Origin of the sequence: Mesorhizobium sp. 113-1-2 (assembly GCF_016756475.1) — a bacterium.
Classification (GTDB): domain Bacteria; phylum Pseudomonadota; class Alphaproteobacteria; order Rhizobiales; family Rhizobiaceae; genus Mesorhizobium; species Mesorhizobium loti_C.
The window spans coordinates 4,623,383-4,681,053 of sequence record NZ_AP023242.1 but is presented as its reverse complement, the minus strand read 5'-3'; the positions used below and the strand labels follow the sequence as shown (position 1 = coordinate 4,681,053).

45 protein-coding genes and 2 pseudogenes (2 of these 47 running past the window's edge) are annotated in these 57,671 nt (G+C 59.0%); 16 read left to right on the top strand and 31 right to left on the bottom strand.

Going from position 1 to position 57,671, the window contains the following annotated elements:
* The 7 genes from JN279_RS22600 to JN279_RS22570 form a co-directional block, all read right to left on the bottom strand.
* Positions 1-979: the 5' end (the start) of a type I secretion system permease/ATPase gene (locus JN279_RS22600; protein ID WP_202350279.1), read on the bottom strand. The gene continues 1,169 nt to the left of window position 1, outside the view; only the first 979 of its 2,148 coding nucleotides appear in the window; its start codon is at positions 977-979; its stop codon lies off the left edge, out of view.
* Positions 980-1,006: 27 nt separating this feature from the next.
* Positions 1,007-2,122, bottom strand: coding sequence for an alpha/beta hydrolase family protein (locus JN279_RS22595; RefSeq protein ID WP_202350278.1), 1,116 nt, complete (start codon positions 2,120-2,122; stop codon positions 1,007-1,009).
* Positions 2,119-2,505 carry a hypothetical protein gene (locus JN279_RS22590; RefSeq protein ID WP_202350277.1) on the bottom strand — a complete coding sequence of 129 codons (387 nt, stop codon included), beginning with the start codon at positions 2,503-2,505 and terminating at the stop codon, positions 2,119-2,121. The genes JN279_RS22595 and JN279_RS22590 overlap by 4 nt, the downstream gene beginning before the upstream one ends.
* A gap of 93 nt (positions 2,506-2,598) precedes the next feature.
* Positions 2,599-8,856 (bottom strand): collagen-like triple helix repeat-containing protein, encoded by a 6,258-nt coding sequence (locus tag JN279_RS22585; protein ID WP_202350276.1) that lies wholly within the window; start codon positions 8,854-8,856, stop codon positions 2,599-2,601.
* Between the two features lie 764 nt (positions 8,857-9,620).
* Positions 9,621-10,124, bottom strand: coding sequence for a hypothetical protein (locus JN279_RS22580; protein WP_202350275.1), 504 nt, complete (start codon positions 10,122-10,124; stop codon positions 9,621-9,623).
* Complete coding sequence (locus JN279_RS22575; RefSeq protein ID WP_202350274.1) at positions 10,114-10,416, bottom strand: hypothetical protein; 303 nt, start codon at positions 10,414-10,416, stop codon at positions 10,114-10,116. Before JN279_RS22575 ends, JN279_RS22580 begins: the two co-directional genes overlap by 11 nt.
* 7 nt (positions 10,417-10,423) lie before the next feature.
* Positions 10,424-11,095, bottom strand: a complete 672-nt coding sequence (locus JN279_RS22570; protein WP_202350273.1) for a response regulator — start codon at positions 11,093-11,095, stop codon at positions 10,424-10,426.
* 656 nt (positions 11,096-11,751) lie between these two features.
* Between JN279_RS22570 and JN279_RS22565 the strand changes: the two genes are divergently transcribed.
* Entirely contained in the window at positions 11,752-12,282 is a 531-nt protein-coding gene (locus tag JN279_RS22565; protein ID WP_202350272.1) for a MucR family transcriptional regulator, read from the top strand.
* A gap of 100 nt (positions 12,283-12,382) precedes the next feature.
* On the opposite strand, the pseudogene JN279_RS22560 reads toward JN279_RS22565, so the two are convergent.
* From JN279_RS22560 to JN279_RS22540, 5 genes and pseudogenes are all read right to left on the bottom strand, one after another.
* Positions 12,383-12,679 (bottom strand): annotated as a pseudogene (locus JN279_RS22560) (DUF736 domain-containing protein); the annotation flags it as partial.
* A gap of 184 nt (positions 12,680-12,863) precedes the next feature.
* The gene (locus JN279_RS22555; protein WP_202350270.1) at positions 12,864-13,970 is read right to left on the bottom strand and encodes a hypothetical protein; all 1,107 of its coding nucleotides are present in this window, start codon (positions 13,968-13,970) and stop codon (positions 12,864-12,866) included.
* Entirely contained in the window at positions 13,967-14,485 is a 519-nt protein-coding gene (locus tag JN279_RS22550) for a hypothetical protein (RefSeq protein WP_202350269.1), read from the bottom strand. The genes JN279_RS22555 and JN279_RS22550 overlap by 4 nt, the downstream gene beginning before the upstream one ends.
* Positions 14,486-14,530: 45 nt before the next feature.
* Positions 14,531-15,481 (bottom strand): SH3 domain-containing protein, encoded by a 951-nt coding sequence (locus JN279_RS22545; RefSeq protein ID WP_096446143.1) that lies wholly within the window; start codon positions 15,479-15,481, stop codon positions 14,531-14,533.
* 21 nt (positions 15,482-15,502) lie between these two features.
* Entirely contained in the window at positions 15,503-16,246 is a 744-nt protein-coding gene (locus tag JN279_RS22540; protein WP_096446145.1) for an SH3 domain-containing protein, read from the bottom strand.
* A 502-nt stretch (positions 16,247-16,748) separates the two neighbouring features.
* On the opposite strand from JN279_RS22540, the pseudogene JN279_RS38285 reads away from it, so the two are divergent.
* Together JN279_RS38285 and JN279_RS22535 are read left to right on the top strand one after the other, a co-directional pair.
* A pseudogene (locus tag JN279_RS38285) lies at positions 16,749-16,983 on the top strand (IS630 family transposase); the annotation flags it as partial.
* Positions 16,984-17,624: 641 nt separating this feature from the next.
* Entirely contained in the window at positions 17,625-18,443 is an 819-nt protein-coding gene (locus tag JN279_RS22535; protein ID WP_202350268.1) for a hypothetical protein, read from the top strand.
* Between the two features lie 14 nt (positions 18,444-18,457).
* On the opposite strand, the gene JN279_RS22530 is transcribed toward JN279_RS22535, so the two are convergent.
* Positions 18,458-18,940 carry a hypothetical protein gene (locus tag JN279_RS22530; protein WP_202350267.1) on the bottom strand — a complete coding sequence of 161 codons (483 nt, stop codon included), beginning with the start codon at positions 18,938-18,940 and terminating at the stop codon, positions 18,458-18,460.
* Between the two features lie 51 nt (positions 18,941-18,991).
* On the opposite strand from JN279_RS22530, the gene JN279_RS22525 reads away from it, so the two are divergent.
* A complete protein-coding gene (locus JN279_RS22525; RefSeq protein ID WP_202350266.1) occupies positions 18,992-19,267 on the top strand; it encodes a hypothetical protein in 276 nt (91 codons plus the stop codon).
* A gap of 925 nt (positions 19,268-20,192) precedes the next feature.
* Here the strand turns inward: JN279_RS22525 and JN279_RS22520 are convergent.
* The 3 genes from JN279_RS22520 to JN279_RS22510 all read right to left on the bottom strand — a co-directional run bounded on the left by JN279_RS22520 (position 20,193) and on the right by JN279_RS22510 (position 23,878).
* A complete protein-coding gene (locus JN279_RS22520; RefSeq protein ID WP_244734088.1) occupies positions 20,193-21,023 on the bottom strand; it encodes a thermonuclease family protein in 831 nt (276 codons plus the stop codon).
* A gap of 91 nt (positions 21,024-21,114) precedes the next feature.
* Entirely contained in the window at positions 21,115-22,305 is a 1,191-nt protein-coding gene (locus JN279_RS22515) for a PAN domain-containing protein (protein ID WP_096446157.1), read from the bottom strand.
* Entirely contained in the window at positions 22,289-23,878 is a 1,590-nt protein-coding gene (locus JN279_RS22510; protein ID WP_202350265.1) for a hypothetical protein, read from the bottom strand. The genes JN279_RS22515 and JN279_RS22510 overlap by 17 nt, the downstream gene beginning before the upstream one ends.
* 148 nt (positions 23,879-24,026) lie before the next feature.
* Between JN279_RS22510 and JN279_RS22505 the strand changes: the two genes are divergently transcribed.
* The gene (locus JN279_RS22505; RefSeq protein ID WP_202350264.1) at positions 24,027-24,332 is read left to right on the top strand and encodes an outer membrane protein; all 306 of its coding nucleotides are present in this window, start codon (positions 24,027-24,029) and stop codon (positions 24,330-24,332) included.
* Between the two features lie 502 nt (positions 24,333-24,834).
* Here JN279_RS22505 and JN279_RS22500 read toward each other — a convergent pair.
* Positions 24,835-25,932 (bottom strand): hypothetical protein, encoded by a 1,098-nt coding sequence (locus JN279_RS22500; protein WP_202350263.1) that lies wholly within the window; start codon positions 25,930-25,932, stop codon positions 24,835-24,837.
* Positions 25,877-26,461 carry a hypothetical protein gene (locus JN279_RS22495; protein WP_202350262.1) on the bottom strand — a complete coding sequence of 195 codons (585 nt, stop codon included), beginning with the start codon at positions 26,459-26,461 and terminating at the stop codon, positions 25,877-25,879. The genes JN279_RS22500 and JN279_RS22495 overlap by 56 nt, the downstream gene beginning before the upstream one ends.
* Positions 26,462-27,885: 1,424 nt before the next feature.
* On the opposite strand from JN279_RS22495, the gene JN279_RS22490 reads away from it, so the two are divergent.
* The 8 genes from JN279_RS22490 to JN279_RS22455 all read left to right on the top strand — a co-directional run bounded on the left by JN279_RS22490 (position 27,886) and on the right by JN279_RS22455 (position 38,492).
* Complete coding sequence (locus tag JN279_RS22490) at positions 27,886-29,565, top strand: peroxidase family protein (protein ID WP_202350261.1); 1,680 nt, start codon at positions 27,886-27,888, stop codon at positions 29,563-29,565.
* A gap of 29 nt (positions 29,566-29,594) precedes the next feature.
* Entirely contained in the window at positions 29,595-30,449 is an 855-nt protein-coding gene (locus JN279_RS22485) for a hypothetical protein (RefSeq protein ID WP_202350260.1), read from the top strand.
* A complete protein-coding gene (locus tag JN279_RS22480) occupies positions 30,446-31,801 on the top strand; it encodes an NADH:flavin oxidoreductase (protein WP_244734086.1) in 1,356 nt (451 codons plus the stop codon). Before JN279_RS22485 ends, JN279_RS22480 begins: the two co-directional genes overlap by 4 nt.
* Entirely contained in the window at positions 31,798-32,223 is a 426-nt protein-coding gene (locus tag JN279_RS22475; RefSeq protein ID WP_096446173.1) for a hypothetical protein, read from the top strand. Before JN279_RS22480 ends, JN279_RS22475 begins: the two co-directional genes overlap by 4 nt.
* Before the next feature lie 29 nt (positions 32,224-32,252).
* Positions 32,253-33,710: a c-type cytochrome gene (locus tag JN279_RS22470; protein WP_096446175.1), complete on the top strand. Its 1,458-nt coding sequence runs from the start codon at positions 32,253-32,255 to the stop codon at positions 33,708-33,710.
* 11 nt (positions 33,711-33,721) lie between these two features.
* Positions 33,722-34,141 (top strand): hypothetical protein, encoded by a 420-nt coding sequence (locus tag JN279_RS22465; protein ID WP_096446177.1) that lies wholly within the window; start codon positions 33,722-33,724, stop codon positions 34,139-34,141.
* On the top strand, positions 34,138-35,532 hold the full coding sequence (locus JN279_RS22460; protein WP_202350258.1) for a c-type cytochrome: 1,395 nt from the start codon (positions 34,138-34,140) through the stop codon (positions 35,530-35,532). Before JN279_RS22465 ends, JN279_RS22460 begins: the two co-directional genes overlap by 4 nt.
* A gap of 464 nt (positions 35,533-35,996) precedes the next feature.
* A complete protein-coding gene (locus tag JN279_RS22455) occupies positions 35,997-38,492 on the top strand; it encodes a patatin-like phospholipase family protein (RefSeq protein WP_210347614.1) in 2,496 nt (831 codons plus the stop codon).
* 1,028 nt (positions 38,493-39,520) lie between these two features.
* Here the strand turns inward: JN279_RS22455 and JN279_RS22450 are convergent.
* Both JN279_RS22450 and JN279_RS22445 read right to left on the bottom strand, forming a co-directional pair.
* A complete protein-coding gene (locus tag JN279_RS22450) occupies positions 39,521-41,581 on the bottom strand; it encodes an SPFH domain-containing protein (protein ID WP_202350256.1) in 2,061 nt (686 codons plus the stop codon).
* A 465-nt stretch (positions 41,582-42,046) separates the two neighbouring features.
* Positions 42,047-42,337, bottom strand: coding sequence for a hypothetical protein (locus JN279_RS22445; RefSeq protein WP_202350255.1), 291 nt, complete (start codon positions 42,335-42,337; stop codon positions 42,047-42,049).
* A 598-nt stretch (positions 42,338-42,935) separates the two neighbouring features.
* Between JN279_RS22445 and JN279_RS22440 the strand changes: the two genes are divergently transcribed.
* Positions 42,936-43,301, top strand: a complete 366-nt coding sequence (locus JN279_RS22440; RefSeq protein ID WP_096446185.1) for a YybH family protein — start codon at positions 42,936-42,938, stop codon at positions 43,299-43,301.
* Positions 43,302-43,423: 122 nt separating this feature from the next.
* Here the strand turns inward: JN279_RS22440 and JN279_RS22435 are convergent, their stop codons facing one another.
* From JN279_RS22435 to JN279_RS22400, 8 genes are all read right to left on the bottom strand, one after another.
* Positions 43,424-43,726, bottom strand: a complete 303-nt coding sequence (locus JN279_RS22435) for a DUF982 domain-containing protein (protein ID WP_096446187.1) — start codon at positions 43,724-43,726, stop codon at positions 43,424-43,426.
* 111 nt (positions 43,727-43,837) lie between these two features.
* Positions 43,838-44,818, bottom strand: coding sequence for an ABC transporter ATP-binding protein (locus tag JN279_RS22430; protein ID WP_096446189.1), 981 nt, complete (start codon positions 44,816-44,818; stop codon positions 43,838-43,840).
* A gap of 8 nt (positions 44,819-44,826) precedes the next feature.
* Positions 44,827-45,786, bottom strand: coding sequence for an ABC transporter ATP-binding protein (locus tag JN279_RS22425; protein WP_096446191.1), 960 nt, complete (start codon positions 45,784-45,786; stop codon positions 44,827-44,829).
* Entirely contained in the window at positions 45,783-46,754 is a 972-nt protein-coding gene (locus JN279_RS22420; RefSeq protein ID WP_096446193.1) for an ABC transporter permease, read from the bottom strand. The genes JN279_RS22425 and JN279_RS22420 overlap by 4 nt, the downstream gene beginning before the upstream one ends.
* A complete protein-coding gene (locus JN279_RS22415) occupies positions 46,754-47,770 on the bottom strand; it encodes an ABC transporter permease (RefSeq protein ID WP_096446195.1) in 1,017 nt (338 codons plus the stop codon). The genes JN279_RS22420 and JN279_RS22415 overlap by 1 nt, the downstream gene beginning before the upstream one ends.
* A gap of 22 nt (positions 47,771-47,792) precedes the next feature.
* Positions 47,793-49,454 carry an ABC transporter substrate-binding protein gene (locus JN279_RS22410; RefSeq protein ID WP_202350254.1) on the bottom strand — a complete coding sequence of 554 codons (1,662 nt, stop codon included), beginning with the start codon at positions 49,452-49,454 and terminating at the stop codon, positions 47,793-47,795.
* 18 nt (positions 49,455-49,472) lie between these two features.
* The gene (locus JN279_RS22405; protein ID WP_202350253.1) at positions 49,473-50,375 is read right to left on the bottom strand and encodes a proline iminopeptidase-family hydrolase; all 903 of its coding nucleotides are present in this window, start codon (positions 50,373-50,375) and stop codon (positions 49,473-49,475) included.
* Between the two features lie 54 nt (positions 50,376-50,429).
* Positions 50,430-51,938: a leucyl aminopeptidase gene (locus JN279_RS22400; RefSeq protein ID WP_202350252.1), complete on the bottom strand. Its 1,509-nt coding sequence runs from the start codon at positions 51,936-51,938 to the stop codon at positions 50,430-50,432.
* Between the two features lie 287 nt (positions 51,939-52,225).
* On the opposite strand from JN279_RS22400, the gene JN279_RS22395 reads away from it, so the two are divergent.
* The gene (locus JN279_RS22395; RefSeq protein WP_244734083.1) at positions 52,226-53,104 is read left to right on the top strand and encodes a LysR substrate-binding domain-containing protein; all 879 of its coding nucleotides are present in this window, start codon (positions 52,226-52,228) and stop codon (positions 53,102-53,104) included.
* A gap of 194 nt (positions 53,105-53,298) precedes the next feature.
* Positions 53,299-54,756, top strand: coding sequence for an NCS1 family nucleobase:cation symporter-1 (locus JN279_RS22390; protein ID WP_096446205.1), 1,458 nt, complete (start codon positions 53,299-53,301; stop codon positions 54,754-54,756).
* A 68-nt stretch (positions 54,757-54,824) separates the two neighbouring features.
* On the opposite strand, the gene JN279_RS22385 is transcribed toward JN279_RS22390, so the two are convergent.
* From JN279_RS22385 to JN279_RS22375, 3 genes are all read right to left on the bottom strand, one after another.
* Entirely contained in the window at positions 54,825-55,370 is a 546-nt protein-coding gene (locus JN279_RS22385; RefSeq protein WP_202350250.1) for a DUF1697 domain-containing protein, read from the bottom strand.
* Between the two features lie 15 nt (positions 55,371-55,385).
* Positions 55,386-57,023, bottom strand: coding sequence for a CTP synthase (locus JN279_RS22380; protein ID WP_096446209.1), 1,638 nt, complete (start codon positions 57,021-57,023; stop codon positions 55,386-55,388).
* 216 nt (positions 57,024-57,239) lie between these two features.
* On the bottom strand, positions 57,240-57,671 hold the final stretch of the coding sequence (locus JN279_RS22375; RefSeq protein WP_096457318.1) for a L,D-transpeptidase. It continues 684 nt past the right edge of the window; 432 of the gene's 1,116 nt are visible here — the last part of the coding sequence; its start codon lies beyond the right edge, outside the window; it ends in the stop codon at positions 57,240-57,242.

Sequence of the window (57,671 nt, the reverse complement as noted above, 5' to 3'; positions counted from 1 at the left end):
TGAACTTCTCCTTGATCATTGCGCGCAAGGTGGGCCGCACCAGCAATGCGATCAGAATGTAGAGCGGAATGGAGCCGACCACGATGAGGGTCAGTTTCCAGGAATAGGCGTAAAGCACCGCGATGAAGACCAAGGTGAATACGAGGTCGATAGCCGAAAACAGCCCCTGCCCGGTCAGGAAGCTGCGGATCGTCTCGAGCTCGCGCACGCGTGCCACGGTCTGGCCGGCCGACCGTGTCTCGAAATAGCCGAGCGGCAGACGCAGCAGATGCTGGAACAGTTTTTGGCCCAGTTCAACATCGATGCGGTTGGTTGTGTGCGAGAGAGCGTAGCTGCGCAGATATTGCAGCATGACATCGAACAGCCCGATGATGGCAATGCCAGCGACCAGCACGAACAACGTGGAGTAGCCCTTATGGGTCAGGACTTTGTCGACCACGACCTGGAAGAACAGGGGCGTGACCAGGGCGAAGATCTGCACGAAGAGCGACGCCAGCAGCACATGGGCGAGCGGCTTCCTGTAGCGCCAGATCGAGGGCAGGAACCAGCCAAGGCCGAAGCTGCGCGGATCCGAGCCTTGCCCGCGCAAACGCCGCCCGATCAGTACGATGTGGCCGCCGATCTCCTGCAGCAACGCCTCGATTGTGAGTTCACGGTCGATACGCGTGATCGGATCAACGAGGCGGAACCTGCCACTGGGGTTCTTGCCACCAAAGACCTGGAAGGAACCATCGGCAACGCGCACGATCGCCGGCACTGGAAGGGTCTCGATACGTTTGGGCGTGAGCTTGCCGACGACGCGTGCCTTGAGACCGACAATCGCGGCGGCGCGAATAAGGTCGCGCTCGCTTGCAAGGCGTCCGGTCAAAGCAAGTTCGGTGGCCAGGTGGCGGGGGTCGGCGGCGATTCGATAGAAGGCGGCGATGCCGCACAGCGCCCGCAAGCCGGAATCGAGCGGCTCTGGTGGTGCGGCCGTCATCCCGGGGCTATCCATGACGGCGCAAGTTCATTGTGGCCCAACCCAGCGGTCGTTTTCCATTACGATGCTGCAATCAGAGTTCCTGGCTTCCTTGCACCTTGCGAGTGCCAAATTGCGAATCGTCGCAAGGGGGATGTCGCCATCGTATTGGTAGTAGGCGAGCCTAGCGTGCGTAGAGAAAGCCATCGCTTTCGGTACTGGTGCAGTGAGGTAAGCCACTGCAACCTGCTGACCGCCAAATCTTAGAGCGAGATGCCTCTGCAGCGCGGACACGTCCGTATAACTCCATGTCGGCAGTTTGTGGTTCTGGAGAAAATCATCCAATTCTCGAAGCCACTGCATTCCTCCCTGAAGAAAGAGGTAGTGACCTTCCTTCATGAAGGGATCGAGTTCTTCCAACTTCACATTCCCGCCTCCACCGACCAGCGCGGCTCGCAAACGATTGGTCAGTTCAGGTCCGAAATAACTGTCATTCTTGGCATATATCCAAAGATCAGGAACGCGGCTGGTTGACCCATATGCCCCGTATGCATCGATCAACTTGTCCTGCCAGTTCGCGCACTCCAGGCGCATGCCTCCTGAAACGCTGACAACTCCGACCAGTCCGGGCGGGTTGCGTGCACCAAGTCCGACGACCGTCGCACCCCCCGTCGAATCCCCGATTGCGATGATGCGCGACGGATCGACATCCGGCCGCTCTTTCATCACATCCATGACGGCCTGAAGGTCGTCCGCAGCGGCGTCAATGCCCTCTTTGACACGCGGTCTTTTACAGCTCTCTTGCGGAACAGCCCCGTCTGATCGGCCATATCCCCTGCGGATAACCACAACCGCGAGCCAGCCCCTTAACGCTAGGTCACGCGCTCGTGGCGCGAACTTGTCGGTGTCTTCACTACGTATCTCTGCTTTGGAAAGAGCCGTGCCATGGGTAATCAGCGCAACCGGCAGGCGCCCCGCGGACCCCGTTTTCTTCACAACAAGACTGTCCAGGCGGTAGGGCTTCCCGTCGATCACGACATGAAGAAACGCATGGCTCTCGTCAAAATCCGGATCGGCGGCATGTGCTGCTTGAGAAATCAGCCACAGGCCGACAGCAATCAATGCGAAGACAAGCTTCCGCGATACAAGCGTTGCTGACTTCAATTCCAGCCACCCCTCATCAATGGGTCGCCGTTCGCCGCCAGCGCCGCGGTTTCGATTGGACCGCCCTGCTGGCCGATGGTTGCCGTTCCGGCCTGTGTCCAGCTTGCCAGCGTGGTGATCCAGCTGTCGAAGACGTCGCTGTTGGCGTCCGAAACCTCGGCATGAGCTCGCTGATAGTCACACGTCCCCGATGAGCTTGCCGGGCCAGGTTCCCAGGCTGGGCTGTAGGCGAACGGTGCGTTGCCTCCAGCATGAAATGCCTCGCCCATCTGACCGCAAAAGCCGGACCACAACGGCGAGGCGGTTTGCGCAGGAGGCCCGCCCGGCTCAGGAGCGGCACTCCAGCGCTCAGAGAACTGCGCGGGGCTGGAGACATTGGTCATTGCGATACCGTTCTGGCGTCTGATGGGTGACTTGCAGGAGTTGCAAGCGGCAGAAACGGGCTGCATTATCGCCGCCCGGCATGCTTCTGACCGTCAGTTGAAGAAGAATGCATTCTGATCTGCTTGCAAATTCGCGACCGTGGTATTCTTCAAGGTGATCGTGTCATTGGCGTCGGCGGTGATAATGACATCACTCCCTGATTGTGACGACGCTGCCAGAAGATGAGCCCAATCGGCGAACACAGTATGATCTATGGCAATCTTGTCCGCAGTAAGAAATCCAGCGAAACTATCATTGGCGTAAGAGAGGAAATTTGAAATAGTTGAGTGGCCAAAATTCGGCTTGAAGACAAAAGTCTCGTCTTGCCCATATCCACTACTTGGCGGTGCCCCCAATGCGACAGTCTCATTTTTCCCCATATGAACGGTATTTCCGAATCCATTGAGCGTAAAATTCCGACCATCTTCCAGATTTATTACCCAGTATTTCGCGCTCAGTGCACTGCTTGAACTATTGAAGTTTATGGTGTTTCCAAGTCCTGCGTCCACTCCACCGGTTGCAACCAATGAGCTGCTTCCGTCGACATTTACAGTATTTCCTGAACTATTTGTGCTACCACTACCGCTCGTTCCGAAAATCGTCAGCGTCTCCTGACCTGACATCACGGTGAGGACATTGTTGTTGCCAGTGATGGTGGCGGCGTCGGTGGAGTTCGACTCAGTTGTCGTTGTGCCGTCGCCGGTGATCACCGTCGTCGATGCTGCCAGCGCGCCGACCGTGGCAGGCGGGGTTGTCGTGACAACCGATGTCGATTGCCCGTCGGCCGTGACATAGGTGACAACGGTCTGCTTGAGCGTGCCGTTGGTATTATAGTTGGTCACAGTTTCAGTAATACTGCCGTCGACATGCATCGTAGCCGTGTCGATGTGATCGATCGTGCCGTTGTTGTCGGTGTCTTCGCTTAATAACGTTGTGAGGCCATCGGCGCTGACCGTCACCGTACCCTTGGCCACTACTGCATTACTTGCATTGACATCCTGGATGGTGCCGATCTGCGAGCCGTCGACCTGGGTCTGCCAGGTCTCGGTGTGCTCATATGTGCCATTGCCGTCATAGTCTGCCTGAACCGCCTTCGACAGGCCATCGGCGCTGATCGTCGTGATCACCTTCGACGCCACCGTCTTGTTGCTGGTCGCGATCGCCGAGCTCCACAGCACCTTGCCGAGAAGAGGGGCAACGGTCTTGGCGGCCGCGTCATTGGTCGAGGTCGTCACGATCGAGCCGTCTATGGCAGTGACTGCCGTCGATGTTTCATCGGCACTGGTATCGCTGTTGAGCTTGACTGTCGTATTTCTGGTCTTGCCGTCGGCGCTTACCGTCTCGGTCGTCGTTTTCAACAGCACCGGTGTAGTCGCTGCGCCCCAATCGATCGCGGTCTTGGTACTGGTCTGATAGTCTTTCCAGGTTTCGGAATAGGAGCCGTCCGCATTGAAGGATCGGGTATCCGCCCGCGTGCGGTCGGCAATGCCGTCCCCGTTGAAATCCCAGCTCGTATTGGTGGTAAGGCCATCAGAACTGATGGTCGAGGTTGTCGTCCCCACGGTGGCGGGTGCCGGCGCCCAGCCGAGGCCAGCAAGCGTCACCATGTCCGTGATCACGTCCGTGATGCTACCGTCGACCAACGCCGTCTTTGTCTCTGTCTGGTCCACGATACCATCGCCGTTGGCATCGCGGCTGATCGTGACAATTCGCCGATCCGCACTGGTCTGGGCAACGGTCTTGTCCCTCAGCGAGCTGTCGACGTTGAAATTGCTGACCGTCGCGACGACCGACCCATCGGCTAGACTGGCCGCCGTGTCGATCTGGCTCTGGTTGAAGCTGCCTGAACCCGTAGTGTCCCGCTGGATCGAAACCGTGAGGCCATTGGCACTGGTCGTGCGCATGGTCTTTGACAGCAGCGAGCCATCGCTCTTGTTGTTGGTGACTGTCTCTGTCGTGGAGCCATTGGCATTGAGAACCGTCACATCGGTCTCGGTCTCGCTTGGCGTGGTGGCCGCGCCGAAAAACCACTGCCTGGTGGAGCTGAGGCCATTGCCGCTGGTGGTTGACAGATAGCGGTCGGTCTGCACGCCTGCCTTTGTCTCGGTGACGGTTTCCGTCGTCGAGCCATCATTGTTCAGGACTTTCTGGTCGACCTTGGTCTCTCCAAATGTACCCGAGCCCGTGAGGTCGAATTGCTCGGTTATGGTCAGCCCATCCGCGCTGGTGGTGATAACCTCCCTGTCCTTCGTCGTGGCCGTATAGACCGGAGCGGCGGAAGAGGCTACGCCGCCTGCCAGAGTTGAATCCGTAATCGTTTCGACCTTGGAGCCATCGGCATTGAGAACCGTGACTTCGGTGGTCTGGTTTTCGGCAAGGCCGTCGCCATTGGCATCATATTGCACGGCCTTCGATAGCCCATTGGCGCTATCCGTCTCGTAGCGGCCGTTCGTGGCGCCGTAGGCGCGGCCTGAGGCGGATTGCACCGTGCCATCCATGCTGGAGATCGTCACCGAACCATCGACATTGACCTGGCGGATCACCGTCTGATCGGCCGTGCCGTCGCCATTGATGTCACGTGTGGTCGTCACAGTCATCTGATTGGCGCTGGTGGTGGCCGTTGTCTTGTCGTGCAATGTGCCATCGGCATTGAGATCCGACACCACCTCCGTGATCGACCCATCGGCGTTCAGCGTTTTCACATCGCTATTGGTGCGGTTGTACGTGCCAGCCATCTGCGTTGTCATCGACAGGCCGTTTGCGCTGGTGGTGATGGTGGTCTTGTTCTTCAGCCCGCCGCTGGCGTTGAAATTGGAGATCGTCTCGGTCCTCGATCCATCGACATTGAGCACTGTGACATCGGTTCTCGACTGATCGAGCGCACCGTCGCCGTTGAGGTCGGTGGCGATCGTCGTCGACAGGCCGTTGGCGGTCACCGTCTTGGTGGATTTCGAGGCCAGGACCCCGGTCGCGTTGTAGGTCGAGGTGACGGTCGTCACCGAACCATCGGCGTTGGTGGCGGCCGTGACCGAGACATCGTTCACGCCATTGCCGTCGAGATCGGCGTTTATGGTCACCGTCTTCTTGTCGGCGCTGGTCGTCGTCACATTCTTTGAAATCAGCGTGCCGTTGCTGCTGGAGTCAGTGACCGTCTCCGTGCGTGAGCCGTCGGCACCGATGGCAACCAGATCCCGGGCGACATCGAAGACCGTGCCGCTACCGTCAAGATAATGCGACACCGTCTCCGACAGACCGTCGCCACTTGTGGCGGTCACGGTCTTGCCAATCAGAGTGGTGCCGGCGCCGTTGTAGGTCGAGACCGTTTCCGTCCTCGATCCGTCCGCATTGAGGACCGTCACATCGGTGATGTCGCGGTCCAGAACGCCATCGCCGTTGGCATCGGTCTGTTTCGTCACCGAAAGGCCATTGCCGGTCGTCGCTACGATCAGCTTGTCGAGCAAAGTGCCGCTGCGACTGGAATCCTTGATGGTTTCGGTCTTCGAGCCGTCCGCATTCAGCACCGTCACGTCTGAAACGGTGTCGTCGATCGAGCCGTCGATATTGTGCGTTACCGAGGTTGAAAGACCATTGGCACTGGTCGTCGTCACCGTCTGGTCGATCTGCGCGCCGCCGGGGCTGGAATCCGTCACGGTCTGGGTGCTCGAGCCATCCGCGTCGAGCACGCGGACCTGTGTCTGATCGACATGGCCGTCGCCATTGCTGTCTATCGCCACCGTCGTCGTCTTGCGGTCGGCGCTGTCCGTCGTCACCGTCCTTGAAAGCAGGGCGCCGGTGTTGCTGGTCGTCGACAGCGTCTTCGTGCGGCTGCCGTCGGCGTTGAGCACGATCGCGTCGGTCACCGTGCGGTCGACGGCGCCGTCACCGTTGAGGTCCTGCTGCCCGGTCTGGGTCAGGCCGTTGGCAGTCGTATTGGTGATGCTCTTGTCTATCACGGTGCCATTGGCACTGGTATCCGTTACCGTCTCGGTCTTCGAGCCATCGGCGTTGGCCGTGATGACATCGGCCTCGGTAAGATCATAGGTGCCGTCGCCATTGAGGTCGGTCTGTGTCGTGCTCGACAGGCCGTTGGCCGAGGTCGTTGTCAGAGTGCGGCTGATCAGCGTGCCGTTGCTGCTGGAATTGGACAGTGTCGTGGTGGTCGAGCCATCGGCATTGATCAGGATCGTCTTGCTCCGATCCGTCGCGCCATCGCCATTGGCATCGATGGTGACGACGATGGTCTTCTTGTCACCACTCGTCACCGTGATCGTCTTGCTCAGCAGCGTGCCGTTGGCGCTATAGTCAGAAGCTGTCTCGCCGCGTGTGCCATCCGTGCCGACAGTGACCACGTCCCAGGCTGTGTCTGCGGGCGTGCTGCTGCCGTCGAGATAATGCGCCACCGACTTCCAAAGGCCATCGCCGCTGATGGTGCTGACGGTAGAATCACGCGATGAGCCGTCGGCATTCTTGTCCTGGACAATCGTCGTAACCGAATTGTCAGCATTGATGACGATGGACGACGAGGTCACCTCATCGAAGCTGCCCACGCCGGCATGGTCGATCTGCACCGTCTTGCTGCGGGCATCCGCACTGGTTGTCGTTATTGTCTTGTCGAGCAACGTGCCGTTCTTGCCGGTGTCCGCCACGGTTTCCACGCGGCTGCCGTCGGGATTCACAACAGTCGTATCCGTCGCGATATGATCGAAGGTGCCGCCGCCCACATGGTCGGTGCTGGTCGTCTTGGTCAATCCGTCAGCGCTGGTGCTGACGACAATCTGGTTGATGGTGGTACCGTTGGTCGCGAGGTTCTTGGACGTGGTCGAAGTTGAACCGTCGGCATTGGTGACAAAAATCTCGGACTGGTCCCAAATACCGTCGCCGTTCTGGTCGACCTGGGTTGTCACCGTCTTGGTGTCGGCGCTTGTCGTGACCGCTGTCGCATTCTTTTTGGAGCCATCGGCGTTGAAGTCGGTGATCGTTTCGGTCGACGAGCCGTCGGCATTGGTCACCGTGTTGTCGGTCTGTGTCCGTTCAAACACGCCATTGCCGTCGTCGTCGTATTTGGTGGTCTTGCTGAGGCCGTTGGCGCTGACCGTCACCACATTCTCGAAAGCTTCGGAACCATTGGCATTGTAGCCGAGGATATCCGTGGTGATGGAACCGTCGGCATTGGTCACCTGCGTCTGATGGATCAGATAACCGTTGCTGTCGCTCGCCAACACTGCGTCGCCAACTTGCCCGGTTGTGCCATCGGATTTGGTGTAGGTTGTTGTGCCGGTGATGGCCGAGCCGTCGTTGAAAGTCTGGCCACTGCCCGTCGGCGTCAGATCGATCGAGGTGATGCCAAGCGAGGCGAGCGAGACCATCTGGCCGTTGACCTCGACCTTGAATTCGCTCCAGTCGGCATCGCCGGCGTCGAGCTTGCCATCATGGTTGGTGTCAAAGACGTCTTTGAGCGCTTGGAGATCGCCGTTTGCCGACGAATCCCACTCCGTGAATGCAAACTGATTCTTCTGATGGATCTGGCCATCGCCATATAGGTCAAGAACCAGGACGCCATTCCCGGCACCCGCCCAGGCCGTGCGATGCTGATAGCTGCTACCATCCGTATCGACAAACTGGGTCGAGGATGACAGAGAGGTTACTTTGAGGCCCTTGCCGTCAAGATTGAGAATGACCGGATTGTCGCCCTCGTCTCCGCTATCCCCATTATCTCCGCTATCGCCGCCATATGTCTCCTGGCCCTTCGGGCCGTCGGGACCTGGGGAGGCGTTGCCACCGCCATTATCGTCATAGCCGCCGCCATATGTCTCCTGGCCCTTCGGGCCGTCGGGACCTGGGGAGGCGTTGCCACCGCCATTATCGTCATAGCCGCCGCCATATGTCTCCTGGCCCTTCGGGCCGTCGGGACCTGGGGAGGCGTTGCCACCGCCATTATCGTCATAGCCGCCGCCATATGTCTCCTGGCCCTTCGGGCCGTCGGGGCCTGGGGAGGCGTTGCCACCGCCATTATCGTCATAGCCGCCGCCATATGTCTCCTGGCCCTTCGGGCCGTCGGGACCTGGGGAGGCGTTGCCACCGCCATATGTCTCCTGGCCCTTCGGGCCGTCGGGCCCTGGCGGGCTTTCCTTGTCACGCGAACCTTCAGTCAAACTTACTGCTGTTTCGGCTGCAGCCCTTGCCGCCTCTGCTTGATCGGCCATTTGCTTTCCAGACTCCGCTGGACCCGGAATCCCGCGATCGATCTCCTTGTTCTCAGCGTTGTCCATTGCGTTAATCTGCGCTTCGGTGGGGTCGGTAAGCGCGCGCATGCGGTCAGTAGCATCGAGAATACTGAGAATATTGTTGGAGACGAATGCACCTACGGCGGAAAATATGTTTCCAACTACCGTAGCTACGCCGAAAGTCACCGTAGTTATAGCGCTTTGCGGCCCATTGGGTCGTCCAGTTTTGTTAGTTCCGACCATATTTTTCTCCCCCCCTATTTATTGTTTTAAGAAAATTATTTATTGACAAGATTTATGTAGTCTGTTGGAAAACAAAAGAAATTTTCCCTCTATATACTCCATTTTTTCTCTTCTAGAAGAGAATTTATATTTATCGTAAACATTGCTATCAACCATAACATTATAAATATGCTCTATGTCTATCTCCTTTTTCCCAGCTGTATTAATAAAAAAATAAAATATGGGGTCGTTATCAATCAACGATAACGATATTTTGTAAGCGCATTTGCAATACTCGTCGGAAAATAATCCAGTATTTGAGCATTGTTTTAATTTACTATCAGTGTTTTGTTGATATTTGGCATTGTTATCAGTGTCGGCGTAAACATCGGAATAGCATATCGCTACCAAAGCAATTAATGACGTGAGTTTACGAATAAGATTTCCCAATTTAGCACCAATTTAAATCTTTACTTTGTTTCTATCGAGTGCGCGGGAGGGCTCGCGATCGTCTCGACGATATCGACCGCATACTTCGTGCACTCAAGCGCGGTCTACACATCTCGTGCCAGCACCCGTTCGTCTTGAAGGATCAGCAACCGCGCCGCAATCCAGCGCCCTCGTTGAGGTTACAAGCTGATTGGACCGTATCGGCAAGTCAATGGCCGCATAGGCTCCAGCCGATACTTAAGACAAGAGTAGCGTACAAATATCCGTGAACGGCCGGCCGCGGCGTTGGCGGCCTCGGCCAGGCCACGCAGTTCGAGCGGCAAGTCGGCCTCGCCGATGCGGGCAACGCTATCGGCCGTGCCGATTTTTTCCGCCTGCTGCGAGAGAAGGCGCAAAGGCGCAAAGCCGAAGCGAACGATGGTGAGGGCGGCGCCGAAGACGATCAGGCAGAGTGGGATCGCGGCAAGGCCGGTTCCCGTCAGCAGTCGCCACTCCACATCCCGCAGCAGCGCGTCCGTTGCCGAAGCGTGCTGGCCCACGATAAGCAGCAGCGCCTGCTGGCCTGGCGCGTCCGCCGGCTGGGCTAGAAAATAGAAGGCATTGTCGAGGCCATCAGTCGCCTCCGTATTTGTTTCGCCAGGTTTAATCGCGCGCAGAAACGCTGCGCCGAAGCTATCCTGCAATGTCTTCGAGGACGCTAGGACGAGGTTGCCCGTGCTGGCGCGGAGCGCGTAGAACGAAGTCCCCTTGGTAGCGGGCAAGGCGCTCGGCGGGCAATTCCAGAGTCGGGGCTGCATTGTTCGCGAGACGCAGCGCCTGACTGATTTCATGCGCCTGCCGCTGCAAGCGCAGCGTCCGTGCCGTCTCGTCGATGTTGGAAAGCTGATAGCCGATCAGGCCGGCGCAAGCCGCAGCGAAGAGCAGGAACAGCAGCGAGAGCTGGAGGCTGAGACGGATGCCGATTGAGCCGAACAAGCGCTCGCTAAGGCGCAAAGCAATACCCGACGCCGCGAACGGTGTGGATCTGATGGTCCGCCCCCAGACTGCTCAGCGCACTGCGCAGTCGATAGACGCTGGCCTCTATGGCATTGGGCGAGGCGCCATCCTCAAAGCCAAACAGCTTGGCGTCCAGGGCCTCGCGGGTGACGACCTGCCCGGAGCGAGCGAACAGTTGTTCCAGAAGCATGCCTTCGCGGCGCGCGATCACCAGCGGCTTGTCCGCGACCATTGCCGAACGCGTTGCCTTGTCCAGGACGATGTTGCCGGCCGTCAAGGTCGAAGCGGCCAACTGTTGCGGGCGACGAAGCAAGGCCGTCACGCGCGCGACGAGCTCGGTGGTTTCGAACGGTTTGCACAGATAATCGTCGGCACCACGATCGAGCATGCCGACACGCTCATCCGTACCGGAACGAGCCGTCAGGAACATCACCGGAATTGCCGACTTGGCCTGACGAACAAAATCCAGAAGTCTTACCCCGTCGCCGTCGGTCACCTTCCTCTCGAGCATCAGGAGATCATAGCCAGCCGAGCGCAATGCGTGGATACCGCCAGCGATTGTCTCGACGACATCGACCGCGTGTCTTGCCCGCTCCAGCGTGCTTTTGATGTGTCGCGCCAGAACAGACTCATCCTCAAGAACCAGCAATCGCGCCAAGCCCACACCCTCCCCGGGTCGAAGAGACGTCGACGCAACGTCCGTGTCGAGCCGCATCCATGCCTTCGTGTAAGCTGATGGCTTCGGTGTCAGTCCCGGAAGCCTTCAGCTGAAAGTGCACAAGTCGGATGATGAAGTTCACGGATATCCCGGCGAACATCCGCATTGGAGCGGTCAATATCGTCGGCAGAAGAGCGGCCGAAAAGGGCTGTCGGCGGCCCTGTCGTGGGAACAAAAAAAGACGAGAAGCAGAACCTTCGTGTGCAATTTTTGCACACAACATCTTGTAACTAATAGCGCTCGTCATCGGGACGCAAAAATCATTCCGAGGAAACTCGCCCGATCCGCTAGCCGCGCGTGACGTCGACGCGGAGCGGATGGAAATTGATGGCCACTATTGCTGCAGTCGGCCGCTTTGCGAGCCAGCGACCCTGCTCTGCACAGCCGCAACTCGCGGGGAAGCGAGGGGAAGCTCCACGCTTTCCATGGGATCGGCAAGGGCATCCGCAGCCGATCGAGACGATGAAACCGAAGCTTACACTTATAATGTTGGGCCAGAGGCGTGGATTTTGCAAAGAAACGTACTATTTGCCTCGTTGGCGGGGCGGTAAAGGCAAACGTCGCTCAATTCATCCGATACAAAAAAGGGAAATTATATGACCACTGCTCTCGAACAAGACAACCAACTGAATACCGTGTCGATAACGGCTGACATTGTCGCCGCCTATGTTTCGAACAATCCAGTACCGGTTGGCGAGTTGCCGAAGCTCATCGGCGATATCCATGCCGCTCTGAACGGCATCGGAACGCCAGCGGTAGAACCGGTGGTCAAGCAGGAGCCGGCAGTATCGATCAAGAAGTCGGTGACGCCGGACTTCATCATCTGCCTGGAAGACGGAAAGAAATTCAAATCGCTCAAGCGGCATCTTCAGCACTTTAACCTGACCCCCGACCAATATCGGCAGAAGTGGAACCTGCCGGCCGATTATCCGATGGTGGCGCCGAACTATGCGGCGACCCGGTCGGCCTTGGCGAAATCAATTGGACTCGGGCGCAAAGCGCCGGCGGCCACATCTGCCGCGGCAGAAAAAAGCAAACCCGCCGTGCGTGCGGCAGCAGCGAGAACAACTGCGGCTGCAATCAAGTCGCCGGTGAAGAAGGCGCGCAAGGCGCCGGCCAAAGCGTAGCCTGCTGCGTCTGACAAAGCCTAGGCTGCACCTGACCTGAACATGGCCAAGCCCCGCCTTGCAGCGGGGCTTGGTGTCTTGTCGGGTCATTCTGGGGTGGGCGGGACCAGATGAGCGAGAAGTCGCCCTCGGTGTCGGTCTCGACCAGGCTCGCATAGATCAGAGCGGGGAAGCTCGGATCGTCGAGCTTGACGGAGTGGTAGTCGCGTCCCTCCCGCGAGGTCTTCTTCCATGCCGCCCCGGATTTGGTGACGCCAGCGAAGATGCGGAAGTCGGGACCCTTTTCATTTTCGCCATCGGCCGGAGCGAACCTTACCGTCTTGACGTTGAGGTTGAGGGTTTTGACCGAGCCGGAGAAGCCGTTCGTGGTGCGGGAGAAAGTGCCAATCGTAGCCATCGTGGTGCCAAAGTTAAGGCCAGACTTGCGGTTGTCGGAGGAAGGCTCGTTTCATGGTATCTACACAATTGCTGCTACCGCGCAGTGAACAGACCGCGCTCCGGTGGTACCTCCGCAGCATCTCCGCGCCATGCATAAAAGTACTTCAACTATAGGATAATCCATTCCTATCAGTGAATGCTTCTTATTTTCTTGTCACGGGAACCCAACCCGAAATCTCGTCGGGCAAGTCAAAATTGGCAACCTTGGCCAACTGTTGTACAGCCTGGACGCGGTTAACAATACCTACTTCGTTCGCAGCATTCCGGTCTCCGCTTGCTGAATAACCGCTCAGGGCATCGGCAAACGCACGGACATCGAAATCCCAATCTTCCTTTTGGCTCGCTTGCAACGTTTGCGCATCATGATACTTGCACTTCAAACCGGTTCCCAGCACTAGGACGAATTGAAGGTTCCATAGCTCATAATTGCCCGGATTGTCCTTTTCGTCTTCAAATGTAGATCTCAAAGTCTCTAGCCGGGCGCAGGCAGCACTGCGCGTGCTGTCTTTCAACACGAGGCTGTCAAGATCTGTTATGATTGGCGCCCGAATGAGCCGATCACGGGATCTAACAATTCTCAGACTGTCTGCTATGTCGCGACTTTTCACCAAGGGGTTATGGGCCAGAAAGCTGGTCAGGATGGGCGCGGATTGCGCGGTCCATTCCTCGAGCTTGTCTGCAGCTTGTGCCGTGTCGCCGTCGACGACGAGTTTGACCTTTGAGATCAGCGCGGATGAAGATTGCACCAACCAATAAGCAACGCCCACATCGGCTTCAACCGGAGACGCGTTGAGAGCCTGGCGTTCCCGGAAGAGGATCCTGGCGCGTTGATTGATCCGGAAAATTTCCTGGGTATTCGTTGACAGGGATGTGTCGGCGACGAACTCACGCACGATCTGATCGCTGGCAACTGGCTCGGTTGGAACGATGCTCGCATAAAGCAGCGCAGCGTTTCGCTGAAACGGAATATCGAAACTAAGATCGAAGTCCGAAAAACCGGCTTTCCCGGCTGCCAAGGTCACGTCCAATGTCTCGATCGGAGACGCATCCGGCAGTGTGAGATTGAAGGTGGTCTGGGCAGGGTTCGGAGCCTCATTCGACTTGGCGCCCTTCACAGTGCCGACGGGTGATTTGGTCAAAGCGCCGAAATCTGATGGTACGTCGGATTTTATTGTCACGGTAACAGCATTGGATGGTGACGCTGCAGCCATTGCCACCAAGAAAAGTGCTGCTTTAAGACCATTTTTCACTTCGGGCTGAACCCCATCAGTTGCTGCGCATAAAACCCGTAAAAGGCAAGCGTCGCCGCAGCCAAGCCGCGAATTGCCGTAGGAGTGGCCTTCGCGTTAATGATGGTTACGCTGTCAGCTGCAACGGACAGCGTCGCCAGGGAAACGAAGCCCAGAACGGCTCCAAAGAGGCACAAGAGCAACGCCGAATATCCAACTTCGCTCAAGTCCTCCGTGACCACCATCGGCTTAGCCGTCTCGTCTACCTTGTAACAGACGACGGCAACCATACCGGGGATCAGCACTTGCAGAACGAAACCGAGAGACACAAAACTTTCGGAAAACGGCAACTGCAAGAAGTCAAAAAGGGTCGCCCACCAGGCGGGTGAAAATCCGTACTTCCTAGCGATCAATGCGGTATCGGCAACGATCCAGATGACGTTGGGCGCAACGAGCAGAAATAGGAGCACCCATCCTGCTACCGCCCGCAGCGGCTTCTCATCGATAAGTCGCTGGTTTAGTGTTTTTGCTGGCACGGTATCTGTTTCCAAGGTCGGGGCAACGCTAACGCTCTGGCTCAGTCAGCCAGGTTCTATGACCATTTCAGTGCTGTTCGGATGGCTTGCGGCGGGGACGATGAATGCGCCGAAAACGTATCCGTCCAACAGCCCGTCATTCTCCAGGTCGACTTGCGCCCAATTGTTGTCAGGCCCTGCGATGGCCACAACTTGAAGAGTCGTATTGGCAGGAAGCGTCTGGAGCGCCTGGAATTCGGTGCCGGGTCCGCCACGCAATTTCAGGCCGCCTCTGGCTATGACAACATATGGGCCGGGCGTTATCGCCGGTGGCTCGCTCTCGACAGATCGCGACAGTGCAAGATAATCGGCAATGTACTCCCCGTAATATTTCGTCCCGTCGAAATACCCTTGTTTCAGCCCTTTGCTCGCCTTGAAGCCTCCCGTGTTGTAGGCAATTGCAACGCAGGCGAACTCATAATCGCTGATTGATTTGCGGGCCTCGAGGCCAATCGTTTTAAGCCCCCTGGCCAACTCCTTCAGGCAGTGATCCAGGGTGTTGGAAAAGAGTTCGTATTTCTTGTCGAGGAAATAATCCGGGTCTTCAAGGAAGAACTGCAGGTCGCGCTGGAACACTCCGTAGCCGTGGCAAAATTTTTCGGCTTTTGCGACCGCTCCCTCGTAACCCGGCACGTATGCGGCCATGTCCTCCAGGGCCGCGCGCGCGATTGTGAACATCTCCCCACCACGAGGCTTGGACAAGAGGTCCGCCTTGTTGAGGGGAAACGCCTGTCGGCCCTTGTGGGGCCCCTTGTAATCGATGGTGTCGCCGACACATAGCGCGGCGATCCTGTCTATCGACAAATTGGCCTTTCGCAAGACTGACCAGATAGAGCCTGTTTCCTGGCAAGCGATCGCTGTGATCATATCCACGTCGAACGGCGTGCCGGAGACTGCAGCTGTTATTTGCGTGGCGAACTGCTGTTTGAACCAGCCGATATCGTCAGCAGATGGCATGTTTCACTCCACCATTCTACTTCATGCGGCTTCCGGCTCTGGGGCCGCTTCGTTGCCGGTTGGATTGTCCACGGGTGCCAGAAAGGTCGCTAAAACGTGCCCGTCGAGGAGCCCGTCTCCTTGCAGATCCACCTTCGCCCACGCATTGTTTTCGCTTTCGAAGGCGACGACGGTAAGTTCGGTGCCCAATGGCAATGTTTCCACGGCCTCGAACTCGGTCCCTGGTCCAAGCCGCAGCTTCAGGCCTGAGCGAGCAATGACCTGATAGCGGCCGGGTTTTTCTGCCTTCAAGGGCAGCGTTTTTGCGGAATTCCAACCTGCCTCCGCCGCCGCTGTCAGCCAACGCGGCGCGTTGACCGATTTTCCTCCGGCTCCCCAGGTCAGCTGCGACCGGTCGTCAACCGACGTGCCAAAGCCGACATGGATCGTGCGATCGCCCATATAGCCGACACCGGCGCCGATTCCGGTCGCTCCCCGCGCAGCGCAGGCCGTCACAAACGCTGAGACTACGGGATCTGCGGCGTTGTCACTGAAGGTCTTCGCGGCCCCGCCAACGATCAGCTGCAAGTCTGCCGCGCGACCATGATCGTGGCGCGTCGAGCCCGTCCTGCGGGTCCCCTCGCCTTTTGCAGGCTGGCCTCCTGAAACAATCCGGATCTCGTCGATGCCGACCGCGTTGCCGGCGCCTTCAAGCACGGTTTTCAGCTCGTCTGATATGGGAAGGTTACGGATGGCCGATGCGGGAGGTCCGGAGAAAGTCACCATTTTAGCCCCCAATAGAGTTCGAAGAAACGCCTATCATTGTGACAATAGGCGCGCCTTGAAAACGACTAAAAATCTATGCTGTGGACTGCCGCTGTCTAACGAAACGAATCCATTCTTTTACAGCAAAGTCAATGATGTTTTTTATCGATATCTAAATTAGCCTTCACATTGCCATCTAGACCATCCTAGAAGGACACATTGTTGGCGGTGGAAGCATAAATTGTCATAGCGCGAGCAAACAAACATAAGGGGCGGATCGCGGACGCAACTGCGATGGCGTGCTTTGCTTTCGGCGCCGGCGGCATGGCTGCCGGGTGTCGGAGCGGCCGTCGCGGACTTCGCGCGCTCCTCTATCCAGGTGTGGCGCCAGAGATTTGGCAAGGTGCCTACTGAGCGCCGAGGCCCTGCTAGAGCGGTTCACGACTTGACGGACTCGAAGGGGATTCCCGATTTTGTCAGTTTTGTGATTCAAGATGCTGGCTGGAGTGGAGGCCAGCATCTGATGACCCAACCTCTTTCCAATGATCTTCGCGAGCGGGTTGTGGCAGTGGTTTTGAGTGGCGAGAGCCGCCGGTCGGCTGCGAAACGGCTCGGCATTTCGATTTCGGCCGCTGTGAAGCTGTTGCAGCGCCATGGGACGACCGGCTCGGTTGGCACCGGGCACGATGGGTGGACATCGTAAGAGGGTGCTGGAGCCGCACCGTGCCTTCATCGAGGCGCGTATAACCTTGACGACGAAGAAGCCTACAACCATAAAAGCTAAGGCATCGAAGAAGGCGTCTCCTGGGCGAAAGCCTGTCTCGCCCAAGCGCGTCCGAACACCGCGATAGGAGACACTGCACCCACGCAGCGCCTTAGCCCAACCTTATCGTAGCGCCAAACCAGGATCCGACGCCCCATTCCGACGATAGAAAAAGAGCGCCTCCTCGAAAGTGGGTCTTGCGATGTAGCGGTCTTCCGACTCGAACCCTCGATCGTGAGCGGACGCCTCCATGATCAAGTCTGTCCCACGGCGTAACCGGACGTACCAATCTCCTTCATCAGTACGTGTAATTAGGCTGGAGGAGTAAGGCAGAAAGTTCGAAAAGCTTCCAAGAACCCCAGCCAGCTTGAAAATCAACTACTTAGCTGAGGAAAAGGCGCCAAATACGACACGTGTTCATGTTGCAATACCCTCCGCAGAAAACCTAATGTTTTCAACGATTGTCACGCATTGCGGTTTATTCCGTGCAACATGATTTGCAACATGGCGACAAGGAAAAGGCCGCCGCACCCGGTTTTGAACTTCAGCGCTACGGCATCAAAGTTCAGCATAACAGTGTGCGAAGGCCAGATTCCCTGGTTGCGAGCAGGCCATCGTCGTTAACGGAGCAAGCAATTGGATAATCCGGAGCCTTACGACGTCAGTGACCTTGTCGAAACAGCCACCGCCAGATCGACTGTCGGATTGCTTTGTGTCGACGCCGGCAAACGACTAAGACCATTCGGCTCTGGAGTGCTCGTAAAACGCTACGGGGTCAGAGGCATCCTTACCTGTGCGCACGTCTTTGACCTGATTCACAGGCAGAGCGAGGTCGGCATCTGCCTTTTTCCAGCAGCCGAAAATCGGCGCCAGAGCGCGAGTTTTGCTGTGGCCGATATCGACCACCGCTTGACGGTTAGGCACTATGAGAATTCTGCTGGACTAGGACCTGACATAGCGTTTTTCGTTCCTCCTCAACACGTCATGGATAGTCTTGCGGCTATCGGCACGGAGGTCGATCTAGGCCTGCATCTCCGGAAATTTGGCGAGACTGAACCGAACCTAGCGTCGGTTATCGCAGCAGTCGGCGTTGTCGGAGCAATGACACCGGACGCTCGATGGAATCAGTCCAGGTTAACGGTGGAGGTTGGCAGCCTGATCAATATCGGCACCATAGGCGAGCCAGTCGACCAAAAAGGGTTTGACCTCCTTACTCTAACTCCAGACCAGACCGACTTTGCCTTGCCTGAAAACTATGCCGCCATCAGCGGTGGCGGGCTTTGGAAGCTATTTTTTGCAAAGGGAGGAAGCGGCCATGTTTTCTGCGTCCAACGGCGCCTCATCGGCACCGCTTTCTATCAACAGCACCCGCGACTGGTCTGCCACGGTCCGGAAGTATATATAAGATTGTGTTGCCGGAACTGGACCTGCGAATTGAGGAAGTCCAACGGATAGCAGGGCTTTGAGCTTCAGCCCCCTACCCGTCCATTGTAAGCCTCACGCAACTGCCGGGTCTTGATCTCGACGTCTTCGACGTGCGCCACAACGACCTCGCGTTTGCGCTCGACCAGCGCGAGTGCGTCCGCGGCGCTGAATCCGCTCTTTGCGTAGGAAGCCAAGTCCTCCAGCAGACTGGCGACCAACAGTTCGGTGACGTAGCCCAGGCGCGCCACGTCGTTGATCGCCGGCTCTAGGTCGGTGTGCCGGTCGGCCGCATGGATTCGATTAACCGCTAGTTGGCTTATCGCGGCCGAGGGAGGTTCCTGTTGGACGGTGATTACTTTCGACAGATCGGGCGCGAGCGGGAGTGGCAAAATCCGGTCTACGTTATCCGAACGCTGCCTGAGAACCTTAAGCGTATTGATGGCGAGCCAGCCTTCGACACATGGACGGGCGGCTGGTTGGGAGTAGCCAGCAAGCAGATGGAAGACCACGCCGAATTCCACAAACAATGGTATTTGCGAGATATGCTCTAGCACCATGTTTCCAAGGGGGGATGGCTATTGACTGCAGACATTCTAAATACCATCGGTCTAACAATGGGCATGCTTGGTGTGGTCTTGATCTTCATATGGGGGCCACCACTTCCCGACTTCGAAGAAACTGTTAGTCTCGCCATCCAACCGGCTACCGTGCTCGCAGATGGGACGAAAATCTCTGACATCATAGCCGCCAATCAAAAACGAAAACGCCGTCACAAAATCATATCAAGCATAGGATTGGGGCTGATCTTCTTTGGATATGGAGCGCAACTTTGCGCTCTGTGGACGACGCACTGAGGGAGGTCTAAGATAAAATTTGATGGTCTACAAAGTCTGTCGTTGACCGCTTGTGTTGCAAGTCACTTAGTGTTCTCCTCATCTCACGAAGCGATGCTGAGGTACTGAAATGGCGCTAGGATCCAGCGAACTGGTTAGTTATGCCCAAAAATTCTGGGATGCCGAGAACAATGTTATCACCATAATATATGGCCTCACTTTTGCTGTTTATGTAATAATTGCTCAATATCCAGACGTTCGTCGCATGATAAAAGAGTACTACACCCCGTTAATGATATTCGCCTCGTCTGGGAACATATTATTAGTTGTACTTCTTGTTCGACTATGGTGGATAGAATCTTATATTTTAGTGGATGCTGGCTACAGCCCGACCATGCAATGGGCGCTCATGCATGCGTGCGTGACTCGAGTTTTACTTGTCGTTTTTAACTTTGCAATGTACGCAACTGTTTTGCGCTATGTTAAGGTGAAGCCAATTGGGGGCCAGCTTTTCGGAAAAAAACTCGGCTTGAGATCGACGAGGCAGTCTCGGGACACTAGTGGCCAATAAGTGAGTAAGCCGCAGGCTCGGATCGCGCCTCGAACGGTTGTCGAAACCGATCGCGGCGCGATCTGCTATGCCCCTACCCATGGCCTTTTCCCTCGCGCGCGTCATGCGTGATCGCGTACGCGCAATCGAAGGGATGGATATTGAGCTTGGATACGAACCAACGCACCATCCACAAAACTGCGAAAGCTCTGCCGAATCGCAATAGTAATCTGCTCTGCGCCGTGCAGCATCACTTGGCCGGAAATCTCCACCCATGCCATTATAGTTCAAATTCAGATTTTGAATATCGAAGGATGTTTTTATCCAAGAAATATGTGTCCGGGACAGCGTCAGGCGCAATGGCGTCCAGGGTTCTCCTATGCCCCCGAACATGTCTCAGCATAGGCTCTCGCACGGTACGCCATCCTTGTCGCGGTCGAGCTTCCCGCCCCAAGGGCAGTTGGCCAGATACCAGTTCGCTTCATCGCAGGAGCTGATCTGCGGGCAGGTTCGACGCGGCTGGCAGGAGTAGCTCTGCGCTACCTGGGGGCGGCCGACGATGCCGAGCGGTTGGCTGCTAGGTGGCCTAACGCCGTCTGTGTGCTCTGCCCGCCATTCCCAAGGCGCCTGGAACGTTCCGACCCGCAGACCGATCTTTGCCGCCTCGGCCTTCGCCTGCTGCTCCGCATAAGCGCCGTGGCTGTATTTGGGCCAATCCAGAGCCAAGCCATTCTCGACAAGCCAGCCGGCAACGCTCTTGCCGTCCGCGCGGTGGCAGTCGCCTACATAACGGCTGTACCTATCCCACGAAACGAAAGTGCAATGCGTGGGTCTGGAGAGTGCGAGGAACGTATCGAGGGCAGCCGCAGATTTGGTGCCGCACTGATATCGAAAGCCCTTGGCGTCGTCGCATTGCTGGGCGGATTCGGGCGCGTCGATGCCATTGAAGCGGATGCGCTGCCCGTGGATCTCGATTGTGTCGCCGTCGATAACTGAAGCCACCCCGGCGATCGGTGCCGGCGAACGTCCAATCCAGTGAGACGGGTTGAGGTCGGGTGCTCCCTGACTGTGCTGCACGACGAACTGCGTCGTGTAGGAGGCCATCGCTGCCAGCGTCACAAACACCAGCCGCTTCGGAATACCTGCCAGCAGGCGTGCACGCCGTCGCTGTGCGCCTCTGCGTTTGCGCCATTGGTCGGACCGATTGTCGTATCGGTATTTGTCCACTCCCCTCACTCCCCAAAAGGACGATGTGAGGCCGCCCGCTCAAGCCAACAGGGGCTGCGCCTGCGCTTAGGGTGTGGTCGCCTGGTTATCGTCAATTCCCCGCAGCCTTGCTCCCCGAAGCCACCCCCTTGAACAGGGACAGCGAGTTTACCTGATCCAGCAACGAACACATCTTGTTTGGGGAGTCGAAATTGAAGCCCAAGCACTTCTGATCCGCAGCACATGCCATGACACAATCGGCATATGCGCTAGGGACGTTCGAATAGGAGTCACCCACCACAACGGTGTTCTTGTAGAAAACGAGACTGGAGTATTGCAGCTTACCCGCAACCGCCTGCTTCGCTGCCATGGTGGCATCTGGATCCTTCACCAAAACAGATGCGTCCCCTTTCATGAAACATGCAGAATGCTTTTTGTCGTACGTGATAGCTGCGCAACGATTGTCGCCCTCGCATTGGGTCTGACATTGGTCGAATGATACATTCCACAGAGGCATACTCGGGAGGTCGAAGCCCATCGCGTCCCAGCCATCCTGGGCAACGAGTTTATTCGCCATCTCGGCTCTGCCAGCAGGAGCCTCATAATCACTGGCGCTGAAGGTGCCTTTGTCGAGCCATACACATTTCGATCCGAGTTCCAAAGCGGATGCGTCATTCAGCCCGACGGATGCGAGAGTCGTCGCGGGAGAAACCGGCGCTTGAGGCCTCGCCGTAGGGGAGGCCCGGTTCACCAGGTCTGCGTTTACGTCGACGCCATTGACGAGCCGGCGTGTGTAGCACCAGGCATGGTCCCAAGTCGCATCGTGTTCGTCATTGAAATGATGGCCAGAAACCAACGACCAATGCGAACCCTGCCAGTCGATTTCTCGAGTGAGGAACTTGTTGAAGTCCGCAGTTATGACATCGGGTTGTTTTGGTGCCGGCGTCGGGGTGGTGGTCTCCGGTTTAGGAGTCACGTCAGGGTCGGGCGCTTTCGTGCGCTCGGCCTTGCGGTCCTGGGGTACGGTTTCCGTTGTTGGTATCCTGTCGTCGCGCTTTTCAGTTAGCGTTGTGTCTATGCCAGGTGGAAGTTTGTGCTGTTGCCCGAAGAACAGCGCCGCCCCGAAGCCTATACCAACAGCGGCGACCGCTATCGCACCGCCCGTCATCATCCTCCTGAAGGCGTTCGCGCGGGCTATCTTGTCATACGCTGCAGCCTCAGCCTGCAGCGTCGGGATGGCCGCCTGTTTGACAACCAGATCGACAGCCCGCTCAAGAAGCGCCGTGTTATGCCGGATCAGCACTTTTGCGGCCACTCGTTGCAGAGACTTTGACGAGATCGGCGACCTCGGCCGGCAAATCCTCGTTCAGCGCCTTTCGAAGGGCATCCGGATCGTCGGTCAAAACCGGCACATAGAGGATTTCTTTCACGACCTTCTCGACGGGAACCTCAACCCGTTTCTCGACCTCCCTGTCGACAACCACTTCAAAGGGGACCTTAACGGTTCGCACTCGGCGCCAGCGCCATCGTATTAGCATTCGCCTAATCAGTCTCGACAGCCGGCTCTCAGAGCGGTCTTCGGCCTGTGCTGCAATTCTCTGCAAGCCGAGAGCCACCATGGCAGTGATCGGACCGGCCAGTCCGGCAATTACGGCGAGCGAGCCGAACCAGATGGCGGCCACCTTTCCTGCTTGCGCTTCGCTTACCTCCTCCGGCTTTTCGCCATACCAGCGAGCCGCGATGCGTCTGATCTGGTCTGTTCGGGCGAGCGGAATTCGCTTCTTTTCGAGGCCGTTCAACTGGGTCGCTATTTCGTCGCGCCGCGCTTGGTTTGCTGCCAATACCTTGTCCTGGGAGGCTTCCGCTGATTGCGCGGCAGCCAACGTGCCGCGCGCCTGATCGAGACGCTTCTCCCAATCCGCGGACGTGGCGTCCAGGGACTTTTCGAGGTCGCTTCGGCGGTTCTGGAGCACCTGCTTTTGGTCAGTAGTCATCTGAGGGCTCTCAACCCTCAAGCGGTCGAATTCCGTTCGGGCAGCCGCGATCTCTTGATCCATGGCGACGATTTGCGGTTCGTATTTCGCCTCCATCTTGGCGCGAGGATTGGCAAGTTTTCCGATCTCGTCTTCCCAGTGCTTCACGGACGCGGCATCGCCAGATTCTCGCGCGTCCTTGATCCGCTGGACGAAACTGTCCCTTTGCCTTTCAAACTCCTCAACGGCCTGTTTGACCTTGCCGTCGCGTTCGGCGATCAAGTCCGCCCGCCTCTGCTCGCTCTCGTGGACCTGTTCTCGTGCTCGGGCCGCCTGAGGCGTCAATACGGTGGCGGCCTGGAGTTCGGTGTCGACATCGGTGATGCGGTCTTGAATCTCCTTGCGCGCGTTGTCGGCAAGCGCACTCACCTCTTCGAGGTCAGCCCTCGCCTTCGCGACCTGGTCAGTCTGCCGAGCGGCCTGATCCGAGGCGGTCAGCTTCGCGCTCTCTCTATTGAGCGTGTCGATCCCATCGGCCAGTTCCTCATATTGCAGTTCTCGAAGGGTGCCGGCTCGCTCCAGGCCCAGCAAGATCGTCTCAAAAGTGATACCGGCCAAGAGCAGCAGAAACACCAGGATAAACGGCTTCCAGAACCAGGAGGCGCTGTACAAGAGGGTCGCGATAGGGATCTTCGTCAGCTCGGCAATCGAGACGATGAAAAACGGCGCGCTGGCCAGAATGAGGTCCATCGCGGTTGCGGATTGACTTGCTTCGAAGGCCTGGATGCCCAATACGAGGCCGGTGGCGAGGCCAATGATTGAAGCTATGATCTCCAGTGCCCACGCGCCACGGTATGTCCACTGGCCATAGCTGGCCAGCTTCTGGCTCATACTTGCATACATCAGGCTCCCCGCCTCCCCTATATCCCCAGTGCATCTTGGCACTGCTCACGGGTATTTGCATCAAAAATTGCCGCCCGTTTGGTTTATCTCCTTGATTTCGAGAAACATCGTTACTTTCACGCTCGGATATCGATAGAATATCTGCTGGATGACGGGCGCGAATATGCGATATCAGATCAGACAAGTGCAGGCGGTCTGGCCAAACGGCAAGTACAAAAACTATCGCCTGCACTGTTTCGCCGATGCCGCCGCGGCTGCGGTATTTCGGGACCATTTTTGCGGAGAGGTGTTCGACGCAAAGCGGGACCGGGAGAACGGCAAGATTCGTGGGGTCTGGCGCCGCGAGTATCTTCACGTCGATCTGGGCAAGCCCAGCTTCAATTCGGTCGATATTCCATCTACCGATCGCATCGATTTCGACACAGTTCGGGTGGGCATAAACTACCACTTCTAGTTACGAAGATCGCTTCGGGGCGATCGCCTGGAGGCGGGACTGCGCGTTCGCGCCAAAACCGCCGCATCTTCAGTACCTGAGCCAGAACCGAGAATATCTCGTCACCCGTTACGGCCCGGAACTCGCAGCAACGGCCTCGCAGTTAACCGGCTTTGCGGGCAACCGGTGGGCAACCGCAAAACTATTAAAAGAGCACGACAGGGTGCAGTGATGAGACCGGTACACAACACCACCGCATCGGCGGTGGTTTGTGTTATGCGAGCGCTATTATTCGCACAATAGAATTCGCTCTGTGAATATCTCACGCCCTTATCGCTGTCGTCAGCCATAATTACTATTTCATACCCGTTTATATTGTCACACTTCCTCATGGATACGGGTAAACGATTCGCCAAAACCTGGGTTTCAGCCAGTTTTTGCTTTTTAGTTTTACAATAGAAACTTTATTTTTTGCGCATTTGCGACGTTGTCGGACAGCCGACGTTCGCGGAGCGCGCGTGAATTAAGGGGTTGTTTGAAATCGGGATGAGACAAGCCTTGCCGCCAAAGCTTCCCGATTGTCGACGAAGTCGGAGAGCAGCCTTACGGCGCTTTTGTCGCCATTGGTCATTACTACATTCATCGCAAGGAGACGCATCAAAGTATTCGGATGGGCCTTGCCGTCATTGAGGTATTGCCTTTTCAAACCTTCCTCAGTTTTATCGAACAAGCCATAAAAAAAGAGCTGCATTCCTTGGATGGCCAGCCCGAGGCATGCGCTCCCGACGACATCTCGCACTCCCTGCGGCGAACCGAAGCACGCTTTTCCTAACACCGCAGCCGCATAAGCATCCGCGCGCATCTCTTCCCGCTGCTTCTCATTGAGTCCACTCTGCGTCCGGTGATAGAGTTCCGCCCAGGAGGCACTCGGCTGCAATCGATACGAAGGGGCAAGATGACCAACCTCGTGGAGTATGTACCAGACAACAAACCACGTAACTGGAACATTGGGTGCGCCGCTAACTATGGAAGGCCCAACGATCACTTCGAACTTCTTTAGGTCTTCCTCCATCAGCATAACGCACCCGCAGGCACTTTCTGTGGCGGCGCTGTCTACCGCAGAGAACTCCTCATAAACAGCTCTTACTAGGTCGGCAAAGCGAGAGCCTTGATAAATCAAGGCGGCGCATGGATCTGCGTCGGAGCAGTTTTCGTACCGAGGATCAACCTTAGTTTTGGCAAGCTCGGAGCGAAACGCTTCAAGGGCTTTGCGGGCCCCATCGAGACTTTTCTCGACGGGACTCGTTCGGTGGCGTCGGCGAAGAAGATAAACCGGAACCAGTTGTGGCCCGGGACTCGCTGCTGACTTCTCCCACGACGGTCGCAAGATGAATTGGCCGTCCAGAGCGAGGGCGGCATTTGCTGCCGTTAGGGCTTCGACAATTGAAGGCTGAAGTTCGGCCGCATCCTCCAGATCGTAGCCATCACGAGGATCAGTTGGTGCCTTAGAGCAGCTAATAAGGACCAAGCCGCAGGTGAAGATATGAGCTGCGACTCGAAGTCCTCTAAGAGCACGTGCGGGAGGTTGCATCCCTAAGACGGTTGAGCCCAGCGAACTCATTTTGTGGGTTGTCCTTTAAGTCCTGCACGACCTCTTCGATCGTATCTCGTAGCTCCTTTGAGCACGCAAGAGTATTTGAAGCTTTTGTGCTCGATTGTGCTGCCAGCAGTGTACAAACGGATGCGAGCGCCGCAAGAAATCCAAGGAGGTGGAAACGACCGGGTCGAGGTTTTTCTCCTCCCTCCGGGGAAGTTGGCTGGGGACTATCTTGAACGGCAGGTTTCGGCATTGGGAAATTAAAGCCACTCGCGACGATGGTAATCAAGGAAGTAGCAAAAAAGCTGATCCAGCTTGCAACATCACTGATCCAGCGGAAAGTGTTGTAGCTGTCATTGCTACCGTCCATTTGTGCTTGTGCCTGTTCCAGCTGGTGCTGGGCGTTTGGAGAAAAGTTGTACTCGGCAGCATGTTGGGCGTCAAAGCCGAACAGGCGCGGGAGCGTGGGCCTGGCCATCAAACCGAGCAAAGTGGCTACGATCCATGCTACCAGGATCACAAGGAAAACCCCGCCAAGGAGGCGCAGTATCATCTGGATTTTCCGCATGCCTGCCATGATTGTCGTCGCAATGACCGTCCCTAACCATGAACATCAATCCAATGGCAATATTAAGCTGGCTGCGGCTGGCTGACAATATGTCGCGATCGACTCTTCCTTCAACCGATATTGGCAATTCCAAGAAGAAGCTCCTATCAGGCGTATTCATTCGCTCCGTTCGCTGGAAAACGGCAGCGCTAAACTTTGTGGGAAAGCCATGCTCTACAAGCTCAGGTTTTAGAGATGACACCGGCGGCTGCCGGCGGTCCACTCAGTTCATTTCCTCTTTTGGCGCCTTTCAGCTACCCCAGATCAGAGGCAGCAACCTTCTTTTCCTTCTTCGCCGATTTCAGGTTGCAGAGAATACGCAATGGATCTGAGGCTGCTTTCTTCCCTGTCACCACCACCGCCACTTGCATTCTCGTCAGAAACGCAATCTCGAACCTGAAGATCGATCGTAAAAGCGTTGTGGTTGAGTTGAAAAATCCCACCGCGCCATCGCGGAGCACAAAAACTCGGACCGATGTGACCCCCCTGTAGTGAGACCGCTCGAACCGCACTTGTGCACAAACTGTTCGGGTTCATTGCAGAAGATCAAAAGCTGATCGCCGCAAACGACAATGCCCAAGGCAATACCGGATCGAGGGCGCACGAAGGGGTGAATACCTGCCGATGAGGCAGCTACGGCCCCGATATCGGCAGGTAGGTCAGACAAATCAACCAAACGCTACTGTATCCACGTCGCCAGTTCCATTTTGATGATTGGGAATTTCAACAGATGCGATGTTTGCGAGCCAGAGCGCCTTTCTGCGCGTTAGCGCAAGAAGGCGCGAGACCTCGATGAGAAATTATCACGCGTCTGTGATACGATTATATTTCATTTCTCCGCGTCGATATACTGAAGGTTGTCCGACCGATTTATAAATCCCGGACGGAGAACAGCGTGTCTCTGCAGAGCAGACCGGGCAGATATGGGCTCAAACGACCGCTCTTGATTCGCGTTACTGCGCGTTTGCGGGTCGCGTGCATTTGATTTCATGGCACCGATACTGGGCATCAGTCTGGCCGCCTCTCCTAAAACATCGAAGTATCTGCATTAAATATACACCCGCGCGCAAAAATTATCATAATTTCTATCACCAGTAGAACCCGATTTTGTCTTCTGATCGATGAACGTAACCCGCAGTCAATTTGATTCCTCTGATCTCTTATGTAATGATGCCGATCTGCCTCGAGGGGAGCGCGGTAAGATGACAGCAAGTCTTTTCGATCGCGCTCTGATGATCTTTGCGAGCGTCACCGAAAGATTCGCTCCGTGGCACAAGATACCATTTCTTGCCGCTATTGCGACGCTGGATGGCGTCCGCGCTCGCATGCGCTGGAACAACATTTACTCGCGAACTCATGACCTTTCGTTGATGCCTCCACAGAATGTCGACGTTCAGTCGACGCGCATGGCGAACGGCAGCTTCAATGATCTTGGTGAGCCGGCCATGGGAATGGCAGGCACTCGGTTCGGACGCAATTTCCCCATCAACGAGACGTTCGGCGCCGAAGGCAAGGCACTGACGAAACCCAGTCCGCGCGAGATCAGCAAGCAGCTGCTTGCGCGCGGGGAATTCGTTCCCGTGCCGCATCTCAACGTGCTTGTGTCGGGCTGGCTGCAGTTCATGGTGCATGACTGGCTGAGCCATGGGCCAAATCTGCGCGAGGATCCGTACCGGATTCCGCTCGAAAATGGTGACGACTGGTACGAAGATCCGATGACTATCCTGCGATCATCGCCCGATCCGGCGGGACCGCAGGACCAAGGCCGGCCGACCGCGTTCGCCAACACCGAAACGCATTGGTGGGATGGATCACAGATCTATGGCTCGACGATCGAGCGACAGATGTTGGTCCGAACCAATCCGGCGACCGGCACGGTGTGCCCCGATGGCAAGCTGGGGCTGAGCGCGACCGGAAACCTTCCGATCATGGCGCCTGACAGGGACATCGGCGATGCCGAGGGGGGACGCTTCGACAAACAGGAACTGGCCGGCGTCACCGGCAACTGGTGGATCGGTCTTTCGGTCTTCCAGACGCTCTTTGCCCGCGAGCACAACGCGATCGTCGACAGGCTCAAGATCGATCATCCCGAAAGGGATGGCGAATGGCTCTTCCAGAAAGCCCGACTTGTCAATGCGGCGCTAATGGCGAAGATCCACACCACCGAATGGACGCCGGCACTTATGAACTCGCCGACCGGGCGGTTCGTCATGCGGACCAACTGGTGGGGGATGACTGGCGAGCACTTCACCAGGGCGTTCGGCCGGCTGAGCGATAATGAAGCGATCTCGGGGATCATGGGCTCGCCCACCGACCACCATGCGGCTCCCTATGCGATGACGGAGGAATTCGTCGCCTGCTACCGCATGCACTCGTTGATCCCGGATGCGTTCGTGTTCCGCGCGGCCAAGGACGACAGGGTCATCTTCAGCACCGATATGCTCGGCGTGTCGCATGGCAAGACTTCGGGCGTGTATGCCGAGGCGAGCTTCGACGACATTGTCTACTCGCTGGCCACGAGCCATCCGGGCGCGCTCGTGCTACACAATTTTCCCAACGCTCTGCGCAATCTCCCGATCAATCCCGAGAAAGGGATATTCAGCGACCTCGCCGCCATCGACATCCTGCGCGACCGCGAACGGGGCGTGCCCCGTTACTGCGCGTTCAGGCGGATGCTAGGCATGAAAGTCCCCGCATCGTTCGACGAACTGACCGACAACAAGGAATGGGCCAGCCAGGTCGCGACGATCTATGAGCGGGTCGAGGATGTCGATCTGCTGGTTGGAACGCTTTGCGAAAGCAATGGCGGTACGCCAACCGGTTTTGGCTTTTCAGATACGGTGTTCCGCATCTTCATCCTTATGGCGTCACGCCGGCTGAAGAGCGACCGTTTCTATACGCGCGACTTCACTCCCGACGTCTATACGCCGGAGGGCTTTGCTTGGGTCGCCAGCAACGACCTTCGCTCGGTGATGATGCGTCATTGCCCGGCGCTGACGCCCCGCTTCGCGGATGTGCGCAACCTCTATTTCCCATGGGCGACAGGATGAGCAGGATTGCAATCCCCGGGCTGGTCGACGTGCTGCCGGTCGATGATGCAGCGGCGATCGCCGCGATCGCCAGCGACCGCCGGTTTGACCGTCAGTATGTGCGACGCGGACCCATGCTCAACCGCATCATCCTCGGCCGCGTTCGTTCGATCCTGACGCTCGCCGGCGCACCATTGCCGCCGGTTGCCGAGCACGGGCCAGTGCGGCCTGCCTCATCCCAGAGCGCAACGCAGGCGCGGCTCGATGCACTGGCAACTGGAGGCCTTGCGGGACCAGATATTGATGCGCTGGCGGCCTATGTGCGGGGCGAAGGCGGGGCCAGGTGTGGCGGCAAACTCGCGCAGCAGGCGGTCGGGCGGTTGTTCGATCCGAATTACCGCGCCGATGATGAAAGCTGGTCGGCGGCACTGATATTGCGCGATGCACCGAGCAGCTTCAATCCGGTCAAGCGGTTGATCTGGGCGCTGACCGGACGGATCGCCAAGGCCCGCGCGCTGCTTGCTGAGAAGGTCAATCAGGATCCGACTGGGCTGCACGGCACGGGCGTGGCGATCCACAACCTCGCAGAAGCGTTTTCGCGCATGCGCACACTTTACTCTGATCCGGCGGCACGCGACCAGAATTCGCCTGCTGCCGCGGTCGCCGCGTCGATAGTCGCACCCAAGCAGGTGCTACGCCAGCCGAACGTTGCGGGTACGTGTCCGGCCGGGCCGTTCACGAAAGATACGCTGGTTCTGCTGCAACTCGAGAGGGCCAATGTCCGCACGCCGGGGTATGACATGGCCTTCATGGCGGGAAGCTGGAGCGCGTGCCCGGCGCAGGGCTGGGTCCCTGCCCTGATGGCAACGGTATGGCGCCGCGCGATCGAGGGCACAGCGGCATGACCGACCGACAAATGTTCTCGCCGCTCGAGTTCCGCAATCTGACGGTCAAGAACCGGATTTTCCGGTCGAGCATCTCGGGCCGGTTCGATCAGGAAGACGGCGCCCCGACGCAGACCCGGATCAACTGGGAATCGAAGTTCGCCGCTGGCGGCGTCGGTGCGATCATCTCCTCCTACGTGCCGGTGCTGATCGAGGGGCGGATCATCGCGGGCTATGGGACGATCCACCGCGATGACTTCATCCCCAACTGGGCGAAGCTCGGCGAGTCGGTGCACAGCCACGGTGCGAAATTCATTATCCAACTCAGCCATTCAGGGCGGCAACTCGATTTGCCAGGCATCCATAATCAGAATCGGGTCGCGCTCAGTTCGACCAGCCAACGCGAGCCGATCAACGGCGTTCCCTGCCGCGCGATGGGTAAGGCCGAAATCGGTCACACGGTGGAGGCCTTCGCCAGTGCGGCGTGGCGGGCGCGCGAAGCCGGTCTTGACGGCGTTGAGCTTCATTCGGCGAATGGCTACCTGTTTTCGCAGTTTCTCAGTTCCGGGATCAATGACCGCACTGACGAATATGGAGGCAGCCTGGAAAATCGCGCGCGATTCCTCCTGGAAGTGATCGGCGCGATCCGGGCGCGCGTCGGCTCCGGCTTTCATCTGCAGGTCAAGCTCGGCGGCGTGGACAACAACAATGTGATGCCGTGGGAGAAGAAGGGCAACACGCTGGCGGATTGTGTCCAGATCGCTAGATGGTGCGAGGCGGCGGGCGTCGATGGCATTCACGTATCGAGCGGGTCGAGCTTCCCGCATCCGCTCAACCCGCCAGGCGATTTCCCGCTCGACGTGTTGGCTAAGACGTATGATACAATGATCACCTCCGGCGATTTCGGCATGCGTAATTTCGTGCTGTTTCGCTACAGGCTGTTGCGCCCGATCTTCCACTGGCTCTGGTTCCGGATGAAAAAGGGCCTGCCGGTCGAGGGCATCAATCTCGAGGCGGCGCGCGCGGTGAAGGCCGCGGTCAAGATTCCGGTGATCGTCACCGGCGGCTTCCAGACCGCCTCGCTGATCGAGAAGGCCATCGGCGACCAGGTGTGCGATGGCGTGACGATCGCCCGGTCGCTGATCGCCAACAACGACCTCGTCAAAATCTGGGAGAGCGGCAAGGATCGGCCCGACCGGCCCTGCACCTATTGCAACAAGTGCCTGGTCAACGCGCCGAAGAACCCGCTCGGCTGCTACGAGATTTCCCGATACGACAATGACTACGATCGCATGGTCGAGACGATCATGTCGATCTACTCCACCCACCCGGATCTAAAGGTGTCGGCAGGCGAGGGATTGGTGACGCAATGACCAACGAGACGCTTCATCGCGGGTTCATGACAGAGGCCGCGCGGTCCGCGAAGGCTTGGTACCGGACGGCGCTGGGCGCGGTCTTGCTGATTGAGGCCGCAGGTGCCATTGCGCTGCTAGTGTCACCGCTCGGCGTTTCGAGGTTGTTGGCGCTCGGAGATGATGTCGGCACGGTTTGGCCGCGTGTTGCAGGCCTGCTGCTTTTACTGCTCGTCGTCTACATGCTGCTTGGCCGGACGATGCCGGCGGCGGCCAAGATGTCCAACATCCTCGGCTTCGTGGCGCGCGCGCTGCTCGGTATTTTGCTGATCGCGCTGTGCGGGCGCTTTGCTATCGTCGGTGCGGTCTGGTTGGTCGCTGCGATCGTGCTGGCCTTCTTCTATTTCAGATATTTCCAAGCCGAAGTGATGAACCGCCCCTGACATAGACAGCAATTGGGAGGGCCCTACAAATGGCAGTTGGTTCCGCCGCGCAGGGCTCGTCCAAGAGGCCCCTGTGGATCGCGCTCGGCATTGTCGTGCTGTTTGGGCTGATCGCCTATTCCCTGTTCAGACAGGCGTCCGCAGTCGACAGGCCAGTGCCCTATACGAACGATGCGGACTACTTCAAGTACGGCTCGATCAGCAGCGATGTCCACGGCATCCCATACTGGATCTGGGTGACGATGCCGGAGGTTTGCCGTGGCGATCTGCCTGGCGGCTATGCCTCGCTGGGGGTGATCCAGGAACCCGGCAAACCGACGCCGATCGGCTTTTCGATACGCAAGGTTGGCTTCGTGGATCAGGTCGGGCCTAATTGCGGGCTGTGCCATACGGCGTCCGTGCGCTCGACACCACAATCGACGCCGGTCGTCTATCTCGGCGCGCCGGCGCAGCAGCTCAATTTGATGGGCTATTTCGGATTCCTGTTCTCTTGCGGAAGCAGCCCTTCGTTCACAACCGAGAACGTTGTGGCAGCGATCGAACAGCACAAGCCGCTGAGTTTCCTGGAGCGGCAGATCTATTCGATTGCCGTGCCGCGGGTGAAGAAGGCGCTGATTGAAGGCAGCGTCCAGTTTGCCTCGATCACGGTCGGTCGTCCGCCCTGGGGGCCGGGCCGCGTCGATACTTTCAACCCCTACAAGGTTCTCGTCTTCCACGACGACATGTCGAAGGACAAGAGCATTGGCACCGCAGACTTCATGTCGATCTGGAACCAACAGTCGCGCGAGGGAATGTGGCTGCACTGGGATGGCAACAACGATTCGCTGGACGAGCGCAACCTCTCGGCCTCGATCGGCGCGGGGGCAACCCCGAAGACGCTCAGCGATTCGGCCAACATGGCCGGGATCACTCGGATCAAGAACTGGATCACGACGCTGCCGCCGCCGCGCTATCCGTTCCCCATCGACGGCGCCAAGGCGGATGCCGGCGCGCGGATCTACGAGGCGCAATGTGCCTCCTGCCATGAGGAAGGCCACAAGGGTTACGGTGCGGTGATCCCCCTGGCATACCTCAAGACCGATCCCGAGCGGCAGCTCGCCTTCGACGAGGCGATGGCGGCCAAGATGAACACGATCGGCGAAGGCCAGCCATGGGCATTCCATCGCTTCCATTCGACCGATGGCTATGCCAGCCATCCCCTTGACGGCATTTGGCTGCGCGCTCCCTACCTCCACAACGGTTCCGTGCCGACTCTGGCAGAATTGCTGGCGCCTCCGGCGGAACGACGTAGCACCTTCTACCGGGGCAACGACGTCTATGATCCGCTTCGGGTTGGCTTCATCTCGGATGTCGCTGGGACCGGGTCACGACATTTCTACCTGTTCGACACGCATGATCGTGGCAACGGCAACGGGGGGCATCTTTACGGGACCGATTTGTCGCCGGCCGACAAGGACGCTCTGCTTGAATATCTGAAGACCGAATAAGGAGCGATGCCATGCTCGACACGCGGGTTCTGTTTCGGATCGTCGTCTGGCTGGGCGTGATCGCCAACTGGTCGTTCGGGCTCTGGGTCCTGTTCGGCGATGGTAACAATCTACTGGCCATGCTGCGGCTCGGCCGCCAGGACAGCATGTTGTGGCTGTACAACTATTCGATCCTGTTGATGATCCTCAGCCTGTTCTATATTCCGGCGGCTCGCGATCCGTTCCGTTATCGCGCCAATGCCTGGCTCCTGGTGGTGGGAAGACTGGTGCCGGCTACCACATTCCTTCTCGGTGTCGCGCTCGGCTACATGCCGAACGGGTTCTTGACGCTGTTCATTGCGGATGGCGCGTTCGGCCTGATCGAACTGTTCCTGCTGCTCCAGATCTTTCGCGATGGCCCCCGCCCACGCGACTATGGCTACCGGCAATGAGGCGCTCGCAAAGCTTCGTCCGTTGGGCGGCGTGGTTGTGCGCCGCACTGGTCGTTGCTGCCCCGCTCGCCTATCAATGGCTTTTTCCGGTGCCGACGCACTACGCGTCAGATGTCGAACATTTCAAGTATGGCTCTATTGGCGTCGAAGCAGCGCAGGGCGTGCCCTATGAAGTCTGGCGCACGCTGCCGGGTCTGTGTCTTCCGCTTTCCGAGCGCGCGGGGGGCTACAGCAAATTCGGTTTCCAGTGGGAACTGGGCCACGACACGCCAGTCGGCATGCCGGTGGAGACCGCGCTGGTGCCGCGAATCGGCGTCAACTGCGCGATGTGTCACGTCGGCCGGATCGAGGGACCCGATGGCGTGTCGCAGCTGGTCGTTGGCGCCCCCAACACCAGTCTGAACTTGCAGGCCTATCTGCGCTTCTTGTTCTCGTGCGTCGGAAGCGACAGATTCACTGCCGATGCGGTGCTGGCGGAAAATGCCCGGCTGGGTGACGGGCTGAACGCCGTCCAGCGGCTCTTCTACCGCAGTCTGATCATCCCGCAGATGAAGACCGCGATCGCCACACAAGCGCGCGAGATGGCGTTTATGGATAGTCAACCTGACTGGGGGCCCGGCCGCGCACCAGGATTCCAACCGGCAAAGATCCAGGTGCTCGGGATGCCATTCGACGGCACGCTGGATATTGTCGACATCCCTTCGCTGTGGGCGATGGAATCGCACGACGGGAAGGGTCTCCACTGGGACGGCGCGAACACGTCATTGCATGAGGTGTTTCTAAGTTCCGGCATCGGCAACGGCGCCAGCGCCAGCACGATTGACCTGCCCAGTCTTGCGCGGAACGAGGCATGGGCGCGAAAGGTCCCCCCGCCGGCCTATCCATGGCCGATCGACAAGGCACAGGCCCAAGTGGGCAAGGCGATCTATGCAGCCTATTGCGCGTCGTGCCACGACACCGGTGGCAATCGTGCGGGGCAGGTGATTCCGTTGCGAATGGTTGGCACGGATCGCAATCGCGTTGATGCCTTCACGCCGGAAACCGCGCAAGGTTTCGATGACCTTCCGGATTATTCGTGGCGTTATACGGGATTTCGCAAGACCGGAGGCTACGTCGCCGTTCCGCTCGACGGGATCTGGGCTCGCGCGCCCTATCTTCACAACGGCTCGGTACCCACGCTTGCCGCACTGTTGACCCCGCCCTCTAGCCGTCCGGCGCACTTCCTGAGAGGATCGCCACGCTACGATCCGGTAGATGTCGGTTTCGCAGGCAATACTGGCGCGGAATTCGATACCAGCCAGCCGGGCAATGCGGCCACCGGGCACGACTGGGGAACCGACCTTTCGGAGCCGGAGAAACGTCAGTTGATTGAATATCTTAAGACACTCTGACCAAAGTCGATACCGTGCCGATCGAAGTCGATGGTATCTTGTCAAAGTGCTGTCCGAGCGCAAATCCGGTCGCGTTTATTGCTTTATCAGGTTTTGAGCGTCGTTATATCTTCGACCCCCAAGTCGATCATCAAGGTGTGCGGGCGCGGCCTGCTTTCTTTACAGTGTCGCCCCAGCCCAGCTATTGCCATGAAGAGTGCCGCAGCTTGATGCAAAATGATTCGAGCCGGCTTTCAAAATGTCGTCGCCGCGGCCTCATTTCTAGCACAAAGGGTCTTTGCGAATGCTAAAATCAATTGTACTTAAATGAGCTCGACTTGGAGGAAGATATGACAGCCTTTCGGAGAAATTGGGAGGTCGTTCTACTTTGGCTTCGGGTATTATGGGTTTGCCGAATAGCCGCCCTCAGCATGGGGTTGGGCTTTCTACTTTTCCTGTGGGCAGAGCCCGCCCATGACTTGTTCATGGAGGCGGGCTCAAACAGTCGTTACTGGTTCGTTTTTTTCTTGTTCGTCTTCGCCTGGGCGCTAATCGTTCACTATGCGAGCCGTAAAGTTGTTCAGCAGCAGGCCTGGGCGGCGCAAGGACAGGTGCCGCTTTCTCCGACCGCTTTGGCGGCGCTCAGAACCAAATACGCGCTTCCGGCAACCGTCATACCGCGCCTGCTTGGCTTTGCCTGCTTTGCGGCGGTTGGCGTCGGCATCTGGCGAGCGCGGAGCGACCTTGGGGCAGTATCGCAGGCGATGGGCGGCTCCTTTCACGATCCTGTGGCCAAGCTGTTGCCATGGCTCTGCTTGGTGGCGACGATCTATCTTGGCTATGTTGTCGCGCGCCGCGGCTTCGTTGGCGGCACCGGTGGGTCATGGAAGGTCTTTCTGTACCATTCCGCTACCGGCAAGAACGCATCGCTGCTGACCGAGGCCAAGCTTCTCTGGTTTGCCGATCTCCTCACGAGCCGCGGACGGCAAAGACGGGGGCCCGGCAAGTTGCATTGGGACTATCTTGCCCTGGCTTTGTTGGCGGCCCAGATCCTTGGCTGGCTTCTTATCCTCTTTTTCCCACTGCCTTTCGCTTCAGCCTTTCCGCGCGCCCTGTTTGTGGTGCTTATGTTGGCTGCGCCGGTATCCCTTTTGGCTTTCCTGTCAGCCGCCTCGCACCAAACCCGTTTCCCGGTTCCGAGCGCGATAATCGCCATTTGTCTCGTGCTGACCGGTCTCACCTCGTCTTTTCATGACATTAGATTACTGTCCGCCGACGTTGGCGTCGTCGATCAAAGGCAGGACTTGAAGAGCGCCCTGTATGGCTGGGCGGCACTCAACTGCCCGTCCACACCATTGGAGCTCTGTCACGAAACACCAATTATCGTCGCGACGGCCGGAGGGGCGAGCAGGGCAGCCTTTTTCACCGCGACAGTGGTTGGCGATCTTCTGGACAATACCCCGAAATTCGGCCAGCGCCTGTTCGCGTTCTCCGGCGTATCGGGCGGGTCGGTTGGTGCCGTCATGATAAGGGCTGCTCTTGTGCAAGCATCCTCGGCTTCGACGACGCCCTGCAACAAAAAGAACGAGAACGACTGGCTGTGGTTCAGGCACCAGGCGCCTCCCAACAACTGGCGCGAATGCCTGCAGTCGCTGACTGCAGGTGATTTTCTCTCGCCTGCCTTCATCGGCTTGGCGTTTCGGGATCTCTTCGGCTTTCTCCCACTGCCGACCTTCGATGACCGTGCGGCTCTTCTCGAGAAGGCCATAGAAGCCCGTTACGACCTGGTGGTCGGAGGGGATGGACCAGCTCCAGACAGTGGCGACCATCCGCTCGGCACCGAAAAACCCAGTCCCCTTGAAAATCCCCTGGGGCGACTCAAGGAGGCGACAGGATGGCAGCCGCTTCTGTTCCTCAATGCCACTTCAGCGGCGACTGGACGCAGGGTTATCGCCGCAGACATTCTGCCAGTCTTCCAAAACGGCAATCAGGCCTTTCGCCTGTTTCCCGAGGCGTTCGACTTGTTCGATATGCTCCGCGTTGCCGACAATGCGCACTGCCGAGACGCCGTGGCTGTTTCGGGACAGAATTCGCAGGCAAAGTGCTACAAGCAGGTTCGGCTCTCCACTGCCGGCGTCGCAAGCGCCCGGTTTCCTGTAATTTCGCCGCAGGCCATCGTGCGTGGCGATTCCGGTACGGTCGATGGCCTGGTTGATGGCGGCTATTTTGAGAATGACGGATTGACGACGGCACGCGAGTTGGCAGAAGCGATCCACACCGTCGCGGGCAATCTCCAACCGATCATCATCGAGATAACCAACGCCCCTGTCCCGGACGAGGACGAGCAATCTTGTAACCCGAGCCCCGTGCGCAATCTTCCGGCGAGCGAGGTTCAGGCCGTTGCCTTAGGGGATGTCATTGCGCTAGACGACGGCACGTCAAATTCCGATCAAAAACCGGCGTACAGAACCCTGGCGGCAGAACCAGGGCATGGCAAAGACGGTCAACTTTGCAATCCGAAGGCGAAAATAACGTGGCACGACGCTTTGACCGGCCCTTTCAAGGCCTTGGAGGGCACGCTTGGCGGTCATGCGGCCGAAGCGTATCTTGCGGCCGAAAACGATGCGCAGCTGCACATCTTGAGCTTCTTCAGGTTCCAAGTCTTTCATAGCTTACCCATGCTGGACGACAGCGAGGCCAGTCTTGGGGATAAATTGCCTGGGACAGAGACGTGTTCGCTGGCCGGGCCGTCCCGGCCTGCCGGCAAGCAGAGGGTAGATGACCTATCAATGAGCTGGTGGCTGTCTGACGCGGTACAAGCTTATCTCGACCGCCAACTCTGCCAGAACGGCAATCAACGACAGTATCGTGCCTTGCAGGCGTGTTTGGCCGCCACGGATTCGCCTAGCCGCGACGAGACCTGCTTACGTTCGTCGAGCGTCGTAGCCCTGTCACATGATTCGAGAACCGAGACCCAGTAGTATCATCTACGCCGAGTCATCGTCAGGAAAGAGACTACCAGGAAAGCTGGGTCTATAGGTCCATCGTGACTACGCGGTTGTTCGAGAAATCGCTCCAACCAATAAGGCCAGCATGAAATCCGGCGTTGTCACCTGATCGGTCCCTTCGATCTACCGGTGATATCGCCCGTATCCGGGAGAGCCGTCTCAGTGTTGGAGATCAACCGTTCGAAACGGCCATCCCATCGGTGCGGCGCCGGCGAACTACAAGATCGACGAGGTCAGCTTCGAAATTGGCAAGATCGAAAACCATATTGACTCCTCGATGACCAAGCCGGATGCCGGCTGGCCGGTCGGCACCTACCGGGTGCAGATCGCGGTTGACGGCACGCTGAAGGAAACGGTCGACTTTTCCTTGAAGTGACCGGGGCGTGTCAGGCGACCCCTGCCTCAATCTCTTTCATCAGCGCACGCAATTCAGCTGGCACAAGACAGAAAGTTCGAAAAGCTTCCAAGAACCCCAGGGGAATTGGAGGCCGCATCGGACATCGCGGCCCCAGGGATATCGCAGCGAACATCCGCGAAGACGCGGCCAGTTATCGACGGCACAAGAGCGTCCAAAAAGGACTGTCGACGGCCCTGTAGTGAGAACGAAAAAAGAAGAGAAGCAGAACTTTCGTGTGCGATTTTTGCACACAGTCTCCAACAACTATTTGATATTACTTACTTATCCGTCCAGTCCATCATGGGTGCAATGGCTATGCTATGTGATTGGTATTGCTTCATTTTTATAATAGCTCAACTGGCTAGCTCACACCGAGCGCACACGAGAGACAGTCCTTCGGCGCGACCATACGCGACTCTAGGCAACAGATGCTGAACGGCAGACCGGCCTCGGCGAGCCGCTCATTTCTCGGAACCTTCGGCGAACCAACCGACCCTCATATCGACGACATGAGCGACGTAGGCAAGTCCCCTCGCCGCTCCAAGGCCGCCGCCCTCGTTTCGACGGAGCGTAAAATGGGCCGGTACAATCGGCCCATTTTCAATCAATCCTCATCAACGGATTCCTCCTCAACGGCTTCCGGGATCGCATCCGGCAGCTTTTGCGGTCCAACCCGGTCGGCAACGAGCATCGAGAGCATCATCTCGACAAGGCCATTGGCGGCCCCCTTCTCGCCACCGGTAGCGCCGATCTGGATCTGCGGCACGATCGGCAGCCTGCCATTCTCGATCGCCTCGGCGAAGCGCATGAGAACCTGCGCGTTGAGCTGATAGTCCGGGCCGCCGAAGGCCGCCACCTTCTTCTCGGTGGCCTCGGCCTCCGCCAGACCGATGGCGCGCACCCTCTCGGCATCTGCAAAACCGGTCGCCTTGATGCGTTCGGCATCGGCAAGCGCGATAGCCTTGATCATGTCGGCCTCGCCCTGGCCGCCGAGACGCACCTTCTCGGCCTCTGCCTTGGCCGTGACCTGGATGGTTTCCGCCTGCTGGCGGGTGCGGGCGAGTTGCGCCTTGCCCTCGTTCTCGCTGATCTCGATGGTAAGGGCCGACGTCGTGATCTTGGCTTGCTGTTCAGCGAGCGCCTCCTTTTCACGCAATGTGCGTTCCTGAATGGCCGCCTTCTCTTGCAATTTATAAGTCTCGACTTTTTCGACTGCGATCTGGCGCTCGCGCAGCTGGACCAGGATCTGCTCTATGCCGTTCTGGCCATCGGCGGCACGGGGCGTACCAATCAACACTTCCTGCAGCTCGAGGCTGTAGGAATTGAATTTTTCGCGCATCTCCTCGCCCGATTTGCGCTGGATATCGCTACGCTCCTGCAAAAGCTGGATCAGCGTCTTTGTCTGGGCGATGTTCTTGAAGTAAGCGGAAACCATCGGGTCGAGCGTTTGTTCGACCAGCCGCTTAATGTCACCGAAACGCTGCACCACGAGCGGCGCCTTCATATAGTCGATATGCACGACGACGGAGAGCGGCAGCACCGGCTCGAACGCATCCTTGGTGATCAACGACACTTCAGACAGGTTCTCGTCCAGCCGGTGTTCGCCAAATTGCTCCTTCGTCCATTTGAGCACGAAGTTGGTGGTCGGCACGATGATGATTTTGCCGGCAAAGGTATTGAACGCATACTTGCCTGGCAGCAGTGGCGCTGACCAGACACCGCGTGCGCCGATTTCGACCAGCTCGCCGTGACGGTATGCCTGCCCGGATATATCCGTGCCATGGCGGCCGTTATAGGAGACGACGACACCCACCGTGCCAACGTCGATGATCGTCTTGTTGACCAGTTCGACGGTCGCGAAAATGCGGTTGAGGAAGTAGCTACCGTCGGCCAGCACCTGCAGCTGCCGGCCACGGTAGCCACCGGCATTGAGAAACTTCTCCGGGTCCTGAAAATTGTTGTGGAAGTTCGGGTCGGTCGGATCGTTGGCGACGGTCGGTGCGATGATCTCGCCGTCCGGCAGGGCCGGACCGTCATGGATGGTGACGATGCCGATCATGTCCTCGGCATTATGGATGACGACCGGCTCAAAGCCGCCCCGCTCCGAGATCATGCTGGACATATTGGCAAAAAGACTTTGTTCCGACGAGCTCAGATTGATGGCATAGATCGACTGGGCGGTCAGCACGACGAATTGTGCAAGATTGATGGCGTAGGTGCCTTCACGCAAGATCTTGCGCTGCGGTCCCTTCTGTCCGCTTTTTTCGAGAAAGCCGCGCACATCCTGGAAATCATCTGCTTCGGTGTTGGAAGCCAGTGTCTGCGTCGGCGGCAGCGGCTTGCCATCACGGGCGAAGACATAGCCGATCTGACCCTGCGGGATGGTGACGAGATTGGCGCGATGCATCGAATATTGGAACGGCATGAAGAAATGCAGGCCGCCGCGCACGACTTCCGGCTGGTAGCCTGCCTCACGGTTGAGCGCGATGAAGCCATTGCTGACGGAGCCGCGGAAGCTCCATAGTTTTTCCAGGACGCCGAGCCTGTCGTTTGGGATGTAGCGGACCACGCCGCTCCACCAAAACAGGATTGCCAGCACGATGACCAGCACGGCCGCCTCGATCGCCGTCCATTCCATCGGGCCGAGATATTGTAGGGCTTCCATCTCTTCTCTCCTGTGGGGCACGCGGGTTCGTCCACCCGACGGCCACCGGGTTGGTGTTGATTGATGAAGCGGGGAGCTTGCGCACCGGCACGCTCGACGCACCAAGGGCGTGTCGAACGTTTGGGCTGCTCATTGTGTGGAAAACGACCGCGCGTCCCGAGTCCCCAGTGAGGGGAAGCGTGGCCGTGAGCTATCTCACATCGGTGTTGCCTTGATAGACATAACGGCAGATGACGTAGGGATCGCGCCAACAGGTTTAAAGATATTCCGCACGGAAATCGTATAAGTATTTTCCAATCAAAGGCGAGGACACAACTCGACGAAGGCTGGACTGATCCCAAAACGTCCGCTGGTTGCGGCCTGCACGTCGGAGGCGTTTGTCGGCCTCATGAAGTATAGTCTGCCAGATTCCTCAGTCACGATTCCCTCCTTCAAAGCGCCGCGAAACGCACGCGTGGAAAATTTTCAAGCGCCGAACACGAAAATTGCAACTATGCCAACAGCCAAAAAGACCGAAGAAATCCATGCAACTGTCTTATATGGCCTGATAACTTTATTTCGTTCCCGTATAAACTCATGTGTAATTTCTTTACTTTCCCAATCTATACGAACTTTTCCCGCTCCATCATTGTGTGCGAACAATCCATACCCTTTGTGTTTCTTCACGAGCAAATGGTCCCTGGTGTTTAACACCATCATGGACACCCCCCATGAAATCATCGGCACCAGGAAAATCAGGGCCTTGACCGCGGTCACCGACACGCCTCCCTCGCGGCTAGATCATTCCAGCGGCTAGCTTCCTCGCAAAGGTCAAAGCCAGCCCTTTCATCTGCAAGGTAAGCTTGCTGCATGCCCGCAAGACACCCAGTGACGTTACGCCGGACTGGGGGTTTTGCTCTACCTCCAGGCCCGTCAACGGTCTGATGAAACGACTTTTTCGGCCCGGATGCGCGAGCAGCGACGACCCAGTAGAGAACCAGGCTTGCCGGCCGCCGAACCATCAGAAGAGGCAATCGATAGAGCGCTGGCCGGCCAACCCTTAGGTCGAGCCCTGCCCCCTTCTGCAGGCGCGCACGAAATCGATAATGCCAAGCGTAGTGCCCGACACCATGAAACTCTCCGCCGCTCTTCTGGGATTGCTGCAATTGCCGCCGCCCTGCAATAAAATCGGTAACATATCCGTGATCACCTGTTAAGGACCTGCGAAGAAACAGACCAAGAAAACCTTTGCTCTATTCATAAGGATGATCTAATTTACACTTTGATGTATTGTACAAGTATGAGTGTGGCTTATTTCCCAAGCTGAGGAATCAGCTAGTTCCGAAAGGCGCCAAGTATTTAAGGAGCTGCCGTCATGAACGATCCGAACGCGGGAAAGCCCGCCTACGACCCGCAGCAGCTGGAGCCCATGCTGATAGCGCGACAGCATGCGGGCGATATCGACGGCATGGTCGCGCTGTTCGAGGCGGATGCGGTGATCGACTGCGGCGACGGACGTTTTCTGCGCGGCCGCGAAGCCATTCGTGACTACTATGCCGAGATTGTCGCGTCTGGACGGAAGTTTGCCGTGGGAGAACAGCGCCCTGCCCTGATTTGCGGCGGCCTCGCGCTCACCTCGACCCGGCTTCCCGACGGCGACGTCACCAGCGAGGTTGCCCGGCGGCAAAGCGACGGCTCCTGGCTTTGGGTGATCGACCGCTATTCCGTCGCTTGGGATTGAGCCTTTGGACCGAACCAACCGTCTGCGTCGTCCGGAAAACCGGCCGCCGACGTCCCGCAGACACATCAAAAACGCTGCGGCCGTGATGGCCGCAGTCGTTGCGTTCAGCAATCCGGGTGCGGCTACCGCCGCAGCGCGTATACGCTCGCCATGGTTTCGCCGTGGACGGGCAGCGCCATGTCGTCGTCCAGAAGCCGCGTGATCCGGGCAAAGCCGGTGAATGCCTTCCTGGCCTCTTCCGCCGACATTTGTCCCGACATGGCCGCCGAGCAGCAATTCAGCGCGCACTGATACACTGGCCCACGTCGTCCCGTCGGCCATTTACGCAAGAAAACCATCGCCTCGGCGACACTATCCACTTCTTCTACAGGGTGTCCCTGCCCGCGCGAGATCCGCACGGGCGAAAAGAAATGCAGGTAGTCCATCGTTTCCTCCCGGTCGATCGCGATGCCGCCCGATCGAACCTTGTGAAACGCACGGTCAGGCAGTTGGTTCCACCCAGAAAACAGATCTTTGAAAATTCTTTTGGCCGCCGGCTAAACCGTCGGGAAATGGCAAGCCACTTTGCGGCCGGGTCGATACTCCCTCAGCTCCGGCCGCTCGGTGCGGCAGCGCTCGACCGCGATCGGGCATCTCGGATGGAAACGGCAGCCGGATGGCGGCTTGAGCGGGCTCGGCACATCACCGGTGAGGATGATGCGCTTGCGCGTCCCGCTGGGCGTCGTCTCGACGACCGGAACCGCCGAGATCAGCGCCTGGCTGTAAGGATGGGCCGGGGCGGCAAACACCTCTTCCGCCGGCCCTTCCTCGACGATCGAGCCGAGATACATGACCGCGATGCGGGTCGACACCTGACGCACCACGGACAGGTCGTGGGCGATGAAGATGTAGGTGAGGTTGAGCTTCTCCTGCAGGTCGGCGAGCAGGTTGACGATCTGCGCCTGTACCGACACGTCGAGCGCGGAGACCGGTTCATCCAGCACGACCAGATCGGGATTGAGCGCGATGGCGCGCGCAATGCCGACGCGCTGGCGCTGGCCGCCGGAGAATTCATGGGGATAACGCATGACATGGTCGGGCAGCAGTCCGACGAGCTCGAACAGTTCGGCAACGCGCGCGGCGATCTCGCGAGAGGAAAGCTTGCCGTGGATGCGCAACGGCTCGGCCACCAGGTCGCCAACGCGCCGGCGCGGATTGAGCGAGGCAGACGGGTCCTGGAAGACCATTTGCAGGCGCCGCCGCAGCGGCCTCAGTTCGGACAGCGACTTCGAGGTGATGTCTTCGCCTTCGAACAGCAGCTCCCCATCTGTGATCTCGTAGAGCCTCACCAGGCAGCGCGCCAGCGTGGACTTGCCGCATCCGGATTCGCCGACCAGCCCGACCGTCTCGCCGCGCCGCACGGTGAGCGAGACATTGTCGACCGCGTGCACGGTTCGCTTGCCTTCGGCGGAAAAGCGAGAGCCGATCGAAAAACGCTTCCCCAGGCAACGCGTTTCGAGGATCGGGCTGTCGGTCATCGGTCCGCTCATATCTGCGCCACCCGGAAGCACGCCGCGGCGTGAGTGCCTATGCCGAGGTCGGGCTTGCCGGCCGCGCAGGGTTCGTAGTGAACCGGACAGCGCGGACCGAAGGCACAGCCTTGTGGCAAGCGCAGCAGCGACGGCGGCGAGCCGGGAATGGCCGGCAGGCGGCGCGGCTTTTCGCCGGTTAGGGGCGGGATCGAACCGAGCAGCGCACGTGTATAGGGATGCCGCGGGTCGGAAAACAGCTCCATGCGGCTGCCGCGCTCGACCACGCGACCCGCATACATGACCATCACCCGGTCGGCGAGTTCGGAAACCACGCCCATGTCATGGGTGATGAACACCACCGCCGATTTGTGCGTCGCGCGCAGCTTGCGCACGAGGTCGAGAATGCCGGCCTGCACGGTGACGTCGAGCGCCGTGGTCGGTTCGTCCGCCACCAGCAGCGCCGGATTGCAGGATAGAGCCATCGCGATCACCGCGCGCTGGCGCATGCCGCCCGAAAGCTGGTGCGGATAGCGCGACATCGCCTCGTGCGGATTGGGAAAATTCACCTCGGCCAGCAGTTCTTCGACGCGCTCCATCGCCTTGGCCTTGCTGATATTTTGGTGCGCGCGGATCTGTTCGGCGATCTGCCAGCCGATCGTGTAGACCGGCGTCAGCGCCGTCATCGGATCCTGGAAGATCATCGCGATCTCGTTGCCGCGCAGGCGTCTGAGCTCACGCGGCGGCAGCCCGACGAGCTCGCGGCCCTTGTAGCGGATCGAGCCTTCGATGCTGGCGTTGGGATCGGTGATGAGGCCCATCACCGCCAGCAGCGACACCGTCTTGCCGGAGCCAGACTCGCCGACGACACCGAGGATCTCGCTTTCCTCGAGGTCGAAGGACACGCCATCGATGGCCCGCACCAGGCCGTCATTGGTGCGGAAGGATACTTTGAGGTCGCGCACCGACAGTATCATGAGGTCCTCAGGCGCGGATCGAGAAGGATGTAGACGAAATCGACGACCGCGTTGGCGATCACCACGAACATGGACGCGTACATCACCGTTGCCATGATCATCGGCAGATCGAGGTTCTGCAGCGCGTCATAGGTGAGTTTGCCGATGCCGTGCAGTCCGAACACCACTTCGGTCAAAAGGGCCGAGCCGCCTACCAGCGCGCCGAAGTCCAGGCCGAACAAGGTGACGAAGGCGATGAGCGACGTGCGCAGGGCATGGCGCAGCAGGATGCGCGTCTCCGACAGGCCCTTGGCGCGGGCCGTGCGAATAAAGTCTTCCTGCAGGGATTCGATGATGGCCGCGCGCAGCACGCGCCCATAGATGCCGATGTACAGGATGGCCAGGGTGATCCACGGTATGACCAGGGTCAGGAACCAGCCTTTCGGATCGTCGGAGAAATTCTTGTAGCCGAGTGGCGGTACCCACGAGAACGCCCAACTGTCATGGTAGCGGCTCTGGGTGATCAGGTTCATCACCTCGCCCAGCCAGTAGACCGGCATGGAAATGCCGAGCAGCCCGAGCGCCATCAGAAGCTTGTCCAGCCAGCTGTCGCGCGTGGCTGCGGCGACGATGCCGATGATGATGGAGACGACCACCCACAGGATCGCCGCTCCGAACACCAGCGAGAGCGTGACGGGAATGGAATCCATGACCGCCGGCACCACCTTCCAGCCGCGATTGACGAAGGAGGTCAGATCGCCGGTGACGAAAATCTTCTCCATCATCTTCACGTATTGCACGTAGAGCGGCCGGTCGAAGCCAAAATTGTGGCGCACCGCTTCCAGCACTTCGGGCGATGCATTGCGACCGGCGATGCGCGCGGCCGGGTCTGCTCCCGGCGTCGCGAAGAAGATCAGGAAGACGATGACCGAGATGCCGAACATCACGAACAGCATCTGACCGAAACGGCGCAGGATGGCGTAAAACATCAGTCGCGCCCCAGCCGAACCTTGGAGCGCGGATCGAGCGCGTCGCGCAAGCCGTCGCCGAAGACATTGAGTGCCATGACGGAAACCGCGATCGCCAGGCCCGGCACCAGCGCCACCAGCGGCCTGGTGTAAAGCAGCGCCTGCCCGTCCTGGATGATGGTGCCCCAGCTGGCTGCCGGCGGCTGCACGCCGATCGACAGGAAGGAAAGTGCCGATTCCGTCAGCATGTTCAGCGCCATCATCAGCGGCACGAAGACAATCAGCGTGGTGGTGATGTTGGGTAGGATATCGCGCCACAGGATACGCCATCCCGGCACCCCCAGATTGATCGAGGCCAGCACGAATTCGCTGTGGCGCAGCGACAGCACCTGCCCGCGTATCGGCCGCGCCACATAGGGTATGTAGACGATGCCGATGATGATGACCGGCAGCCACAGGCTGCCGGACTCAATCTCGATCGGCCCGATCGAGATGCCTTGCGCGATGGTGACGATGGAAAGCGAGATCGCCAGCAGATAGATCGGGAACGCCCACAGCACATCCAGCAGGCGCGACAGCACCGTGTCGGTGATGCCGCCGAAATAGCCGGCGATCAATCCCGCCGCCGTGCCGATGATCAGCGTGAAGATGGTGGCCGCCGCGGAGATCAGCAGCGAGCTCAGCCCACCATAGAGCATCCGGGCCATGACATCGCGCCCCTGGCTGTCGGCGCCGAGGAAGTAATTGCCAAGCCGCCAGGTCGGACCGAGCGGCGTGTAGCCAAGCCCGAGCCCCTCGGTCGACTGTTCCATCACCGGAACGTCAACGCCGTCGATCTGGATGACGGCGTCGAGCGTCGAGGCGAAGGGGTCCACGCCTGCCCATTTCGCATAAAGAGGCGCGCTGAGGCAGGCCAGCACGATGAGGAGGAACACGGCCAGGGATGCCATGGCAGCCCTGTCCCTTGCCAGCTTGGCAAACGCGACGGCCCAGGGCCCTCGCGTCCTGCGCGGCATGGCGACGGCTTGGTTCGACAAGGACGTGTCCCTCCGCAGCTCGTTACTGCACCCAGGACTGGGTGATCATCCAGTTGAACTGCCGGTTGAACTTGAAATTGCCAACCCGTTTGCTGACGAAGTCAAGCCGCTTCGGCGTGAAGAGGCCGACGGCCGGTGCCTTGTCCGTGACCTCTCTGTCGATTTCGGCCCACATTTTGTCGGCGGCTTTCTGGTCGGTGACGCCAAGGTCCAGCGCCTTCTGCATCTTGGCGTCGATGTCCTTGTCGCAGAAGCCGGCGATGTTGATCGAGGCATCCGAACCTTCACGGAAGGAGGCGCAGCTGAACAGGATGTTCAGAAAGTCGGAAGCCGCAGGATAATCCTTGTACCACTGGGTGATCGACATCTGCACTTTGTTGTTGGTGTTCTGGATGTAGGTGAACTGGATGTTGGACGAGATCGGCTTGACATCGGCCACATAGCCGATGCTGGTCAGCACGCTCTGCAGATAGACGCCGATGGAGCGTGAGATGGCGGTGTCCTCGGCGATGATGGTCACCTTCTGACCCTTGGTGCCGGATTCCTCGACGAGCTGCTTGGCCTTATCGAGATCGGGCGCCGACCATTTGGCTCCGGGGTTCTTGGTGAAGGGGCAATAGTCCTCATGGCCGGGGAAATCCGGCGGCAGGACCTGGCAGACCGGCGAAGCCAGCACCTTGCCGCCGAACAGCTTGACCAGCGTGTTGCGGTCGACCGCGTAGGCAACGGCCTGGCGCGCCTTTTCGTTGTCGAAGGGTGCCAGACGGTTGTTCAGCGGCGCATACCACCAGGCCGAAAGCGGCGAGATATGCAACTGGTCCATGGACTTGCTGCCAAGTTCGCCCAGGCGGTCGCTCGGCAGCGCGTCGAACATCCAGTCCGCTTCGCCGTTCTGGATCGCCGTGACGGCTGCTTCCTCGGACAGGCCGAAATCATATTGTACGACATCCGGGTAACCGTCCGGCTGGGCTTCCTCGCTCCACTGCTTGAAATTCGGATTGCGCGACACCGTCATGCCCTTGTTCGGATCGAAGGCGGAGATCATGTAGGCGCCGGTGCTGGGAATGGGCTTGGAGCCCATGTCTTCGGCGGGCGTGTCCGCCGGCAGGACCACGGCGTGCGGCAAGGCAAGCTTGTAGAGGATCTCGGCGTCGGGCTTGGTGAGATTGAGGGTGATGGTGCCGGCGGCTTCATCGCCGACAACGCCGCCTTCCAGCGTGCAGCTCTTGGCGTCGGCCAGGCATTTGTCGGCGCCGACGATGCCGGCATAGAAGGTGCCGGAGGTCGGCCCGGAAACCTTGAAGATGCGCTGGAAGGAGGCGACGACGTCCTTCACGCCCATATCCTGGCCGCTGGAGAACTTGATGCCCTTGCGCAGCTTGAAGGTGAAGGTCTTGCCGTCATTCGTAACCGTAGGCAGCGCCTCGGCCAGATCGGGGACGATGGTGAAGCCGTCCATGCCCTCGGCCTTGCGGAAGGCCACCAGGCCGTCATAGATCGGCTGGTACATCTGCCAGCCCTGGTCGGTGTAGTTGATGTGCGGATCGAGCGTTCCCGCCGCTGAGCGGGCGAGCAGGCGTATGGTGCCGCCTCGGTGCTCCTTGAGGTATTCAGCCTGTGCCGGGGCGAGCCACGTACCGGCCAGCAGTGCCGCGGCTGACGCCGCAAAAAGCAGTTTCTTCATGTCTTAGTTCCCCTTTTCTCAGTTGTCGTTGTCGTCCAGGAAGTCTCCCACCACCCGCATGCACGCCTCTTGCTCCTCGACATGCGGCATGTGGCTGGAATGCTCGAATATCTCCCAGCGCGATCCGTTGATGCCGTCCTTGTAGGGCTGGACGGTCGCGGGCGTCGCCTCGTCGTAGCGTCCGGAGATGATCAGCGTCGGAACATCGACGGCCTGTAGGCGATCGATGATGCTCCAATTCTTCAGGGTTCCGATGACATGGAACTCGTTCGGCCCATTCATCAGATGATAGACGGTCGGATTGCGTGCGATCTGGGCGAAGGTCTCCGTCACCTCGGGCGGGAACGGCACGCGGCAGACATGCCGTTCGTAGAACCGCATCGTCGCTTCCTGGTAGGCCGGATCGTCCGTCGTGCCGGCCTTTTCGTGCCGGGTCAGCGTCTCCTGCACATCCACGGGCAGGTCGGCGCGCAGGCGGTCGGCTTCTTCGACCCACAGCTTCATCGAAGCCGGTGAGTTGGCGATGGTCAGCGACTTCAGGCCTTTCGGCCGCGTGACCCCATATTCGGCGCCCAGCATGCCGCCCCAGCTCTGCCCCAGCACATGGAAGCCCGCGCGGATGCCAAGATGGTCGACCAGGTTTTCAAGCTCGTCGATGAAAAGCCGGGGTGTCCAGAAGTCTGCGCCCTTCTGCGGCAACAATGTGGAATTACCGCAACCCAACTGGTCGTAGTGGATGACGGCGCGGCCTCGTCGGGCAAGAAGCTTGTAGGCATCGACATAGTTGTGGGCAGCGCCTGGCCCGCCATGCAGGATTACCACCGGGGCCTTGTCGGCATCGAGGTTGCCAGAGATTCGATACCAGGTTTCATAGCTGCCAAAGGTGGCACGCCCTTCCCTGCCAATGATCTCAGACGACATCCCGATTTCCCATCCCGTTTGAACGCATTTCGTGTTGTCCGTAACAGCAGGCGCCTAGTTCACCCTGGCCTGCACCCACTCTTCCAGCATCTGGACGCCGAACGCCGTGGCGCCTTCGCGCCCGAGCGGCCGATCCTTGTCGGCCATTTCCTTGCCGGCGATATCGAGATGCACCCAGGGACGATCCTCGGTGAAATGGCGCAGGAACGCCGCCGCGTAGGGCGCGTCACCGTCTTCCATGTCCTTGGCGTGGTGCCGGATATCGGCGAAGGGCGATTGCAAGCCCTCGTCATAGGCTTTGTCGAGCGGCAGTTGCCAGAACCGCTCGCCGACCGTTTCCCCCGCAGCGATCATCTGCGACGCGATGGCATCGTCGGTACTGAAGAGACCCGCAAAGACCGATCCCAGGCCGCGCATCACCGAATAGGTCAGCGTGGCCAGATCGACGATCACCGAGGGGTTGAAGCGCGAGGCGGCATAGTAGAGGCAGTCGGCCAGGATCAGACGCCCCTCCGCGTCCGTATCGAACACCTCGACCGTCTGACCCGAAGCCGTGGTGATGATGTCGCGCGGCTTGAGCGCGGTGCCGGATGGCATGTTTTCGGCGATGCCAAGCACACCGATCGCATGCACCGGACTGCCTTGCCGGGCGAGCGCGATCAGCAGACCGACGACGGCCGCCGCACCGCCCATGTCGGCCTTCATGTCGAACATCTGCTCGCCCCGCTTGATGCAGAGGCCGCCGGAGTCAAAGCACACGCCCTTGCCGACGAAAGCCATCGGCTGGGAAGGAGCGCCCTTGCCGCGATAGCGCAGCACAGCGACGCGCGGCGGCCGCGCCGACCCGGAGCCCACGGCCAGGATCGCGTTCATGCCGAGTTCCTTCAGCCGCGACGTATCGAGTATCTCGACATCGATGCCAGCTTCGCGCAGCGGCTCCAGATGATCGTGGAAATTGTCGGGATGGAGATGGTTCGGCGGCAAATTGACCAGCGTGCGCGCATATTCGACGCCATCGGCAATGGCATTGATCCGCGCCAGCGCCGGGGTCAGTTCCGCACCGTTTGCTCCGACCAGTTGCACCCGCAAGGTGCGATCCGAGCCCGCGCCCTGGCGCCGGTTGCGCATGTCGAAACGATAGCGCCGCAGCCGCATGCCAAGGGCGACGCGCGCCAGGATTTCGGCTGCGGGCAGGTCGACGCCGGCGATTGGGTCAAGCACAAGCGTGGCCGCGCATTCGCATTTGCCTTCCAGATGCGCGGCAAGCAAACCGCCGGCGCGCGCCAGCGACAGCGCGCTGACGGCTTCGGCTTTGCCCAGGGCCAGGACGATCAGGCGCCGGGCCGATACGCCCTGCGGGGCGATGAGATCGATGCAGGTGCCGGATTCGGCCAAGGCAGCCGGATCGGAGCAGGCACGCGACAGTATCCCGCCCATCTCAGCGTCCAGTGCCGCTGCCCTGGGGCCAAAGCCTGCCTGGGCCGTTTGCAAGATCACGACGACAGAGGTTTCCGCGGAAATCTCGTCCGCCGTTTCAAAGACCGGCACTGGCGATTGAGGCATAGGCTGGCATTCTCCCATTTGCGGGTAACTTCCGGCCTCAGCGCAGCGTGCATCACGCGCAAAGCTTCGCCCGCCAATGGCGGAAACCGGTTAGGCTGGTCTCTGCCGTTGGTGGAATGGTGCCGGAGGCCCCGAATAATTGTTTTCAGATGGCGACTTGGTCGCTCTTGCCTTTTGGGTATCCCTGAACAGGCCACGCGATCAAACGCCAATTTTGCCCAAGTCGATTGACAAAAACTCAATCGACAATTCATGATTGGCCAATGGCCCTACCCTCACTCAACGGCATGCGCGCTTTCGAGGCCGCCGCACGTCTCGGCAGCGTCAAGGATGCAGCCGAGGAATTGCACCTCACGCCTTCCGCCGTGAGCCGCCACATCCGCGCGCTTGAAAAGAATCTCGGCCAGGATTTGTTCGAGCGGGGCTTTCGCCAGATCACGCCAACCATCCGGGGCTCTTACTATGCGCGCAGCCTCTCCGAAGCGTTCGAGGCCATCTGGCGCGCTACCGACGATGTCAGCCTCGCCGACGGCCCGAGCCACAGCAGAACGCAACGTGTCCGGGTCCTTTGCGTGCCAGCAGTCCTGAACCTTTGGCTGGCGGACCGGTTGCCGAACTTTCGCAAGCTGCATCCGGCGGTGGAGCTGGAGATCTCGACGTCGGGCAAGCGCGCCAACTTCGATTTGGCCATTGTCGACGAGTTTGTCTATAAGGCCGGCCCGGCCTTGACGCTGCTGATCCCGCTGGTCCTGACGCCGGTTTGTGCGCCCTCGCTGCTCGAAGGACCGGTGCCGCTGCGGTCACCCGCCGATCTGGTCAACCATCACCTGATCCACGAGTGCGAGTCCATGAGATGGAGGCGTTGGCTGGAGCAGGAAGGTGTTTTGGACACGACGCCGAAATCCAGCACGACGCTGGATGACTGCACGCTGATCATGCGCGAGGCGATCAATGGCGCCGGAATAGCGCTTGCCGATACGATGATGGCACAGGATTTTCTGCAGCAGGGCAAACTTGTCGCGCCGTTTGACGCCCGTCACACCTACCCGGCCGGCATCTACCTGCACCAGCGGCGCAGCATCGGCAACAAGCCGGGCACCGGCCTGTTTCAGGATTGGCTGTTGTCCGAAGTCGAAGACCACAAGCGAGTGATGGCTATCGCTTAGCCAAAATTCGAATCACTCGCCCCATGGAATTCAACAGCGGCTCACCATTGCGCCCCCTCGATAATCGCGGTTCGCATTGAATATCTTTAAGGCCAAAGCCGGCAAATGGGTTGCTTGTCGGTTCCCCTGCGTCAGGCTTAACCTGCACGGCCATCGCGTGGAGGCGCGTGGCCAATCAAGGGGAGGACATTGCAGTGACCATAGAAGGCGCATCGCCTGACCTGTACAACGAGGATCTCGCTCCGGCCAAGGTTCGAAACTGGGGACCGTTTTCGATCTTCAACGTCTGGACGTCGGACGTCCACAGCCTGTGGGGCTACTATCTCGCCGCCAGCCTGTTCCTGTTCTGCGGCGGCTTCGTCAACTTCATCATCGCCATCGGCATCGGCTCGCTGATCATCTACGCGCTGATGAACATGGTCGGCTATGCCGGCGTGAAGACCGGCGTGCCCTACCCCGTGCTTGCCCGCGCGTCCTTCGGCATCTGGGGCGCCAACATACCGGCACTCGTACGCGCCATCGTCGCCTGCTTCTGGTACGGCGCGCAAACCGCCGCCGCATCGGGCGCCATCGTGGCATTGCTCACCCGCCTGCAATGGTTCGACGAGTTCAACAAGACCTCGCATCTTCTCGGGCATTCCACTCTGGAAGTGATCTGCTTCGTCATCATCTGGGCGCTGCAGCTGCTGATCATCCAGAAGGGCATGGAAACGGTGCGCCGATTCCAGGACTGGGCGGGGCCTGCCGTCTGGGTGATGATGCTGCTTCTCGCCATCTATCTCTGCGTCAAGTCAGGGAGCTTCGCCTTTACCAGCGATATTCCGATGGATGTGCTGCGCGAAAAGACCGCCGACGCCGGCATTCCGGGCGATCCCGGCTCGTGGACGGCACTCTTCGGGGTCGCGGCGATCTGGGTGACCTATTTCTCGGCGCTCTATCTCAATTTCTGCGACTTCGCCCGCTACGCGCCGGACAAGGCCGCGCTGCGCAAGGGCAACATCTGGGGCCTGCCGGTCAATCTGATCCTGTTCTCGCTGGTTGCCGGCGTCACCACCATCGCTGCCTATGACGTCTATCACGAGGTGCTGCTGCATCCCGACCAGATCTCAGCCAAGTTCGACAGCTGGTTCCTGGCTGCGCTTGCCGCGCTGACCTTCGCGGTGGCGACGCTCGGCATCAACGTCGTCGCCAACTTCGTCTCGCCGGCCTTCGACTTCTCCAACGTCTTCCCGCGACAGATCGACTTCAAGAAGGGCGGCTACATCGCGGCTCTGATCGCGCTGGTGCTCTACCCCTTCGCGCCGTGGGAAGGCAGTGCAGCGCATTTCGTCGGCATCATCGGCGCGACGATGGGGCCGATCTTTGGCGTGATGATGGTCGACTACTACCTGATCCGGAAGGGCGAGGTCGACGTCGAGGCGCTGTACCGCGAGAATGGCGAGTTCCGCTTCCAGGGCGGCTGGCACGTCAACGCCTTCATCGCCGCCGGCATAGGTGCTGTCTTCTCGTCGATATTGCCGAACTTCACCAACTGGCTGCCGTCCTGGTGGGGTGTCTATGGCTGGTTCTTCGGCGTCGCCATCGCCGGCATCATCTACTACGTGCTGCGCACCGCCGCTGTCGGTGCCGGAGCGAAAACGGCAAAGGCCTAAACAAGGGAATAAGGCAGTAGGGCTTAGGCAGTAGAGAACGCTTTCCCCTACTGCCTACTGCCTACTGCCTACTGCCTACCCTCTACCATTTCCGCCAACTTGCGAACCGTGTTCCAGTTGCGCGAGGTGCCGATGCCGAGGCGTTTGTGGTTCATTGCCGCCAGCAGCCGCGACGTTGGCCTCTCGCGCGAAAAGACGACCCAGATGTCGCCGGCGGACGGCAATACCTTCTCGTCCCCGGCGGCATAGGCTTGCAGCGCCGCGACGCCCTCCACGGGCGCGGGTTTGCGCATCACCCGCACAGCCACCTGGTCGCCCGATTCAGCTGAATCGGCCGGAAACGGATTGCCAGCGGCAAGTTTCAGCCATTCCTCGGCAGTGCGCACGATGATGTCGACATGGCGGCCGAAGGTTTTTTCGAAGGCCGTTTCCAGCCGCTGTTCCAGCTTGCCGATATCGGTCGCCCGCGCTTCGAAGACCAGATTGCCGGTCGCCACCAGCGTGCGCGGGTTCTTCAGGCCAAGGCCTCCCGCCATCGCCTTGAGGTCCGACATGACGACCCGGCGCCCCTCACCCAGGATGATGCTGTAGAGGAGCGCGACATAGGTTTGCATGGCAGCGCTGCCGGCTTACACCAGCCTTGACTGTTCCACCGCCGCCTCGATGAAGCTGGCGAACAGCGGATGCGGCTCGAGCGGCCGGCTCTTCAGCTCGGGATGATACTGCACGCCGATGAACCAGGGGTGGTCGGGATACTCAACCGTCTCCGGCAGCACGCCGTCTGGCGACATGCCGGCGAACACCAGGCCGCAATCCTCGAGCCGCTCCTTGTAGTCGATATTGACCTCGTAGCGGTGGCGATGGCGCTCGGAAATCTGCGTGTCGCCATAGATGTCGGCGATCTTCGACCCCTTGGCGAGGTCGGCCTGATAGGCGCCAAGCCGCATCGTGCCGCCGAGATCGCCGGTCTCGCGGCGCTTCTCCAGCATGTTGCCCTTCAGCCATTCGGTCATCAGGCCGACGACGGGCTCGTTGGTCGGGCCGAACTCGGTCGAAGACGCGTGCTCGACGCCCGCCAGCGACCGCGCAGCTTCGATACAGGCCATCTGCATGCCGAAGCAGATGCCGAAATACGGCACCTTGCGTTCGCGCGCGAACTTCGCCGCCAGGATCTTGCCTTCGGAACCGCGCTCGCCAAAGCCACCGGGAACCAGGATGCCATGCACCTTTTCCAGCCACGGCGTCGGATCCTCCTTTTCGAAGATCTCCGATTCGATCCAGTCGAGCTTGACCTTGACGTGATTGGCCAGCCCGCCATGCGAGAGCGCCTCGATCAGCGATTTGTAGGCGTCCTTGAGACCGGTATATTTGCCGACGATGGCGATGGTCACCTCGCCTTCCGGGCTGTGGATGCGGTCCGACACCTTCTGCCAGGGCTCCATGCGCGGCTTCGGCGCCGGATCGATGCCGAAGGCGGCCAGTACCTCTGAATCAAGCCCCTCCTTGTGATAGGCCATCGGCACGTCGTAGATATGCGGCACGTCGAGCGCCTGGATGACGGCGCTTTCCCGGACATTGCAGAACAGCGACAGCTTTCTGCGCTCTTCCTTGGGAATGGCGCGGTCGGCACGCACCAGCAGGATGTCGGGCGCGATGCCGATGCCGCGCAACTCCTTGACCGAATGCTGAGTCGGTTTGGTCTTCAGCTCGCCCGCCGTCGGGATGTAGGGCATCAAGGTCAGGTGCACATAGACGGCATTGTTGCGCGGCAGATCATTGCCGAGCTGGCGGATCGCCTCGAGGAACGGCATCGCCTCGATGTCGCCGACCGTGCCGCCGATCTCGCACAGCACGAAATCATAGTCGTCATTGCCGTTGAGGACGAAATTCTTGATCTCGTCGGTGACGTGCGGAATGACCTGGACGGTGGCGCCGAGATAGTCGCCGCGCCGCTCGCGCTCGATGATGTTCTTGTAGATGCGGCCGGTGGTGATGTTGTCCTGCTGATTGGCCGAGCGGCCGGTGAAGCGCTCGTAATGGCCAAGATCGAGATCGGTCTCGGCACCATCATCGGTGACGAACACCTCGCCATGCTGGTACGGCGACATCGTGCCGGGATCGACATTGAGGTACGGGTCGAGTTTTTTGATGCGTGCGCGATAGCCTCGCGCCTGCAGGAGAGCCCCAAGGGCCGCTGCGGCAATGCCTTTTCCAAGTGAGGAAACCACGCCGCCTGTGATGAATACATATCGCGCCATGGGAGTCATCGCTTAACGCGGCCGGATTGATTCCGCCAGAGAAAAAACCACCGCGAAGGCTTTTTCCCAAGAAGGCGTCGGACCATGATCCCGAAAGTGGGATCCGGTTTTCTCGGACAAACGGTTTCCGTTTGTCCAGGGATCACGACCGAACAGGCTTGATCGTGAACGAGGCAAAACAAAAGGGCCGGCTGAGCCGGCCCTTTCGGCAGGATGGTGGAACCGTCAGATGATGACGACTTTGGTGCCGACTTTGACGCGGCTGTAGAGATCCATGACGTGCTCGTTGATCATACGGAAGCAGCCATTTGAGGCGCTGGTCCCGATCGACTGCGGCGCAATGGTGCCGTGGATCCGCAGATGCGTGTCCTTCTTGCCGTCATAGAGGTAGATGGCGCGCGCGCCGAGCGGATTCTGGCCACCGCCGGGCATGCCGTCCTTGTACTGGCCGTAGTGCTTGGGCTCGCGCTTCTGCATGTCGAGCGTCGGGATCCAGCGCGGCCATTCCTGCTTGTCGCCGACCGCGACCGTGCCCTTGAACTGCAGGCCTTCACGACCGACGGCGATCGCGTAGCGACGCGCGGTCGAAAACGATTCGACGAGATAGAGGCGGCGCGCGCTGGTGTCGATGACGATGGTGCCCGGCTCATAGCCGGT

What these genes read in the sequence shown, in the direction of transcription:
- JN279_RS22430 (WP_096446189.1), bottom strand. Translation starts at nt 44,818, where the DNA reads ATGACCGACAGCCCGATCCTCGAAACGCGTTGCCTGGGGAAGCGTTTT.
- JN279_RS22585 (WP_202350276.1), bottom strand. Translation starts at nt 8,856, where the DNA reads ATGCGCGCGCTTACCGACCCCACCGAAGCGCAGATTAACGCAATGGAC.
- JN279_RS22380 (WP_096446209.1), bottom strand. Translation starts at nt 57,023, where the DNA reads ATGACTCCCATGGCGCGATATGTATTCATCACAGGCGGCGTGGTTTCC.
- JN279_RS22405 (WP_202350253.1), bottom strand. Translation starts at nt 50,375, where the DNA reads ATGTCGTCTGAGATCATTGGCAGGGAAGGGCGTGCCACCTTTGGCAGC.
- JN279_RS22500 (WP_202350263.1), bottom strand. Translation starts at nt 25,932, where the DNA reads ATGAGTTCGCTGGGCTCAACCGTCTTAGGGATGCAACCTCCCGCACGT.
- JN279_RS22450 (WP_202350256.1), bottom strand. Translation starts at nt 41,581, where the DNA reads ATGGAAGCCCTACAATATCTCGGCCCGATGGAATGGACGGCGATCGAG.
- JN279_RS22400 (WP_202350252.1), bottom strand. Translation starts at nt 51,938, where the DNA reads ATGCCTCAATCGCCAGTGCCGGTCTTTGAAACGGCGGACGAGATTTCC.
- JN279_RS22410 (WP_202350254.1), bottom strand. Translation starts at nt 49,454, where the DNA reads ATGAAGAAACTGCTTTTTGCGGCGTCAGCCGCGGCACTGCTGGCCGGT.
- JN279_RS22565 (WP_202350272.1), top strand. Translation starts at nt 11,752, where the DNA reads ATGACCACTGCTCTCGAACAAGACAACCAACTGAATACCGTGTCGATA.
- JN279_RS22545 (WP_096446143.1), bottom strand. Translation starts at nt 15,481, where the DNA reads ATGCCATCTGCTGACGATATCGGCTGGTTCAAACAGCAGTTCGCCACG.
- JN279_RS22540 (WP_096446145.1), bottom strand. Translation starts at nt 16,246, where the DNA reads ATGGTGACTTTCTCCGGACCTCCCGCATCGGCCATCCGTAACCTTCCC.
- JN279_RS22475 (WP_096446173.1), top strand. Translation starts at nt 31,798, where the DNA reads ATGACCAACGAGACGCTTCATCGCGGGTTCATGACAGAGGCCGCGCGG.
- JN279_RS22395 (WP_244734083.1), top strand. Translation starts at nt 52,226, where the DNA reads ATGCGCGCTTTCGAGGCCGCCGCACGTCTCGGCAGCGTCAAGGATGCA.
- JN279_RS22460 (WP_202350258.1), top strand. Translation starts at nt 34,138, where the DNA reads ATGAGGCGCTCGCAAAGCTTCGTCCGTTGGGCGGCGTGGTTGTGCGCC.
- JN279_RS22495 (WP_202350262.1), bottom strand. Translation starts at nt 26,461, where the DNA reads ATGATACTGCGCCTCCTTGGCGGGGTTTTCCTTGTGATCCTGGTAGCA.
- JN279_RS22385 (WP_202350250.1), bottom strand. Translation starts at nt 55,370, where the DNA reads ATGCAAACCTATGTCGCGCTCCTCTACAGCATCATCCTGGGTGAGGGG.
- JN279_RS22440 (WP_096446185.1), top strand. Translation starts at nt 42,936, where the DNA reads ATGAACGATCCGAACGCGGGAAAGCCCGCCTACGACCCGCAGCAGCTG.
- JN279_RS22505 (WP_202350264.1), top strand. Translation starts at nt 24,027, where the DNA reads ATGACGGGCGCGAATATGCGATATCAGATCAGACAAGTGCAGGCGGTC.
- JN279_RS22480 (WP_244734086.1), top strand. Translation starts at nt 30,446, where the DNA reads ATGACCGACCGACAAATGTTCTCGCCGCTCGAGTTCCGCAATCTGACG.
- JN279_RS22455 (WP_210347614.1), top strand. Translation starts at nt 35,997, where the DNA reads ATGGAGGCGGGCTCAAACAGTCGTTACTGGTTCGTTTTTTTCTTGTTC.
- JN279_RS22420 (WP_096446193.1), bottom strand. Translation starts at nt 46,754, where the DNA reads ATGTTTTACGCCATCCTGCGCCGTTTCGGTCAGATGCTGTTCGTGATG.
- JN279_RS22470 (WP_096446175.1), top strand. Translation starts at nt 32,253, where the DNA reads ATGGCAGTTGGTTCCGCCGCGCAGGGCTCGTCCAAGAGGCCCCTGTGG.
- JN279_RS22435 (WP_096446187.1), bottom strand. Translation starts at nt 43,726, where the DNA reads ATGGACTACCTGCATTTCTTTTCGCCCGTGCGGATCTCGCGCGGGCAG.
- JN279_RS22590 (WP_202350277.1), bottom strand. Translation starts at nt 2,505, where the DNA reads ATGACCAATGTCTCCAGCCCCGCGCAGTTCTCTGAGCGCTGGAGTGCC.
- JN279_RS22510 (WP_202350265.1), bottom strand. Translation starts at nt 23,878, where the DNA reads ATGTATGCAAGTATGAGCCAGAAGCTGGCCAGCTATGGCCAGTGGACA.
- JN279_RS22465 (WP_096446177.1), top strand. Translation starts at nt 33,722, where the DNA reads ATGCTCGACACGCGGGTTCTGTTTCGGATCGTCGTCTGGCTGGGCGTG.
- JN279_RS22425 (WP_096446191.1), bottom strand. Translation starts at nt 45,786, where the DNA reads ATGATACTGTCGGTGCGCGACCTCAAAGTATCCTTCCGCACCAATGAC.
- JN279_RS22490 (WP_202350261.1), top strand. Translation starts at nt 27,886, where the DNA reads ATGCCTCCACAGAATGTCGACGTTCAGTCGACGCGCATGGCGAACGGC.